Origin of the sequence: Rhizobium gallicum bv. gallicum R602sp (assembly GCF_000816845.1) — a bacterium.
GTDB lineage: Bacteria > Pseudomonadota > Alphaproteobacteria > Rhizobiales > Rhizobiaceae > Rhizobium > Rhizobium gallicum.
Window position 1 is genome coordinate 1866275 of record NZ_CP006877.1, and the last position, 56937, is coordinate 1923211.

The 56937-nt window shown below is 59.8% G+C and carries 51 protein-coding genes and 4 pseudogenes (3 of these 55 cut by a window edge); 23 read left to right on the forward strand and 32 right to left on the reverse strand.

Annotation, left to right across the window (positions count from 1 at the left end; translation table 11 throughout):
* A protein-coding gene (locus tag RGR602_RS09305; RefSeq protein ID WP_039844863.1) for a DUF502 domain-containing protein crosses the window boundary here: on the forward strand, positions 1-32 show its 3' end. It extends 700 nt beyond the left edge of the window; only the last 32 of its 732 coding nucleotides appear in the window; its start codon lies off the left edge, out of view; the stop codon is at positions 30-32.
* On the opposite strand, the gene recG is transcribed toward RGR602_RS09305, so the two are convergent.
* Positions 1-2093 carry the 5' portion of an ATP-dependent DNA helicase RecG gene (gene recG / locus RGR602_RS09310; RefSeq protein ID WP_039844864.1) on the reverse strand. The gene continues 13 nt to the left of window position 1, outside the view, so 2093 of the gene's 2106 nt are visible here — the first part of the coding sequence; its start codon is at positions 2091-2093; its stop codon lies beyond the left edge, outside the window. The genes RGR602_RS09305 and recG overlap by 45 nt on opposite strands.
* A gap of 91 nt (positions 2094-2184) precedes the next feature.
* Here recG and RGR602_RS09315 point away from each other — a divergent pair, with 91 nt between their 5' ends.
* Together RGR602_RS09315 and mfd are read left to right on the forward strand one after the other, a co-directional pair.
* Positions 2185-2502 carry an FAD assembly factor SdhE gene (locus tag RGR602_RS09315; RefSeq protein ID WP_039846750.1) on the forward strand — a complete coding sequence of 106 codons (318 nt, stop codon included), beginning with the start codon at positions 2185-2187 and terminating at the stop codon, positions 2500-2502.
* Complete coding sequence (gene mfd / locus RGR602_RS09320; RefSeq protein ID WP_039844865.1) at positions 2499-6002, forward strand: transcription-repair coupling factor; 3504 nt, start codon at positions 2499-2501, stop codon at positions 6000-6002. Before RGR602_RS09315 ends, mfd begins: the two co-directional genes overlap by 4 nt.
* Positions 6003-6008: 6 nt before the next feature.
* Here the strand turns inward: mfd and RGR602_RS09325 are convergent, their stop codons facing one another.
* Both RGR602_RS09325 and RGR602_RS09330 read right to left on the reverse strand, forming a co-directional pair.
* Entirely contained in the window at positions 6009-6680 is a 672-nt protein-coding gene (locus RGR602_RS09325; RefSeq protein WP_039846751.1) for a DsbA family oxidoreductase, read from the reverse strand.
* A 97-nt stretch (positions 6681-6777) separates the two neighbouring features.
* Positions 6778-8580 carry an extracellular solute-binding protein gene (locus RGR602_RS09330; RefSeq protein ID WP_039846752.1) on the reverse strand — a complete coding sequence of 601 codons (1803 nt, stop codon included), beginning with the start codon at positions 8578-8580 and terminating at the stop codon, positions 6778-6780.
* A 271-nt stretch (positions 8581-8851) separates the two neighbouring features.
* Between RGR602_RS09330 and RGR602_RS09335 the strand changes: the two genes are divergently transcribed.
* Positions 8852-9493 carry an invasion associated locus B family protein gene (locus RGR602_RS09335; RefSeq protein ID WP_039844866.1) on the forward strand — a complete coding sequence of 214 codons (642 nt, stop codon included), beginning with the start codon at positions 8852-8854 and terminating at the stop codon, positions 9491-9493.
* A gap of 117 nt (positions 9494-9610) precedes the next feature.
* Here RGR602_RS09335 and hspQ read toward each other — a convergent pair whose 3' ends face one another.
* From hspQ to RGR602_RS09350, 3 genes are all read right to left on the reverse strand, one after another.
* A complete protein-coding gene (gene hspQ, locus RGR602_RS09340) occupies positions 9611-9940 on the reverse strand; it encodes a heat shock protein HspQ (protein ID WP_022715579.1) in 330 nt (109 codons plus the stop codon).
* Between the two features lie 150 nt (positions 9941-10090).
* Positions 10091-11500: a type I glutamate--ammonia ligase gene (gene glnA, locus RGR602_RS09345; protein WP_022715580.1), complete on the reverse strand. Its 1410-nt coding sequence runs from the start codon at positions 11498-11500 to the stop codon at positions 10091-10093.
* 59 nt (positions 11501-11559) lie between these two features.
* Positions 11560-11898, reverse strand: coding sequence for a P-II family nitrogen regulator (locus tag RGR602_RS09350; protein ID WP_003539626.1), 339 nt, complete (start codon positions 11896-11898; stop codon positions 11560-11562).
* 345 nt (positions 11899-12243) lie between these two features.
* Here RGR602_RS09350 and RGR602_RS09355 point away from each other — a divergent pair, with 345 nt between their 5' ends.
* Positions 12244-13719, forward strand: coding sequence for a bifunctional ADP-dependent NAD(P)H-hydrate dehydratase/NAD(P)H-hydrate epimerase (locus RGR602_RS09355; protein WP_039844867.1), 1476 nt, complete (start codon positions 12244-12246; stop codon positions 13717-13719).
* Between the two features lie 8 nt (positions 13720-13727).
* Here RGR602_RS09355 and RGR602_RS09360 read toward each other — a convergent pair whose 3' ends face one another.
* Positions 13728-14534 (reverse strand): DUF72 domain-containing protein, encoded by an 807-nt coding sequence (locus tag RGR602_RS09360; RefSeq protein WP_039844868.1) that lies wholly within the window; start codon positions 14532-14534, stop codon positions 13728-13730.
* Between the two features lie 47 nt (positions 14535-14581).
* Complete coding sequence (gene uvrA, locus RGR602_RS09365; protein ID WP_039844869.1) at positions 14582-17506, reverse strand: excinuclease ABC subunit UvrA; 2925 nt, start codon at positions 17504-17506, stop codon at positions 14582-14584.
* A gap of 250 nt (positions 17507-17756) precedes the next feature.
* Between uvrA and RGR602_RS09370 the strand changes: the two genes are divergently transcribed.
* From RGR602_RS09370 to RGR602_RS09385, 4 genes are all read left to right on the forward strand, one after another.
* Positions 17757-18275, forward strand: a complete 519-nt coding sequence (locus RGR602_RS09370; protein WP_039844870.1) for a single-stranded DNA-binding protein — start codon at positions 17757-17759, stop codon at positions 18273-18275.
* A gap of 479 nt (positions 18276-18754) precedes the next feature.
* The gene (locus tag RGR602_RS09375; protein WP_039844871.1) at positions 18755-19132 is read left to right on the forward strand and encodes an ArsR/SmtB family transcription factor; all 378 of its coding nucleotides are present in this window, start codon (positions 18755-18757) and stop codon (positions 19130-19132) included.
* Complete coding sequence (locus tag RGR602_RS09380; protein ID WP_039844872.1) at positions 19129-19608, forward strand: SRPBCC family protein; 480 nt, start codon at positions 19129-19131, stop codon at positions 19606-19608. The genes RGR602_RS09375 and RGR602_RS09380 overlap by 4 nt, the downstream gene beginning before the upstream one ends.
* Positions 19605-20264, forward strand: a complete 660-nt coding sequence (locus RGR602_RS09385; RefSeq protein WP_039844873.1) for a glutathione S-transferase family protein — start codon at positions 19605-19607, stop codon at positions 20262-20264. Before RGR602_RS09380 ends, RGR602_RS09385 begins: the two co-directional genes overlap by 4 nt.
* A 441-nt stretch (positions 20265-20705) precedes the next feature.
* Here RGR602_RS09385 and RGR602_RS09390 read toward each other — a convergent pair whose 3' ends face one another.
* Positions 20706-21338 carry a MarC family protein gene (locus RGR602_RS09390; protein ID WP_039844874.1) on the reverse strand — a complete coding sequence of 211 codons (633 nt, stop codon included), beginning with the start codon at positions 21336-21338 and terminating at the stop codon, positions 20706-20708.
* A gap of 226 nt (positions 21339-21564) precedes the next feature.
* On the opposite strand from RGR602_RS09390, the gene gyrA reads away from it, so the two are divergent.
* Positions 21565-24351 (forward strand): DNA gyrase subunit A, encoded by a 2787-nt coding sequence (gene gyrA / locus RGR602_RS09395; protein ID WP_052451517.1) that lies wholly within the window; start codon positions 21565-21567, stop codon positions 24349-24351.
* Between the two features lie 254 nt (positions 24352-24605).
* Here gyrA and RGR602_RS09400 read toward each other — a convergent pair whose 3' ends face one another.
* From RGR602_RS09400 to RGR602_RS38200, 4 genes are all read right to left on the reverse strand, one after another.
* Positions 24606-25043 (reverse strand): VOC family protein, encoded by a 438-nt coding sequence (locus RGR602_RS09400; RefSeq protein ID WP_039844875.1) that lies wholly within the window; start codon positions 25041-25043, stop codon positions 24606-24608.
* A gap of 582 nt (positions 25044-25625) precedes the next feature.
* Entirely contained in the window at positions 25626-25763 is a 138-nt protein-coding gene (locus tag RGR602_RS37035; RefSeq protein ID WP_166677326.1) for a hypothetical protein, read from the reverse strand.
* A gap of 33 nt (positions 25764-25796) precedes the next feature.
* Entirely contained in the window at positions 25797-25952 is a 156-nt protein-coding gene (locus RGR602_RS37040; protein WP_022715592.1) for a hypothetical protein, read from the reverse strand.
* Between the two features lie 162 nt (positions 25953-26114).
* Positions 26115-26267, reverse strand: a complete 153-nt coding sequence (locus tag RGR602_RS38200; RefSeq protein ID WP_223843989.1) for a hypothetical protein — start codon at positions 26265-26267, stop codon at positions 26115-26117.
* 181 nt (positions 26268-26448) lie between these two features.
* Between RGR602_RS38200 and coaD the strand changes: the two genes are divergently transcribed.
* The 5 genes from coaD to tgt all read left to right on the forward strand — a co-directional run bounded on the left by coaD (position 26449) and on the right by tgt (position 30354).
* A complete protein-coding gene (coaD, locus tag RGR602_RS09415; RefSeq protein ID WP_039844877.1) occupies positions 26449-26943 on the forward strand; it encodes a pantetheine-phosphate adenylyltransferase in 495 nt (164 codons plus the stop codon).
* Positions 26944-26970: 27 nt separating this feature from the next.
* Positions 26971-27537: a peptidylprolyl isomerase gene (locus tag RGR602_RS09420; protein WP_039844878.1), complete on the forward strand. Its 567-nt coding sequence runs from the start codon at positions 26971-26973 to the stop codon at positions 27535-27537.
* A 23-nt stretch (positions 27538-27560) separates the two neighbouring features.
* Positions 27561-28070: a peptidylprolyl isomerase gene (locus RGR602_RS09425; protein WP_039844879.1), complete on the forward strand. Its 510-nt coding sequence runs from the start codon at positions 27561-27563 to the stop codon at positions 28068-28070.
* A 71-nt stretch (positions 28071-28141) separates the two neighbouring features.
* On the forward strand, positions 28142-29227 hold the full coding sequence (gene queA, locus RGR602_RS09430) for a tRNA preQ1(34) S-adenosylmethionine ribosyltransferase-isomerase QueA (RefSeq protein ID WP_039844880.1): 1086 nt from the start codon (positions 28142-28144) through the stop codon (positions 29225-29227).
* Positions 29224-30354 carry a tRNA guanosine(34) transglycosylase Tgt gene (gene tgt, locus RGR602_RS09435; RefSeq protein WP_039844881.1) on the forward strand — a complete coding sequence of 377 codons (1131 nt, stop codon included), beginning with the start codon at positions 29224-29226 and terminating at the stop codon, positions 30352-30354. Before queA ends, tgt begins: the two co-directional genes overlap by 4 nt.
* A gap of 238 nt (positions 30355-30592) precedes the next feature.
* On the opposite strand, the gene RGR602_RS09440 is transcribed toward tgt, so the two are convergent.
* From RGR602_RS09440 to RGR602_RS09450, 3 genes are all read right to left on the reverse strand, one after another.
* Positions 30593-31021 carry a DUF4864 domain-containing protein gene (locus RGR602_RS09440; RefSeq protein WP_039846754.1) on the reverse strand — a complete coding sequence of 143 codons (429 nt, stop codon included), beginning with the start codon at positions 31019-31021 and terminating at the stop codon, positions 30593-30595.
* 325 nt (positions 31022-31346) lie between these two features.
* Positions 31347-32555: an MFS transporter gene (locus RGR602_RS09445; RefSeq protein WP_052451518.1), complete on the reverse strand. Its 1209-nt coding sequence runs from the start codon at positions 32553-32555 to the stop codon at positions 31347-31349.
* 13 nt (positions 32556-32568) lie between these two features.
* Positions 32569-32784, reverse strand: coding sequence for a DUF1127 domain-containing protein (locus tag RGR602_RS09450; RefSeq protein WP_039846756.1), 216 nt, complete (start codon positions 32782-32784; stop codon positions 32569-32571).
* A gap of 135 nt (positions 32785-32919) precedes the next feature.
* On the opposite strand from RGR602_RS09450, the gene RGR602_RS09455 reads away from it, so the two are divergent.
* Positions 32920-34428: a winged helix-turn-helix domain-containing tetratricopeptide repeat protein gene (locus tag RGR602_RS09455; protein WP_039844882.1), complete on the forward strand. Its 1509-nt coding sequence runs from the start codon at positions 32920-32922 to the stop codon at positions 34426-34428.
* Positions 34429-34492: 64 nt separating this feature from the next.
* Here the strand turns inward: RGR602_RS09455 and RGR602_RS09460 are convergent, their stop codons facing one another.
* The 7 genes and pseudogenes from RGR602_RS09460 to RGR602_RS09485 all read right to left on the reverse strand — a co-directional run.
* A complete protein-coding gene (locus tag RGR602_RS09460; protein ID WP_039844883.1) occupies positions 34493-34885 on the reverse strand; it encodes a GFA family protein in 393 nt (130 codons plus the stop codon).
* A 312-nt stretch (positions 34886-35197) separates the two neighbouring features.
* Entirely contained in the window at positions 35198-35614 is a 417-nt protein-coding gene (locus RGR602_RS35455) for a GFA family protein (RefSeq protein ID WP_082046513.1), read from the reverse strand.
* A gap of 45 nt (positions 35615-35659) precedes the next feature.
* A complete protein-coding gene (locus tag RGR602_RS09465; RefSeq protein WP_039844884.1) occupies positions 35660-36124 on the reverse strand; it encodes an SRPBCC family protein in 465 nt (154 codons plus the stop codon).
* Positions 36125-36127: 3 nt separating this feature from the next.
* Positions 36128-36442, reverse strand: coding sequence for an ArsR/SmtB family transcription factor (locus RGR602_RS09470; RefSeq protein ID WP_039844885.1), 315 nt, complete (start codon positions 36440-36442; stop codon positions 36128-36130).
* A 99-nt stretch (positions 36443-36541) separates the two neighbouring features.
* A pseudogene (locus tag RGR602_RS09475) lies at positions 36542-36752 on the reverse strand (helix-turn-helix domain-containing protein); the annotation flags it as partial.
* A gap of 125 nt (positions 36753-36877) precedes the next feature.
* A complete protein-coding gene (locus tag RGR602_RS09480; RefSeq protein ID WP_039844887.1) occupies positions 36878-37879 on the reverse strand; it encodes an IS30 family transposase in 1002 nt (333 codons plus the stop codon).
* 293 nt (positions 37880-38172) lie between these two features.
* Positions 38173-39138, reverse strand: a pseudogene (locus tag RGR602_RS09485) (ISNCY family transposase); the annotation flags it as partial.
* Between the two features lie 121 nt (positions 39139-39259).
* Here RGR602_RS09485 and RGR602_RS09490 point away from each other — a divergent pair.
* A pseudogene (locus RGR602_RS09490) lies at positions 39260-40290 on the forward strand (IS110 family RNA-guided transposase).
* Between the two features lie 302 nt (positions 40291-40592).
* Here RGR602_RS09490 and RGR602_RS09495 read toward each other — a convergent pair.
* A pseudogene (locus RGR602_RS09495) lies at positions 40593-41087 on the reverse strand (helix-turn-helix domain-containing protein); the annotation flags it as partial.
* 419 nt (positions 41088-41506) lie between these two features.
* On the opposite strand from RGR602_RS09495, the gene RGR602_RS09500 reads away from it, so the two are divergent.
* Positions 41507-42244 carry a hypothetical protein gene (locus RGR602_RS09500; protein WP_039844888.1) on the forward strand — a complete coding sequence of 246 codons (738 nt, stop codon included), beginning with the start codon at positions 41507-41509 and terminating at the stop codon, positions 42242-42244.
* 6 nt (positions 42245-42250) lie between these two features.
* Here RGR602_RS09500 and RGR602_RS09505 read toward each other — a convergent pair whose 3' ends face one another.
* On the reverse strand, positions 42251-43624 hold the full coding sequence (locus tag RGR602_RS09505; protein WP_039844889.1) for an ISNCY family transposase: 1374 nt from the start codon (positions 43622-43624) through the stop codon (positions 42251-42253).
* 261 nt (positions 43625-43885) lie between these two features.
* Here RGR602_RS09505 and RGR602_RS09510 point away from each other — a divergent pair, with 261 nt between their 5' ends.
* Together RGR602_RS09510 and RGR602_RS09515 are read left to right on the forward strand one after the other, a co-directional pair.
* Positions 43886-45040 (forward strand): MFS transporter, encoded by a 1155-nt coding sequence (locus RGR602_RS09510; protein WP_039844890.1) that lies wholly within the window; start codon positions 43886-43888, stop codon positions 45038-45040.
* Between the two features lie 456 nt (positions 45041-45496).
* Positions 45497-46309 (forward strand): class I SAM-dependent methyltransferase, encoded by an 813-nt coding sequence (locus tag RGR602_RS09515; RefSeq protein WP_318299961.1) that lies wholly within the window; start codon positions 45497-45499, stop codon positions 46307-46309.
* Positions 46310-46332: 23 nt separating this feature from the next.
* Here RGR602_RS09515 and RGR602_RS09520 read toward each other — a convergent pair whose 3' ends face one another.
* From RGR602_RS09520 to metG, 3 genes are read right to left on the reverse strand one after another with little or no spacing between them, the layout of a single operon-like run.
* A complete protein-coding gene (locus RGR602_RS09520) occupies positions 46333-47181 on the reverse strand; it encodes an MBL fold metallo-hydrolase (RefSeq protein ID WP_039844891.1) in 849 nt (282 codons plus the stop codon).
* Positions 47182-47185: 4 nt separating this feature from the next.
* A complete protein-coding gene (locus RGR602_RS09525) occupies positions 47186-47968 on the reverse strand; it encodes a TatD family hydrolase (protein ID WP_039844892.1) in 783 nt (260 codons plus the stop codon).
* A 9-nt stretch (positions 47969-47977) separates the two neighbouring features.
* Positions 47978-49528, reverse strand: a complete 1551-nt coding sequence (gene metG / locus RGR602_RS09530; protein WP_039846759.1) for a methionine--tRNA ligase — start codon at positions 49526-49528, stop codon at positions 47978-47980.
* A gap of 238 nt (positions 49529-49766) precedes the next feature.
* Between metG and RGR602_RS09535 the strand changes: the two genes are divergently transcribed.
* On the forward strand, positions 49767-50567 hold the full coding sequence (locus RGR602_RS09535) for a sulfite exporter TauE/SafE family protein (protein WP_039844893.1): 801 nt from the start codon (positions 49767-49769) through the stop codon (positions 50565-50567).
* Here the strand turns inward: RGR602_RS09535 and RGR602_RS09540 are convergent, their stop codons facing one another.
* From RGR602_RS09540 to RGR602_RS09555, 4 genes are all read right to left on the reverse strand, one after another.
* Positions 50568-51593 (reverse strand): DNA polymerase III subunit delta', encoded by a 1026-nt coding sequence (locus RGR602_RS09540; RefSeq protein ID WP_039844894.1) that lies wholly within the window; start codon positions 51591-51593, stop codon positions 50568-50570.
* Positions 51586-52269 (reverse strand): dTMP kinase, encoded by a 684-nt coding sequence (tmk, locus tag RGR602_RS09545; RefSeq protein ID WP_039844895.1) that lies wholly within the window; start codon positions 52267-52269, stop codon positions 51586-51588. Before tmk ends, RGR602_RS09540 begins: the two co-directional genes overlap by 8 nt.
* Before the next feature lie 135 nt (positions 52270-52404).
* Complete coding sequence (locus tag RGR602_RS09550; RefSeq protein ID WP_039844896.1) at positions 52405-53598, reverse strand: D-alanyl-D-alanine carboxypeptidase family protein; 1194 nt, start codon at positions 53596-53598, stop codon at positions 52405-52407.
* 72 nt (positions 53599-53670) lie between these two features.
* Positions 53671-54750, reverse strand: a complete 1080-nt coding sequence (locus RGR602_RS09555; RefSeq protein WP_039844897.1) for a septal ring lytic transglycosylase RlpA family protein — start codon at positions 54748-54750, stop codon at positions 53671-53673.
* A 517-nt stretch (positions 54751-55267) separates the two neighbouring features.
* Here RGR602_RS09555 and RGR602_RS09560 point away from each other — a divergent pair.
* Complete coding sequence (locus RGR602_RS09560) at positions 55268-55756, forward strand: hypothetical protein (protein WP_039844898.1); 489 nt, start codon at positions 55268-55270, stop codon at positions 55754-55756.
* A 291-nt stretch (positions 55757-56047) separates the two neighbouring features.
* Positions 56048-56937, forward strand: partial view of an XRE family transcriptional regulator gene (locus RGR602_RS09565; RefSeq protein ID WP_039844899.1) — the 5' portion only. It continues 298 nt past the right edge of the window; only the first 890 of its 1188 coding nucleotides appear in the window; the start codon lies at positions 56048-56050; the stop codon falls past the right edge of the window.

A 56937-nucleotide genomic window follows, 5' to 3' on the forward strand; every position in this document is an offset into this window, starting at 1 on the left:
AGAAAGCGGATCGCTTCGTCGCGCCGGAATAGATAGAGCAGGGTGCGGAACGCCGAACCGCGTTCGCTCGTGAGTTCCGGGTCGCGCTCGATCAGATAGGCGGCATCTCTTCGGGCGATCTCCAGAAGGTCGGCGTGCGCTTCGAGGCTCGCGATCCGGAAGCCGGGCGTGCCGGATTGGCGGGTGCCGAGCAGTTCGCCTTCTCCGCGCAGTTTCAAGTCTTCTTCGGCAATCCGGAAGCCATCCTCCGTCTCCCGCATGATCGAAAGCCGCGCATGGCCGGTTTCGCCGAGCGGGCCCTTGTAGAGCAGGATGCAGGTCGAAGATTCGTCCCCACGGCCGACGCGACCGCGAAGCTGATGGAGCTGTGCGAGACCGAAGCGTTCGGCATGCTCGATCACCATGATCGTCGCATCCGGCACGTCGACGCCCACTTCGACGACGGTCGTTGCCACCAACAGTCTCAGTTCGCCGTTCTTGAACGCCACCATGACGGCATCTTTCTCCGGTCCGCTCATGCGGCCGTGGATGAGGCCGATGCCCGTTCCAAGCGTTGAGACCAGCGTCGCATGCCGCTCTTCGGCGGACATGAGGTCGAGCTCTTCGGATTCCTCGACCAGCGGGCAGATCCAATAGGCCTTCTTGCCTTCGGCAAGCGCGCTTTGCAGCCGCTCTATGATTTCCCCGGTCCGTTCACTCGGTATCGTGATCGTCTGGATCGGCTTGCGGCCGGCAGGTTTCTCGGTGAGTTTCGAGACATCCATGTCGCCGAAGGCGGCGAGCACCAGCGTGCGTGGAATGGGTGTTGCCGTCATCACCAGCATGTGCGGCGAGATCCCCTTCGCCGTCAGCCGCAGCCGCTGGTGTACGCCGAAGCGATGCTGCTCGTCGACGACTGCCAGCATCAGGTTCTTGTAGTTGACGCTCTCCTGGAAAAGCGCATGCGTGCCGATGATGACCTGGGCCTCGCCGGAAGCGATGCGTCCCAGGATATCGTCGCGCTCACGTCCCTTGGTGCGACCCGTCAGCACCTCAATACCGAGACTGGCAGAAGCGGCGAATTTGGAGATCGTCGCGTAGTGCTGACGCGCGAGAATCTCGGTGGGAGCCATCAGAACGGACTGTCCGCCGCACTCGATCACCGCGGCCATGGCCATCAGCGCCACCAGTGTCTTGCCGGAGCCGACATCGCCCTGCAGCAGTCGCAGCATGCGGTCTTCGCCAGCCATGTCCTTCAGGACGTCGGCGATTGCCTCTGTTTGGCTGCGCGTGGGCGAAAAGGGCAGCGCCTGCAGGATCTTGCCGCTGATTTTGCCGGTGGCATGGACCGGCTGCCCGGGGACCTTGCGAAGACGCTGGCGTACCAACGCGAGCGACAACTGTCCGGCAAGGAATTCGTCATAGGCGAGCCTTCGGCGGGCGGGGGCTTGCGGATCGACGTCTGTTGGATCGCGCGGTTCATGCAGCATATGGAAGCTGTCGGCGATCGAAGGCAGCCCCTGTGCCTGCGCCAGCGAAAGATCGATCCATTCCGGCAGTTCCGGCACGCGCAGCACCGCCGCCTCGATGATCTTGTGCAGCGTTTTCGGTGAGAGCCCGGCGGTCAGCGGGTACACGGGCTCGACGAGCGGCAGGCTCTCCGTGTCGCCTGCCTTTACGATGTAGTCCGGATGGACCATCGTTGCCCGGCCGTTGAACCAGTCGATCTTGCCGCTGACGGTGACCTCCTCGTCGATCGGAAGCTGCTTTTCCAGCCATCCCGCCTGTCCGCGGAAGAAGACAAGGCTGAGTTCGCCCGTCTCGTCGTGCAGGAAGACGCGGTAGGGAATATTGCTTTTGCCCCGCGGCGGGGGCTGGTGGCGGTCGACTCGCGCCGTGATGGTCACGATCGCACCTTGCGGCGCGCGTGCAATTCCCGGCTGGTTGCGCCGATCAATCAGCGAATGCGGAGCATGGAAGAGCAGGTCGATGATCCGCGTATCGTCCGGTGTCTCGCGTCCAAGCAGCTTCACCAGCAGCTCGGCAATTTTCGGGCCGACGCCCGAAAGAGCCGAAACGGGGGAAAACAACGGATCGAGGATGGTGGGGCGCATGCTGCAAAATGCGATGAAGAATAGGGCATTGGCAAGGCTGACAAGCCGCTTTCGAGGGGCTATAGAGGCGCATCAACAGGAAGGTGATGCCATGACAGGTGTGACACTCTCGAGTGCCGGTCTCGACCCGCGCCGCCGCCGCATATTGTTCCGCTGTTGGCATCGCGGGCTGCGCGAGATGGATCTGGTGTTCGGCCAGTTCGCCGAAGCCGAGGTGGCGACGCTGTCCGAAGCAGAGCTCGACGAGCTCGAAACCATTATGGGCGAGGAAGATAACGACCTTCTGCGCTGGGTTATGGGCACATGGCCTGTGCCGGAGCGCTTTCAAACGCCGATGTTCCAACGCCTCGCAGCCTTCAAGCCGGATTTCGAATATCCGACCGACACCGCATCCAGGAAGCCGGAATGATCCCAGGAATTGATGCAAGCAAGCTCGCAGCCGCCGCCGAGCCGCTGACGATTGGCAATGTGCCGTCCGGCCTGGAACCGCTCCTGCTCGCCGAATTGGCACGCGCTGGCGGACCGGTCGCCTACGTGCTTTCCGACGGGCAGCGCATGGCCGACCTGGAGCAAATGCTCGGCTTTGTCGCGCCCGACATTCCGGTTCTTACGCTGCCCGCCTGGGACTGCCTGCCCTACGACCGCGTTTCTCCCAGCGCCGATACCTCGGCCCGCCGCCTGACGGCACTGAGCGGTCTGATCGCCCATCGCAAGAAGCCACATGCGGCAATCGTGCTCGTTACCGTCAACGCAATGCTGCAGAAGGTGGCGCCGCAAGATGTGATCGAGAGTCTGGCATTCTCGGCGCGCCCCGGCAACCAGGTCCGCATGGACGACCTCGCCGGCCGTCTGGAGCGCAACGGCTTCGATCGGGTCGCGACGGTGCGCGAGGTCGGCGAATATGCGGTGCGCGGCGGCATCCTCGACGTTTTCGTTCCGGGCTCCGAAGAGCCGGTCCGTCTCGATTTCTTTGGAGATACGCTGGAGAGTATCCGCAGCTTCGACCCGGCAAGCCAACGCACAACCGGGCAGGTGCGTTCTCTTAATCTCAACCCGATGAGCGAAGTGACGCTGACGCCGGATACAATCAGCCGCTTCCGCAAGAATTATCTCTCGGCCTTTGGCGCCGCGACCCGCGACGACGCGCTTTATCTTGCGGTTTCCGAAGGGCGCCGCTATCCCGGCATGGAGCACTGGCTGCCGCTCTTCTACGAGAAGCTGGAGACTGTCTTCGATTACCTGAAGGGTTTTCGGATGGTCACGGACCATACCGTGCGTGAGGCCGCCGAGGAGCGCTCGAAGCTGGTTCTCGATTACTTCGATGCCCGCCTGAACTCAGCCCAGCAGGTCAAGGGCCAGATGGCGCAGGGAACACCCTATAAGCCTGTGACGCCCGGTCAACTTTATCTCGACAGCGAAATCTTTTCGAAGACTCTGGATGCGTTCAATAGCATGCGGATTTCGCCCTTCAACGAGCACGAGGGCGAGGCAAGGCGCGTCGTCAACATCGGTGCGCGCCAGGGCGAGCGCTGGGCGCGGGCGAATGCCGAAGGCGGCAATGCCGAGCGCGTCAACATCTTCGATGTTGTCGTCAAGCATATCGCCGAAAGGCGGGCAGGCGGCGCGAAAGTTCTCATCACCGCCTGGACGGAAGGTTCGCTTGAACGCCTGTTGCAGGTGCTGAACGAGCATGGCCTGGAACGCGTCAAGCCGGTCGAAGCGTTGAAGGCCGTCGATTCGCTGGACAGGGGCGAGGCAGCGGCAGCCGTGCTCAGCCTCGAGTCGGGCTTCGAGATAGGGAATCTCATCGTCATCGGCGAGCAGGACATTCTCGGCGACCGCATGGTTCGCCGCACCAAGCGCCGCAAGCGCGCTGCCGACTTCATTTCGGAGGTTGCGGGTCTCGACGAAGGTTCGATCGTCGTCCACGCCGAACATGGCATCGGCCGTTTCGTCGGCCTGAAGGCAATCGAGGCGGCCGGCGCCCCGCACGCCTGTCTAGAGCTGCAATATGCCGATGACGCCAAGCTCTTCCTGCCGGTCGAAAACATCGATCTCCTGTCACGTTATGGCGGTGAGGGAACCGAAGCCCAGCTGGACAGACTCGGCGGCGGCGCATGGCAAATGCGCAAGGCGAAACTCAAGAAACGCCTGCTCGACATGGCGGACGCGCTGATCCGAATTGCGGCCGAGCGTTTGACCCGCCACGCGCCGGCGCTGACGACACAGGAAGGGCTTTACGACGAGTTTGCGGCCCGCTTCCCCTACGATGAGACAGAAGATCAGGATAATGCCATCGAGGCCGTGCGCGGCGACCTTGCCGCTGGGCGCCCGATGGATCGCCTCGTCTGTGGCGACGTCGGGTTCGGCAAGACGGAAGTTGCGCTGCGCGCCGCCTTCATCGCGGCGATGAACGGTATTCAGGTCGCTGTGGTCGTACCGACAACGCTGCTTGCGCGGCAGCATTTCAAAACCTTCATCGAGCGCTTCCGTGGGCTGCCGGTGCGTATCCAGCAGGCCTCGCGCCTTGTCGGTGCGAAGGAACTCGCTCTTACGAAGAAGGAGGTGGCCGAGGGCAAGACCGATATCGTCGTCGGAACGCACGCGCTGCTCGGCGCCGGCATCAAATTCGCCAATCTCGGCCTCCTCATCATCGATGAGGAGCAGCATTTCGGCGTGAAGCACAAGGAACGCTTGAAGGAGCTGAAGAGCGACGTCCACGTGCTGACCCTTTCGGCAACGCCGATCCCGCGCACGCTGCAGCTGGCGATGACCGGCGTTCGCGAGCTGTCGCTGATCACGACACCGCCGATCGACCGCATGGCGGTGCGCACCTTCATTTCGCCCTTCGACAGCCTCGTCATCCGCGAGACGCTGATGCGCGAGCATTATCGCGGCGGCCAGAGCTTCTACGTCTGTCCGCGCTTGGCGGACCTCGAGGACGTGCATGCCTTCCTGCGGTCGGATGTTCCCGAGCTGAAGGTTGCTGTCGCCCATGGTCAGATGCCGGCGGGCGAACTCGAAGACGTCATGAATGCCTTTTACGAGGGCCGTTACGACGTGCTGCTTTCGACGACCATCGTCGAATCCGGCCTCGATGTTCCGACAGCCAACACGCTCATCGTCCACCGCGCCGACATGTTCGGTCTGGCGCAACTCTACCAACTCCGCGGCCGCGTCGGCCGCTCGAAGGTCCGCGCCTTTGCGCTCTTCACGCTGCCGGTCAACAAGGTGCTGACGGCGACCGCCGAGCGTCGCCTCAAGGTGCTGCAGTCGCTGGATACGCTCGGCGCCGGCTTCCAGCTCGCCAGCCACGACCTCGATATCCGCGGGGCGGGTAACCTTCTGGGTGAGGAGCAGTCGGGCCACATCAAGGAAGTTGGCTTCGAACTTTACCAGCAGATGCTGGAAGAGGCGGTCGCTGAGGTGAAGGGTGTGGACGAAATTCAGGACACCGGCTGGTCGCCGCAGATTTCGGTCGGGACGCCGGTGATGATCCCGGACGGATACGTGCCGGACCTGCATCTGCGCATGGCGCTCTATCGTCGCCTCGGCGAGATCACTGAGCTCAAGGAGATCGATGCCTTCGGCGCCGAAATGATCGACCGCTTCGGTCCGATGCCGATCGAGGTGCAGCATCTTTTGAAGATCGTCTACATCAAATCGCTTTGCCGCATCGCCAATGTCGAAAAGCTGGACGCCGGCCCGAAGGGTGTGGTCGTCCAATTCCGCAACAAGGAATTCCCGAACCCGGCAAACCTGGTCGGGTATATCGCCAAGCAGGGCACGATGGCGAAGATCCGTCCGGACCACAGCGTGTTTTTGACCCGCGACCTGCCGACGCCGGAAAAGCGGTTGCAGGGCGCGGCCGTCGTCATGACGCAGCTGGCCGAAATGGCAAAGCCGTAGGGCCGGTCAGTTCAACCCGATGCGTGCTTCCGCCTTCGCCTTGGCGATGTCGCGAAGCGCGCCTGCCAGCACGTCCGGCGTCTGAGCGCCGCTGACAGCGTATTGCTGGTCGAAGATGAAGAAGGGGACGCCGTTGACACCCATCTTTTGGGCCGCCTCGATCTCGGCAATCACCAGGTCGCGGTCGGCATCCGAAGCAAGCAGGGAGGCGATGACAGCGCGGTCGAGCCCCACTTGCTCGGCGATGTCGAGCAACACGGCGTGGTCTCCAACATTGCTGCCTTCCTCGAAATTCGCCTTGAAGAGTGCGTTGACGACGCGGTCCTGCTTCTCGCGGTCCTCCACCATCGCCCAATGGATCAGGCGGTGCGCATCGAGTGTATTCGGCCCGATCTCAATCGCTTCGAAGTCGAAATTGATGCCGACCTCCCGGCCGAAGTCGGTCAGCATCTTGTGGGCCTGCGCGACGCGTTCAGCGCCGCCGAGCTTCTGCTCCAGCGCTTCCTTCTGATCGACGCCTTCAGGCGGATAGTCGGGGTTGAGGCGGTAGGGCCTCCAGTTGATGTCGACGCCCACTTCGTCCTGCACTTCCGCGATAGCAAGCTCAAGGCGCGCCTTGCCGAGATAGCACCAGGGGCAGACGACATCCGATACGACGTCGATGGTGATGCGTTGCATGGTGGTTCCTTTCATCGGTCCGAGGCTTTCCACGCCATCTATGCCCCGACGCGTCCGACTTCAACCAGGCAGGAAAAAGGAACCGGCTCAGGCACGCTTATTGCACGCTCTGATCCCACCAGGCCGGAAGCTGGTAGCCGTAAAGCGGCACAGCGTCCGGACGGCCGAGCCGCTTGTTGCGTGCGACCCATTGCTGGTCGATATGGTAGAGAGGCAATACATAATGGCCGGAAAGCAGCAATCGGTCATACGACCTGACGGCGGCGGTGAAATCGTCGTCGGAGCGCGCGGTAAGAATATGTTTAATCGACGCATCGACATTTGGGTCGGCAACGCCCGCGAAACTTGAACTGCCCTCGCGGTCGCGCGCAGCCGATGACCAATAGGAAAGCTGCTCGTTGCCGGGCGAGAGCGACGACACATAAGATTTTAGGATAACATCATAGTCGAAACTATTGGTCCGGCTCTGATATTGGGAATCGTCCACTGTGCGGACCGAAGCGGCAATGCCCAGGGTTTGGAGCGAACGCTGAAAGGCAATCGCAAGTTTCTCCTGATCGGCATTCTGCGTCATGATCTCGAAGGCAAGCGGCTTGCCGCTGGCATCCGCCATCTTGCCGCCCTGGATCGAATAGCCGCCTTCCTTCAGCACCTGCACTGCCTTTTTCAGCACGTTGCGGTCGCGTCCGGAAGCATCGGTCACAGGCAGCTTGTAGGTGCCGTCGAGGATAGCAGGGTCGATCTTGTCTTTGATGGGGCCAAGCATGTCGAGTTCGCGGGCGTCAGCCGGAACGCCGAAGCTCGAAAGCTTCGAATTCTGCCAGAAGCTCTGCGTACGCTTGTAGGCACCGGAATAGAGTGTCTTGTTCGCCCATTCGAAATCGAAGACCAGCGAGAGTCCCTCCCGAACCTTCATGTTTGCGAATAGCGGCCGTCGCGTGTTGAAGACAAAGCCGAACATGCCGCTCGGCAGCTTCGACTGGAATGTATCCTTGATCACGACACCGGAAGAAACTGCCGGAAAATTATAGGCCGTCGCCCAGTGGCCGGGGCTGCCGTCGGGATAGACGTCGATATCGCCCTTCTTGAAGGCCTCGAAGAGCGTCGTGTCCTGAAGAAAATACTGAACGGTGATCTGGTCGTAATTGTCCATGCCGACCTTGGAGGGGATATCCTTGCCCCAATAGTTCGGGTCGCGCTCATAGGTGATACTCTCGCCGGGCTTCACCGTCTTGATCTTGTAAGGGCCGGACCCGAGCGGCGGCAAGAGAGACGTCCGGTCGAAGGTTTCGGGATCGATGGCGTGCTTGGGCAGGACCGGAAAAAGCCCAAAGATCATCGGCGTTTCGCGGTCTGCCTTGTCGTTGAAGGTGAAGCGCACGCTGCGCTCGCCGACCTTCTCCATCTTGGAGACAAGGCTGAGACGGTTCGCGAAGGGCACGCGTCCTTTGTCGCGCAGCAACTCGAAGGAGAACATGACGTCGTCGGCCGTCACCGGCTGACCGTCGGACCACTTGGCTTTCGGATTGAGATTGAACTGGATGAACGTGCGGTCCTCGTCCCATTCGACGGTTTCAGCAAGGAGCCCATAGAGAGTGAAAGGTTCGTCCCGGGAGCGCAGCAGCAACGATTCGTAGACGAGATTGCCATAGTCCGGATCCCACATGCCGCGCGCTGTCGTCCGCATGCTTTTCAGGATGAAAGGGTTGAGATTATCGAAGGTCCCGACGACGCCGTAGGTGATCTTGCCGCCTTTTTTCACGTCCGGATTGACGTAGGAAAAATGCTTGTAATCCGGGGGCAGGGCGGGTTCTCCGTGCATGGCGATACCATGCAGCGGGCTGGCAGCAACGGCGCCGCAAAGCAGCGTAAAGGCAAGAGGGAAAATAACCCGGAGCATGTTCAAATCCTTTCCGGCAAAAGGCACGATTCGGCCAAAGACTATCATGCACGGCAGGAAATCGAACATTCACACGCCGAAATCTTTGGGCCCATCCAGAAATTGCCAAAGAAATACTGGATATCTGGATCACCTCAATGTAACAGGTGGTCCCGGGTTTTGGGGGACATGCATTTGCCTTAATGTTCTTAGAGGTGGAATGCCGAATGACCCCGGTTGGAGAGGACGGCAGATCGCGGTCCCGAATGGGTATCAGGAGACAGAATCCGTTATGATGTTCAAGTCTGATAAGAAATTGCGGGCAGCTCTGTCCGTTCTGGCAGTAGCTTTCGGCGCCGCTTCGGCCCCGGTATCCTCCTTCGCGCAGGATGCACCCGCACAGGCTGCCGGAGCGCCGCGGCTTGGCTGGTACAAGACCTGCAGCAAGCAGGAAGACAACGATATCTGCGTCGTCCAGAACCTGATCCTCGCCAACGGCGGCCAGCTCGTCACAGCTGTCGGCCTTATCAGTATCTCCGGCAAGGTCAACCGCAAGATTCTGCAGGTATCCGTACCGACCGCTCGCCTGATCCCGCCGGGCATCATGATGCAGGTCGATAACAACAAGGGGCAGAAGCTCGATTACGCCGTCTGCCTGCCGGACAAGTGCACCGCCGAAATCCCGCTGACAGATGCGATGATCGCCGGCCTCAAGAAGGGCAGCGACGTGATCTTCACGTCGATCAACTTCCGCCGCGCGCCGAACCCGATCAAGATTTCGCTCGAAGGCTTTACCGGCGCCTATGATGGCGAAGCCGTTTCACCGAACAAGCTTGCCGAAAGCCAGAAGAGCCTGCAGGACAGCATGCAGAAGAAGGCTGAAGAAGCTCGCAAGAAGCTCGAGGACGCGCAGAACGCAGCTAAGGCGCAGTAATCCTGCTAGGTGGCGAGAGAAATGAACAAGGACCCGGCCGCCGCGCCGGGTTTTTGTTGTTTCGGCAAACAAAAACCCCGCCGGAGCGGGGTTTAAAATCCTAACCGATTGCGCGTCTTAGTGGGCGAAGCTCATCTTGGGTTTGAGCTGGCCAGACGGCGCTTGATCGAAAATCTGGTAAACCTGCTGATTGCGAAGCGGAATGCCGCTTTCGTCATTCACCAGGTTCTGCTCGGAGACGTAAGCGACATATTCGTTTTCGTCATTTTCTGCGAGCAGGTGGTAGAAGGGCTGGTCCTTGTCAGGGCGGACGTCGGGAGGGATCGAATTCCACCATTCTTCCGTATTCGCAAATTCCGGATCGACATCGAAGATGACGCCGCGAAACGGAAAAACTTTGTGCCGGACCACTTCACCGATACTGAACTTTGCTACTCTTTCTTTCATGGTACGACTTCCTTTCATCACCTGATCTGGTGATTGGGCCCGCTCAAATCAAGATTTTTGCGGGTCTTCGTCACATGAGTGTCATGTCGCCATCAGCCTCAGTGACAAGGAAGGAAGGCCCCGGCGGAACCGGAGCCTTCCGCTGAGCGATCAAGCCGAATAGTACATATCGTATTCGACCGGATGCGGGGTCATCTCGAAGCGCATCACCTCTGCCATCTTCAGCTCGATGAAGGCGTCGATCTGATCGTCGTCGAAGACGCCGCCGGCCGTCAGGAACTTGCGGTCCTTGTCGAGGCTTTCGAGGGCCTCACGCAGCGATCCGCAAACCGTCGGGATCTTCTTCAGTTCCTTCGGCGGCAGATCGTACAGATCCTTGTCCATGGCCTTGCCGGGATGGATCTTGTTTTTGATGCCGTCGAGACCGGCCATCAACATGGCGGCGAAAGCGAGATATGGGTTGGCGGTCGGATCGGGGAAGCGGACCTCGACGCGCTTAGCCTTCGGGTTGGAGCCGAACGGAATGCGGCAGGAGGCCGAGCGGTTGCGGGCCGAATAGGCAAGGAGCACCGGTGCTTCGTAGCCCGGAACGAGACGCTTGTAGGAATTGGTCGACGGATTGGTGAAGGCATTGATTGCCTTGGCATGCTTGATGATGCCACCGATATAATAGAGGCAGGTTTCGGAAAGGCCGGCATATTCATCACCGGCAAAGGTCGGCTTGCCGCCCTTCCAGATCGACTGGTGAACGTGCATGCCCGAGCCATTGTCGCCGAAGATCGGCTTCGGCATGAAGGTTGCCGTCTTGCCGTAGGCGTTGGCGACCTGGTGCACGACGTATTTGTAGATCTGCATCTTGTCGGCGTTGCGGACGAGCGTGTCGAACTTGATGCCCAGTTCGTGCTGGGCAGCGGCCACTTCATGGTGGTGCTTCTCGACGACGACGCCCATTTCGGCAAGCACCGTCAGCATTTCCGAGCGCATGTCCTGGGCGCTGTCGACCGGCGGAACCGGGAAGTAACCACCCTTGACGCGCGGACGGTGACCGAGATTGCCGGTCTCGTAGTCGGTGTCGTCGTTCGACGGCAGTTCGCTGCTATCGAGCTTGAAGCCGGTATTGTAGGGATCGGCTTTGTATTTCACATCGTCGAAGACAAAGAATTCAGCTTCCGGACCCACGAAGATCGTGTCGCCGATGCCGGATGCCTTGAGGTAGGCCTCAGCCTTCTTTGCCGTGCCGCGCGGATCGCGGTTATATGCTTCGCCCGAAACCGGGTCGAGAATATCGCAGACAATGACCATGGTGGATTGGGCGAAGAACGGGTCCATGTGAACCGTTTCAGTGTCCGGCATCAACACCATGTCGGACTCGTTGATGGCCTTCCAGCCGCCGATCGAGGAACCGTCGAACATGACGCCGTCCGCGAACATATCCTCATCGACGCAGGAAACGTCCATCGTGACATGCTGCAGTTTGCCCTTGGGGTCGGTAAAACGCAGATCGACGAACTTCACGTCGTTTTCTTTGATCTGCTTAAGAATTTCGTTCGCGGTCGCCATGAAATCTCCCTTTCATTTGCAATGACGATGAGTAAATTCGCCGCGTCGGGCGAGCCGCCTTAAATAGCGTCGATGCCGGTCTCGCCGGTACGGATTCGAATGACTTCTTCGACGTTGGATACGAAGATCTTCCCGTCTCCAATTCGGCCGGTCTGCGCGGCCTTGCGGATCGCGTCGATGACGGCTTCCGCGTTCTCGTCGGCGAGCACGACCTCGACCTTCACCTTGGGCAGAAAGTCGACGACATATTCAGCACCGCGGTAAAGTTCCGTATGGCCTTTCTGGCGACCGAAGCCCTTTGCTTCCGTGACAGTGATGCCCTGCAGGCCGACTTCCTGAAGGGCTTCCTTCACCTCGTCCAGCTTGAAAGGCTTAATGATCGCTTCGATCTTTTTCATGAGAAAATGACTCTCCGCTTCTCCCGTTAAAGCGGGCAAATTGCCGCTCGCGAAACATGATGCAGGTATCGTGCCAGTTCGCAACGCCGGAGAGCGAAAAAATATGTCAATTCCCCCCGAATTCGCGGCTTCGCGGCGCTTTTTGAGGCGTTTTTTCCAGCAAAAGCGGTTGGGATTGCCATCGGAAATTCAAAAATTGCACAAAACTAGTAAAAATGCGGGGTGGCTCTTAATGCATCGGTCGCGCGTCAGATGCCCTAAGAATAGGCAAATGACTTAAAAATAAGCTGCGGAAGAGATTGTAAATCAGGTTGTTTTTTAGGCGTTTTTTGAATTGAATGGCGTATGGCAGAAAAACTGGGTGACCTACTTCTTACGCCTGCAGAAATGGCTGCCGTCGATGCCGCCACGGCCGAATCGGGCATCGCCTCTTTCGGGCTTATGTGGAGCGCGGGGGCGGCCGTCGCGGGTGCCGCGCTTCGGCTGTATCCCGGCGCATTGCGCTTCGCCGTTCTCTGCGGCCCCGGCAACAATGGTGGCGACGGATATGTCGCGGCCCGTCGGCTCGCGGAAAGCGGCGCCGAGGTTGCCGTCTTCCATCTCGGCGACCCGGCCAGGCTTCACGGCGACGCCGCTCGAGCAAGGGCCGAATGCGCGCTCGCCTCGCAACCGCTCGCTGTGTATATCCCGGGGCCGGGCGATGTTGTTGTCGATGCGATCTTCGGGGCGGGGCTCGGACGGGATGTGCCGCAGCAGGTGCGTTCCGTCATCGAGCAGGTGACCGGCGCTGCGGTTCCCGTGATTTCCGTCGACTTGCCATCCGGGCTCGACGGCCGCAGCGGCGAGGTGCTGGGCGCGGCATTCAAGGCGGCCCACACGGTCACGTTCATGACCCGCAAACCCGGCCACTTGCTGATGCCGGGCAGGGAGCTTTGCGGCAGCGTCGAGGTTGCCGACATCGGGATTCCAGCGCGCATCATCAAGGCTCATTCGTCCGGAATGATCTCCGAAAACACTCCGGTAAAATGGGCGCACCTGCTGTCCTCTGCGAAACTGGAGACGCATAAATACAAGCGCGGACATCTTGCTGTTTTTTCAGGCGGCGCGGGTAAAACAGGTGCTGCGCGGATGTCTGCGATGGCCGGGCTGAAAGCCGGAGCCGGTCTCGTAACCATCGCCGCGCCGAGGGACGCGATGGCTGAAAACGGCGCCCATCTGACGGCTGTCATGCTGCATGTTGTCGATGACGGGATGGCCTTGCGCGACTGGCTGGCCGACGAGCGCTTGCAAACTTTCGTCCTCGGACCGGGCTTCGGGATCGGTGCAAAGACAAGAGACTTCACCGCCGCGCTCAGCGGTCGCCATCTCGTGCTCGACGCAGATGGCATTACGTCGTTCAAGGACGACCCGCGAGAGCTTTTCAACCTCTTTGCGGAAGGCGAGCCGCATCTCGTGCTGACGCCGCATGAAGGCGAGTTCGCACGCCTCTTTCCGGATATCGCGGCAGACAGGAGGCTCAGCAAGGTCGACAAAGCGCAGGCGGCTGCACAGCGCGCCAATGCGGCGATCGTGTACAAGGGCGCCGATACCGTTATCGCATCGCCGGATGGCCGGGCTCTGATTAACACGAACGCACCGGTCTGGCTTGCGACGGCTGGCTCAGGCGATGTCCTTTCCGGCATGATCGGGGCGCTTCTGGCGCAGGGGTTGCCCGCATTCGAGGCTGCTGCATTGGGCGTCTACCTCCATGGCGAAGCCGGGCAGCGCGCCGGCAAGGGCCTGTCGGCCGAAGATCTCGTGGCCCATGTGCAGCCGTTCTAGGCCGGCTGCTATTTCCCGACCTCCTCCTGAAGAGCGATCGCACCGAACGGTGCATTGACCTTGCCTTCGTGGATCATGAAGGCAAAAACGTCGCGAGGCTCGCTCTTGACCTTCCGCTCCTTGTCGACCAGCGGCAGATCATCCGGCACCTTGCCTTCCGCCCATGTCTCAAGGCGCCTGGCCCAGTCCTTCAGGTCCTTGGCAGGGTAGCAGGTCTTGATGTCGTCCGAACCTTTCTGCAGCCGGGCATAGACGAAATCCGCCGTGACGTCCGCGATCATCGGATAGTCGAAGTGCTCGGCGCAGACCGGCGCCACGCCGTATTTCGCCAGGAGCGCGATGAATTCCGGTACCTTGAAGGAATCGTGGCGCACCTCGACCACATGCCGCAAAGGCAGGCCGTCCTGCTTGTCCGGCAAGAGCTTTAGGAAGGCTTCGAAATCCTCGGCATCGAACTTCTTGGTCGGCGCGAGCTGCCAGAGGATCGGACCGAGCTTGCCGCCGAGCTTGGTCAGCCCTTGCGTCAGGAAACGCTCCATGGATTCGCCCGCCTCGCCGAGCACGCGCCGGTTCGTCACGAAGCGGCTGGCCTTTAGCGAAAAGATGAAACCCTCCGGCACGTCGGATGCCCATTTGGCAAAGGTCTCCGGCTTCTGCGAACTGTAATAGGTGCCGTTAACCTCAATGACCTTCAACTGCCGGCTGGCATAATGCAGCTCATCCTTCTGCTTGAGATCGGATGGGTAGAAGTGGTCGCGCCAGGGCTCGAAAGTCCAGCCGCCGACACCGACGCGGATGCTGCCGGATTTGCTCATGTGTTCCTCCCGTTGTTCCGCCGTCGCCAGGGCTCTTCGCGACACGCCTATTCCGCTGCCACAAACGTCCTCTTCACCGGTCGGCGCTCCAGAAGATCCTTAAGGAAGTGGCCGGTATAGGACCGGGTTTCCTTGACGATCGCTTCCGGCGTGCCGGCCGCAACGATCTCGCCACCGCCGTCACCGCCTTCCGGGCCGAAATCGAGCACCCAGTCGGCCGTCTTGATGACTTCGAGATTGTGCTCGATCACCACGACGGAATTGCCCTGGTTCACCAGTTCGTGCAGCATTTCGAGCAGCTTGGCGACGTCATGGAAGTGCAGGCCGGTCGTCGGTTCGTCGAGGATGTAGAGGGTCCGGCCCGTCGAGCGCTTCGACAGTTCCTTGGCTAGCTTGACGCGCTGGGCCTCGCCACCCGAAAGCGTGTTTGCCTGCTGGCCGACCTTGATGTAGCCGAGTCCGACATCGAATAGCGATTGCAGCTTGTCGCGTACCGCCGGCACGGCGCTGAAGAACTCCACACCTTCCTCGACCGTCATGTCGAGCACGTCCGAAATCGACTTGCCCTTGAAGGTCACGTCCAGCGTCTCGCGATTGTAGCGCTTGCCATGGCAGACATCGCAGGTGACGTAGACGTCCGGCAGGAAGTGCATTTCGATCTTGATGACGCCGTCCCCCTGGCAGGCTTCGCAGCGCCCGCCTTTAACGTTGAAGGAGAACCGCCCCGGCTGGTAGCCGCGCGCTTTCGCCTCCGGCAGGCCCGCGAACCAGTCGCGGATTGGCGTAAATGCGCCGGTGTAGGTTGCCGGGTTCGAACGCGGCGTGCGGCCGATCGGCGACTGGTCGATATCGATTACCTTGTCGATGTGCTCGAAGCCGTCGATGCGATCATGATCGGCCGCAATTTCGCGCGCGCCCATCACGCGACGAGCGGCCGATTTGTAGAGCGTCTCCACCAGGAAGGTGGATTTGCCGCCCCCCGAAACGCCCGTCACGGCCGTGAAGACACCCAGCGGGATGGAGGCGGTGATGTTCTTCAGATTGTTGCCGCGCGCGCCGACCACCTTGATCTCGCGGCCTTTTTTCGGCTTGCGCCGTTCGCCGGGCACCGGCACGCCGAGTTCACCGGAAAGATACTTGCCGGTCAGCGATCGCGGGTTCGCCATGATGTCCTGCGGCGTGCCGTGCGCCACGATCTGGCCGCCGTGGACGCCGGCTGCCGGACCGATGTCGACCACGTCGTCGGCCGTCAGAATCGCATCCTCGTCATGCTCGACGACGATCACCGTATTGCCGATATCGCGCAGGTGCTTCAGCGTGTCGAGCAACCGCGCATTGTCGCGTTGGTGCAGGCCGATCGACGGCTCGTCGAGAACGTAGAGCACGCCTGTCAGGCCCGAGCCGATCTGCGAGGCAAGACGGATGCGCTGGCTTTCGCCGCCCGACAACGTGCCGGAACTCCGCGACAGGCTGAGATATTCGAGGCCGACGTCGTTCAGGAAGCGCAGGCGGTCGCGGATTTCCTTCAGGATGCGGACTGCGATCTCATTCTGCTTGGCCGAGAAAGTCGCGGGAAGCGCCTCGAACCAGTCGCGTGCCACACGGATCGACATATCGGTGACCTGGCCGATATGCAGTTTGTTGATCTTCACTGCCAGCGTTTCCGGCTTCAGGCGAAAGCCGTTGCAGGCCGGGCAGGGGGCTGCGGACATGAAGCGCTCGATCTCTTCGCGCGCCCAGGCGGAATCGGTTTCCTTCCAGCGACGCTCGAGATTGGTGATGATGCCTTCGAAGCTCTTATGCGTGGTGTAGGAGCGCGCGCCGTCGGCATAGTTGAACTCGATCTTCTCGTCCGTGCCGTTCAGGATGACGTCCTGCGCCTTTTCGGGCAGATCGCTCCAGCGGTTGCCGAGTTTGAAGCCGTAATGTTTACCGAGCGCTTCCAGCGTCTGATTATAGTAAGGGGAACTCGACTTTGCCCAAGGCGCGATGGCGCCGTCGCGCAGCGTTCGCTCCGGTTCGGGGATGATCAGCGCCGCGTCGATCTTCTGCTGCGCGCCGAGGCCGTCACAGGACGGGCAGGCACCGGCGGGATTGTTGAACGAGAAGAGCCGCGGCTCGATCTCCGGAATGGTGAAACCGGAAACGGGGCAGGCGAATTTTTCCGAGAACAGCACGCGCTCATGCGTCTCGTTGAGCGATTTGTTGGCGGACCCACCCGCAGATGTTTCCTCCGGGGGCAGCGGCTTGTCGGCAAATTCGGCGATGGCAAGCCCTTCGGCGAGCTTCAGAGAGGTCTCGAAGCTGTCGGCAAGCCTAGACGCCATGTCGGGACGCACGACGATGCGGTCCACGACGACGTCGATATCATGCTTGTATTTCTTGTCGAGCGCCGGAACATCGGCGATCTCGTAGAACTGGCCGTCAACCTTGACGCGCTGGAAGCCCTTTTTCATGAGCTCCGCCAGTTCCTTCTTGTATTCGCCCTTACGGCCGCGCACGATCGGCGCCAGAATATAAAGACGTGTGCCTTCCTCGAATTCGAGCACACGGTCGACCATCTGGCTGACGGTCTGGCTCTCGATCGGCAGACCGGTTGCCGGAGAATAGGGAACGCCGACGCGCGCAAAGAGAAGGCGCATGTAGTCATAGATTTCGGTGACGGTGCCGACCGTCGAGCGAGGATTGCGCGAGGTCGTCTTCTGCTCGATCGAGATGGCCGGCGACAGGCCGTCGATCTGGTCGACATCCGGCTTCTGCATCATCTCCAGGAACTGGCGGGCATAGGCCGAAAGGCTTTCGACATAGCGGCGCTGGCCTTCGGCATAGATCGTGTCGAAGGCGAGTGACGACTTCCCGGACCCGGAAAGGCCGGTCATGACGATGAGCTTGTTGCGCGGCAGGTCGAGGTCGATGCCCTTGAGGTTGTGCTCGCGCGCGCCACGGATGGAAATCGTCTTAAGTTCACTCATCGTAATTTTGCTTCTGTGCTGGAGTAAGCCCCTTATTTAGTGATGCCGCCGGGCGAGTCGAGGCTGAATATCCATCTGTTGCGAGGTTTTCGATTCTGTTGACAGGATCATAGCCATAAACTAGAACAAATAAAGAACAAAATTCCTTGTGGATGAATCGGCGATGGACGCGCATGGCCGGGGCTCTATAGTTTAAGGTGCAGCGATTGTTTCAAGCGCCGCCGGGCAGGGCGGCAGTAAGGTGAGAAGTATGGCTGGCAGCGTGAACAAGGTAATTCTGATCGGAAACGTGGGCGCAGACCCCGAAATCCGCAGGACGCAGGATGGCCGCCCGATTGCCAATCTTCGCATCGCGACGTCCGAGACGTGGCGTGACCGCAGTTCCGGCGAGCGCCGCGAAAAAACCGAGTGGCACACCGTCGTCGTTTTCAACGAAGGTCTCTGCAAGGTTGTCGAGCAATATGTGAAGAAGGGCGCCAAGCTCTATATCGAAGGCCAGCTCCAGACCCGCAAATGGCAGGACCAGAACGGCAACGACCGCTATTCGACGGAAGTCGTGCTACAGGGGTTCAATTCGACGTTGACGATGCTCGACGGCCGCGGCGAAGGCGGCGGTGCGAGCGCCGGTGGCGGACGCGGCAGCAGCAACGATTTCGGTGGCGGCGGCAATTACGGAGACGATTACGGCGCCCCGGCGCAGCCGTCCGGTCGCAGCAGCGGTGGCGGCGGGAATTTCTCGCGCGATCTCGATGACGATATCCCGTTCTAGGACAGAGCGAGTTGGTTTTGTAAACTGACATGCCGCAAGTCGTTGTTTAAAACGACTTTGCGGCTTATTTTTTTGAGCGACGCGTTGAACTTTTTGTTTCAGGAAGACAATTAGCAGAAATGTAAACTTCCATCGAGACGTCGTGGGACCTGCACGACAGTGCACAGTTTAGCTCTGGGGAAGGAAGCGAAAAAAACCCAGATCGCAGCCAAAAATATTGACCGTCAGCGTCGGGCGAGCGAATGCCGTTCCTCGTGCCTGCCTCGACCGGCGTCCCAATCGAAGCGCCGAGTTTTCGGATCGTCGGTTGCGAACCCCCTATAGGCGGTCTGCACTGCGCGAGATCAGTCGCTTGCTGCGGTTCCTACACGGTGGGCAGAGGGCGCAGAAAATAACCGTGTTCCAGAGGCAGCACAAGCTGACGTCGGATACTTAAGCAACCGCTTGACTTTTTTCGACTAGGCTATTTACTTAAGTGCATGGTTGAGGATTTAAAACAACTTGATTTGGCCTTTCACGCGCTTTCAGACGCCACGCGCCGGGGGATTCTCGATCGTCTTTCACAAGGTCCAGCTTCTGTAAGCGAACTGGCCAAGCCTTATCACTCGTCGCTGGCCGCGATCCATCAGCACGTGCAAGTGCTCGAGGCGAGCGGGCTAGTCGTGACGGAAAAACGCGGTCGCACCCGCGAATGCCGCATCTCCAGCGAGGCAGTGCAGCGTGTCGAGAATTGGCTGAGCGAGCGCCGGCAGCATTGGGAGAGCAGGTTCGACCGGCTCGGCAAACTGCTCGAAAGCAGCGACAGCGCAGTTAACGCTTCGCCTTCGCATTCATTGGCAGAGGGAGATAACTCATGACGGCAGCCCCGTTTTTACACGGCACTTTCACGCTGAAGCGCGTTTGGGCGGCCCCGCCCCACCGGGTGTTCGACGCATGGTGCGATCCGCAGCTGAAGGCCGAGTGGTTCACCGGACCGCCGGAGCGTTGGACATTGCTGCGCCGGTCGATGGATTTTCGCGTGGGCGGGCAGGAGGTTCTGGAAGGGCGTTTCCTCGAAAGCGGCACGGTGACGCTTTTCGAGGCCCGTTTCCATGTGATCGAGCCGGCCCGGCGCCTCGTCTACACCTATGACCTGCATCACTCCGGACGCTTCCATTCGGTCACATTGTCGAGTCTGGAACTCGAAGCGGAAGGAGGAGGAACTCGCGTCTCCTACACCGAGCAGATCGTTTTCCTGGACGGGAAGGACGGCACTGCTGACCGCCGCCACGGGACTGGAATTCAATTCGACATGATCGAAGCCACCCTCAAGTCCTGCGGAGCAACGCAATGACCATCGCGCTTTACGGGCATCCATTTGCCTCATTCGTCTGGAAGCCGCTGATCGCGCTCTACGAGCGCGGGGTTTCCTTCACATTCAAGATGATCGATCCCGATCATCCGGAAAATCAAGCCCGCATCGCTGCGCTTTCTCCCACCGGGCAATTTCCTGCGCTGATCGACGGGGAGAATGAAGTCACGCAGAGCAACGCCGTGATTGAATATCTCGACCTGTTTCACGGAGATGGGGCGCCGATGATACCGGAGGATCCGCGCCAAGCGCTGAAGGCACGCATGATGGCGGACGTGTTCGACGATTATATCCACGTGCAGACGCAACGGATTGTTGGCGATGCCTTGCGCAAGAAAGAGGAGCGGGATCCTCGTGGTGTCGCCGACGCTCATGCGCTGATGGATCGCTGTTATGCCTGGCTGGAGCCACGCCTGAGAGGAAAGGAATGGGCTGCTTGCGGCAGATTCACGATTGCCGACTGCGCCGCCGCACCGGCACTCTTTTACGGAGACTGGGTCCATCCAATTACCGACTGTTACCCCGCCCTGGCGGCATACCGAGCGCGGCTCCTGTCCCGTCCTTCGGTCGCACGGGTCGTCGAGGAGGCGCGACCTTATAGGAGCTTTTTTCCGTTGGGGGCCCCCGACAGAGATTAGGTGTTGTAAGGCCCGCAAGTACGCTGAAGGAATGATCTCCTACTGCGTCCTTCCAGCCAACTATGAGGGACGGCCAAGGCACTCATCGTCTGCGCGGATGCAATCAGGCAGTCCTGCCGACAATGATGAAGGCTCCGACTTGCCGACCAAGGCTCGAGGAGAAAGTTGCCGCGACTTGGATGAACCCTGATCGGTCCGGCACGTTCGACAAGTTACCGACATGCCCAGGTCGTGACTCTTTATATTTGGCAATGCCGTCTGCCACCCCAAGCAAGCGATCAGATCGCGTGGCGAAACGACGGCCCGCGAAAAGGGCTTTTTCAGGCGGACGCGATACTTCAGCTGTCGCCTCGTGGGGTGATCGCGACCCCAGACCCAACCGTGTGCTGCAGGCCCGCGGGAAGTCAAGCGCTGTCGGTGTGCCTTGCGGCGGCGCACTTTTCAACTGACAGCCATCGCTGCCTTCACGCCGTCTACGACGAACTGTGCTGCAAGTGCCGCCAGGATGACGCCGAGCAGCCGGGTGAGGATCGCCCGACCGGTTACGCCGAGGAAGCGGTCCAGGCGGTCGGCGATCAGCAACGCGGCGAGCATCAAGAGAAGATTGCCGGCAATGACGATAAGAAGCTGCGCGCGCTCGACGCTGGTCGGCAGCGAGCCCGCAAGCAGGATTGTCGCCGAGATCGCGCCCGGACCGGCAATGAGAGGAAGGGCGAGCGGAAAAACCGCGATATTCTGTATGTGGTCCTTGGTGATCGCCACTTCGCTGGTCTTTTCCTTGCGGTCCTGCCGTCTCTCGAACACCATTTCAAAGGCGATCCAGAAGAGCAGCAGCCCGCCGGCGATGCGGAAGGCGCCGATGGAAATGCCGAGCACCCCAAGCACGCTTGCGCCAAACAGCGCAAACATGGCGAGGATGATGAAAGCGATAACGGAGCTGCGCAGCGCCACCTGCTTGCGCTGGCTGCGGCTCATGCCGCTGGTCAGTCCCAGAAAGATCGGCACAAGTCCGGGAGGATCGATCGTGACGAGCAGCGTCGTGAAAGCGTTGATCAATTGGTCGGCGCTTGCCATCGTCTCTCCGGAACGCCATATGAAGGCTCGATTATTCGCGATTGTGAAGCGAGGTTTTCAATTTGGCAAATGACGCGCGGCGGGCCAGCGCTAAAAGCGGTCGAAATCGTTTGATTTGCCGCCCTTCCGCCGCAAAGTCTGTTCAAAACCGCGGCTCAAATTGGCGCCGGCCAAGCCTTTCCGCTATAAATCTTTCAGTGATTCTACAAAGAGATCGTGATCTGTTTTGACTGAACAAACACCCCCAGGTGGCGGGAAGCTCCCGCCAGGCATCGAGCCCATCTCCATCATGGAGGAAATGCAGCGGTCCTATCTCGATTACGCGATGAGCGTCATCGTCAGCCGCGCGCTTCCGGACGTGCGCGACGGCCTCAAGCCTGTGCACCGGCGCATCCTCTATGGGATGTCCGAGCTCGGCATCGACTGGAACAAAAAATACGTCAAATGCGCCCGCGTCACCGGTGACGTGATGGGTAAATACCATCCGCACGGCAATGCCGCGATCTACGACGCACTTGCCCGTATGGCGCAGGATTGGTCGCTCCGCCTGCCGCTGATCGACGGCCAGGGCAATTTCGGCTCCGTCGACGGAGACCCGCCGGCGGCCGAACGTTACACGGAATGCCGTCTGCAAAGGGCGGCCCATTCTCTGCTCGACGACCTCGACAAGGAAACGGTCGACTTCCGCGACAACTACGACGGCACGCTCTCCGAGCCCGTCGTGGTGCCCGCGAAGTTCCCGAACCTTTTGGTCAACGGGGCAGGCGGCATTGCCGTCGGTATGGCGACCAATATTCCGCCGCACAACCTGACCGAAGTCATCAACGGCTGCATCGCGCTGATCGATGATCCAGCGATTGAACTGCCGGAGCTCATGCAGATCATTCCCGGTCCGGATTTTCCGACTGGTGCGAAAATCCTTGGCCGCGCCGGCATCCGCTCGGCTTATGAAACCGGCCGTGGTTCCGTGATCATGCGCGGCGTTGCCGCGATCGAGCCGATGCGTGGCGACCGCGAGCAGATCATCATCACCGAGATCCCGTATCAGGTGAACAAGGCGACGATGATCGAGAAAATGGCCGAGCTGGTGCGCGACAAGCGCATCGAGGGCATCTCCGATCTCCGCGACGAATCCGACCGCCAGGGCTATCGCGTCGTCATCGAGCTGAAACGCGATGCCAATGCCGAAGTCATCCTGAACCAGCTTTATCGCTACACGCCGCTGCAGACCTCCTTCGGCTGCAACATGGTGGCGCTGAACGGCGGCAAGCCCGAACAGATGAACCTTCTCGATATGCTCCGCGCATTCGTCTTCTTCCGCGAGGAGGTCGTTAGCCGGAGAACGAAATTCCTTCTTCGCAAGGCGCGCGAACGTGCGCATGTCTTGGTGGGTCTCGCGATTGCGGTCGCCAATATCGATGAAGTGATCCGCGTCATCCGCCAGGCGCCCGATCCGCAGTCCGCGCGCGAAGAGCTGATGACGCGCCGCTGGCCCGCGGAAGATGTTGAAAGCCTGATCCGCCTCATCGACGACCCGCGTCATCGTATCAACGAGGATATGACCTATAACCTCTCGGAAGAGCAGGCGCGGGCAATCCTCGAGCTCCGCCTTGCCCGCCTGACAGCGCTCGGCCGCGATGAAATCGGCGACGAACTCAACAAGATCGGCGACGAGATCAAGGATTATCTCGATATCCTGTCGTCCCGCGTCCGCATCCAGACGATCGTCAAAGACGAGCTGACATCGGTTCGCGACGAATTCGGCACGCCGCGCCGCACCGAGATCGTCGACGGTGGCCTCGAAATGGACGACGAGGACCTTATTGCCCGCGAGGACATGGTCGTTACCGTTTCGCACCTCGGCTATATCAAGCGCGTGCCGCTGACGACCTATCGGGCCCAGCGACGCGGCGGTAAGGGCCGCTCCGGCATGACGACGCGCGACGAGGATTTCGTTAGCCGGCTATTCGTGGTTAATACCCACACGCCGGTCCTTTTCTTCTCCTCGCGAGGCATCGTCTACAAGGAAAAGGTCTGGCGCCTACCGATCGGCACCCCGACGTCTCGGGGCAAGGCGCTGATCAACATGCTGCCGCTGGCACCTGGCGAACGCATCACCACGATCCTGCCTTTGCCGGAGGACGAGGAGAGCTGGGAAAGCCTCGACGTCATGTTCTCGACGACACGCGGCACGGTACGCCGCAACAAGCTGTCAGATTTTGTCCAGGTAAACCGTAATGGCAAGATCGCCATGAAGCTCGAGGAGGAGGGCGATGAAATCCTCTCCGTCGAGACCTGCACCGAACATGATGACGTTCTGTTGACGACGGCGCTCGGCCAGTGCATCCGCTTCCAGGTCGATGATGTCCGTGTCTTTGCGGGCCGCAATTCGATCGGCGTGCGCGGTATCAACCTCGGCAATGGCGACCGCATCATCTCGATGACTATCGTGGGCCATGTCGATGCCGAACCTTGGGAGCGGGCTGCCTACCTCAAGCGTTCCGCTGTCGAACGCCGCGCCACGGGTGTCGACGAGGAGGATATCGCCCTGGTCGGCGAGGAAGTCACCGAAGAGGGACTGCTGACAGACGAGCGCTACGAGGAACTGAAGGCACGCGAACAATTCGTGCTGACAGTGTCACAGAAGGGCTTCGGCAAGCGGTCGTCTTCCTACGACTTCCGCATCTCCGGTCGCGGCGGCAAGGGCATTCGCGCCACCGATACCTCCAAGACGAGCGAGATCGGCGAACTCGTCGCCGCTTTCCCGGTCGACGAGGGCGACCAGATCATGTTGGTCTCGGATGGCGGGCAGCTGATCCGCGTCCCGGTCGGCGGCATACGCATCGCCAGCCGCGCCACCAAGGGCGTGACGATCTTCTCGACCGCCAAGGATGAAAAGGTCGTCTCCGTCGAGCGCATCAGCGAGCCGGAGGATGACGGCGAGGAGGTTGGCGAGATCGTCAACGAAACGCCGATTGAAGGTGGCGAGGCGCCACCTGCAACGGAAGAATAATTCAACCAGGCTTTGGTTGAGAACCGGGCGGCCCCTGCCGCCCGGTTTTTTGTAAGCAAAATCAACCTCCACCTTCGGTTGAGGATTTGAGAGACCTCGATGCTTGGACCGCTAGACCTGGCCGAGACATGAAACGGAGCTTTTATGGATGACCGCTCCCACGGGCTTCGGCGGAAGCCCTTCAACCTGCCCTTCAACCTGCGACCATTCCTCGTCTGTCAGATCCGTGAGGTAACGGCGTCTTCGTATTGCGCTCAACTGAGTTCTTGGGCGAGTCCGATGAGAAGCCCTTCGGGCCCACGGATGTAGCAGAGCCGATACGCGTTTTTATACTGGACTACTTCGCCTACGAGTTGGGCGCTGCGCCTGCGGAGCCTTTCAAGCGTCTCGTCGATGTCGTCCACGGTGAACATGACGCGGAGGTAGCCTAAGGCGTTGACCGGGGCGTTCCGGTGATCTGCGACGACTGGCGGCGTGAGGAAGCGGGAAAGCTCGAGCCGGCTGTGGCCGTCCGGTGTGCGCATCATGGCAATCTCGACATGCTGATCGCCCAGTCCAGTGACGCGTCCGGCCCATTCTCCTTCGATTGTGGCTCGCCCTTCGAGCTCGAGGCCGAGTTCGCGAAAAAAATCAATCGTCCCGCCGAGATCTTCGACGACGATTCCTACATTGTCCATCCGCTTGAGCGCCATGTTTCCAATCTCCAAGGTGTCGTTTCAATCTACAAGGTGTCGCCTTGTCTAACAAAAGACGTTTGAGGCGCCCCAACACCCGACAGCCATCCACGCCCAATTTGCTGTTTTCAACATCAGAAGCTTGAATCATGGACTGCCTAAAACCGCCATCCGGTCTTCAAACGGTCTTTAAGACCGTTACACCCACATTCTTTCGGATGTTGCCAAAGCAGGAGGCAGTATCCCGCGAAATTGCCGGCATTGACGACCTCATGGAGTGGTTCACGGTACGGCAGGCACCGACCGGCGAGATGATCGCGGTTTACCGCGTATGGGGGGTGAAAGCGACAGGCCGCTTGTCTCGGTGAAGATTGCCGCTCTCGCACAACTTGCTGCGCGACGCGCCGATTGCCGATCCGTGGATCGCAGGCTCTACGCTTCCGGTGTCTTGATGGCGCTGCTTTTCCGCAAAAGCGTTGCCTAGCCTGGCCGCCGGCCCGAAACGGTCCAAAGAAAAAGCCGGACGCGGGGACAGCGTCCGGCTTTTTGAATGGCCCCGAGCGCTGGAGGGGAAGGCGCTCAAGGGCAGGGGAACTCAACTCAGAAAGTGCTGTGCTTCTTCTCGTTGAACGCCTTCACTTCTTCGCTTTCGCGGCGAAGCGCGGAAACCGTTGACGCCACAGACACGATGAACATGACGCTGATGAGAGCGGTAAGAACAGTCAAGATCGTGAACATAGGCAATCCTTTCCGAAGTTGCGTTCACGTTCCTCAGTACTGGCTTATGATGGCCGTGCGGGCCGAAGCATAAGGACCATATACCTTGGACGTATCGGTCTTCTGGTCATAGAGTGCGACAGTTGCGGTAAGCATTCCCGTGATCATTGCCATCCAGAATACATTGATGATGGTAATCTTATCGGGCATCTTGTTTTCCCTTCGTGCAGCGTATCGCATCTACGCTTCGGTTAAGTGAACGTGTCCGTCTAAAAATGGTTCCGGCGGACGTTGGCATGTCGTTTAGCAAGCGCGGTCTGAAGCGACCTTGAATGCCTTGTTCATCTGGCGTTCAGATTCGGGAGCTGGGTCTCAACGCGCTCTTCCGAGCTGGCGCATGATGGCGTGATGCTCGCTGACTTCGGCGCGCACCCAGCGCATCGTATAGCGTTCCTGCAGGTAGCCATATGCCAGTTCCGCAAGTAGGGAGAGAGCCACGGCAAGGGCGAGAAGCAGGATCAGCATGTCGATATCTTTCGGAAGTGTCCGATGCGGGTGGCATCGGCTGCGTTGGTGTTTCCGATTATGCGCACCGCTTCTGAAACCGCGTTGAACGCGGCATTCATCTACCGTTCAGCAGGCGGCAAATGACTTGCGGGATGCGGGTTTCCATGACAAAAGGCATCGAACAAAACGGCCGGGTCCTATGACGACTGCTTTTTATCCGGGGTCCTTCGACCCGCTCACCAACGGACACCTGGACGTGCTCGTCCAGGCGCTGAACATCGCCGAAAGAGTGATCGTCGCGATCGGCATCCACCCCGGCAAGGCGCCGCTGTTTTCCTTTGAGGAGAGGGCGGAGCTGATCCGAAACGCGCTTGCCGATGCCATGCCGCAGAAAAGCGACAGCATCTCTGTAGTCTCCTTCGACAATCTGGTCGTAGATGCCGCGCGCATGCATGGCGCGGCGCTGCTCATTCGCGGCCTTCGTGATGGCACCGACCTCGACTACGAAATGCAGATGGCGGGCATGAATCGGCAGATGGCACCGGATGTGCAGACCATCTTTCTGCCGGCAGGGACGGCCTCACGGCCAATTACCGCCACATTGGTCCGTCAAATCGCGGCCATGGGCGGCGACGTCAGCGCCTTTGTGCCGGCCGCCGTTTTGAAGGCCCTTCGATCCAAGCGCAAATCTTGAGGCGTTTTCCGCCGCAACGGAGCTCACATGAAACTTTTCTATATTGCATTTGCCGGCGTGCTTTACCTCGCCTCCTTCGTTGGCGACGTGTTTGCCCAGGCCGACCACACGCTGACGATCCAACTCAAGGATGGTCCCGTCGTGGTCCAGCTGATGCCGGACGTGGCTCCCAAGCACGTAGCGCAGATCGAGGCGCTGGCGAAGAAGGGGGCCTATGACAACGTGGCCTTCCACCGCGTCATCGACGGCTTCATGGCGCAGACCGGCGACGTACAGTACGGCAATATGTCGAAGGGCTACGATCCGAGCCTTGCGGGCACCGGCGGCTCCGATCTGCCGAACATCCCGGCCGAATTCTCCAAGAAACAGTTTGTTCGCGGCACGGTGGGCATGGCGCGTGCCCAGGATCCGAATTCGGCAAACTCGCAGTTCTTCATCATGTTCGCGGACGGCTCCTTTCTGAACGGCCAGTACACGGTGGTCGGCAAAGTCGTCTCCGGCATGGAAAACGTCGACAAGATCAAGCGCGGCGCCGGCCAGAACGGCGAAGTGACCGATCCCGACCGCATGGTCAAAGTTACCGCCGGCAAGTAATTAGTGAAACGAGGAGAATGAAAATGGCCGAGATCAAGGATCCGGAAAACACCGTTATCCTGGAAACCACCAAGGGCAAGGTTGTCATCCAGCTGCTGCCGCAGGTGGCCCCCGAGCATGTCGCCCGGATTAAGGAGCTTTCTCGCGAGAAGGCCTATGACGGTGTTGTCTTCCACCGCGTCATCCCCGACTTCATGGCGCAGACCGGCGACGTCCAGTTCGGCAAGAAGGGCGGCGAGAACTTCAACCCGGGCCGCGCCGGCATGGGTGGCTCGTCGAAGCCTGACCTGAAGGCCGAATTCTCCGCGACGCCGCATGTCCGCGGCACCTGCTCGATGGCGCGTTCGCAAAGTCCGAACTCGGCAAACAGCCAGTTCTTCATCTGCTTCACCGATGCGCCGTGGCTGAACAAGCAATACTCCGTCTGGGGCCAGGTGATCGAAGGCATGGATGTGGTTGACACGATCAAGAAGGGCGAGCCGGTCAGCGATCCGGACTCCATCGTCTCGATGCGGGTTGCCGCCGACGCCTGATTGTGATTTCTGCTGAAACCCGCCCTTGCGCGACGGCGCCGGGCGGGTTTCGCTTTGCCTGAAAGTGCCCGATGCGCGTAGACCTTTTCGATTTCGACCTTCCGGATGAACGGATCGCCTTGCGGCCCGCCGAGCCCCGCGATAGCGCGCGCCTGCTCGTCATCGATCCGCATGCTGAACCGGCTCTCGGCGACCATGCCGTCGGCGAGCTGCCGTCGTTCCTGCGGGCAGGGGATGCGCTTGTCTTCAATGACACCAAGGTCATTCCCGCGCAGCTCGAGGGCGTCCGCCATCGTGAAGGGGCTGGCGGCCAGCAGGTCTCGGCGACATTGCATATGCGCGTTGGCGCAAGCCGCTGGAAGGCTTTTTCCAAGCCCGGCAAACGCATTAAGGTCGGCGATCGTATCGCCTTCGGCCACTGCGGTGAAAGCTGTTTCCTCGGCCAACTCGATTGCACCGTAGAGGAGAAAGGCGAGGGCGGTGAAGTCACCCTTGCCTTCGATCTTTCCGGCCCGGCGCTGGACGAGGCAATCGCCTCCGTCGGCCATATCCCGCTGCCGCCCTATATCGCCGCCAAGCGCCCGGACGACGAACGCGACCGCACCGACTACCAGACGATCTATGCCCGCGAGGAAGGTGCCGTCGCAGCGCCCACCGCCGGCCTGCATTTCACGCCACGACTTTTCGAGGCAATCGACAAGGCCGGCGTCGAGCGCCATTTCGTGACGCTGCATGTCGGCGCCGGTACCTTCCTGCCGGTCAAGGCCGATGATACTAACGATCACAAGATGCATCTCGAAAGCGGCTATGTCAGCGCCGAGACGGCGGCAAAGCTGAATGCCGTCAAGGCGAGGGGCGGGCGCATCATTTGTGTCGGCACGACATCGCTACGGCTGATCGAAAGCGCGACCGCGGACGATGGGGGAATCCGCGCTTGGGCGGGCGCCACCGGCATCTTCATCACCCCCGGCTACCGTTTCAAGGCAGTCGATATCCTGATGACCAACTTCCACCTGCCGCGCTCGACGCTCTTCATGCTGGTTTCGGCCTTTGCGGGTTTCGAAACCATGCAGGCAGCATACAAACACGCCATTTCGACAGGTTACCGTTTCTATTCATACGGGGATGCGAGCCTACTTTTCCGGAAAGACAGATGACCGAGAATTTCCAGTTCACGCTCAGAAGGACCGATGCAGGCGCCCGTCTCGGCGAGATCTCAATGCCGCGCGGCACCATCCGCACGCCGGCCTTCATGCCGGTCGGCACGGTCGGCACTGTCAAGGCCATGTATCTCGACCAAGTTCGCGAAACGGGTGCCGACATCATTCTTGGCAACACCTACCACCTGATGCTGCGCCCGACGGCAGAGCGCGTGGCCCGCCTCGGCGGCCTCCACAGCCTCATCCGCTGGGAACATCCGATCCTGACGGATTCCGGCGGCTTCCAGGTCATGTCACTTTCAGGTCTTCGCAAGCTCGATGAGCAGGGCGTCACCTTCAAGTCGCATGTCGACGGCAGCCTGCATCACATGTCGCCGGAGCGCTCGATCGAAATCCAGGGGCTGCTCGACTCCGATATCCAGATGCAGCTTGACGAATGCGTGGCGCTTCCGGCTGAACCGCGCGAGATTGAACGCGCAATGGAGCTTTCGCTGCGCTGGGCTGAACGCTGCAAGGTCGCCTTCGGCAACCAGCTGGGCAAGGCGATGTTCGGCATCGTGCAGGGCGGTGATATTCCGGCACTCCGCATCCGCTCGGCCGAAGAGCTGGCACAGCTTGACCTCAAGGGCTATGCGGTCGGCGGTCTTGCGGTTGGCGAACCGCAGGACGTCATGCTGAAGATGCTCGACGAAACTTTGCCGGTGCTGCCCGGCGAAAAGCCGCGCTACCTCATGGGCGTAGGCACGCCCGACGATATCCTGAAATCGGTTGCCCGCGGCATCGACATGTTCGATTGCGTGATGCCGACACGCTCCGGCCGCCATGGCCTGGCCTTTACCCGCCGCGGCAGGGTCAATATCCGCAACGCTCGCCACGCGGAGGATCTGCGTCCGCTCGACGAGCAGTCGAATTGCCCGGCCTCGCGCGATTATTCGCGCGCTTATCTCCACCATCTCGTCCGCGCCAACGAGGCGCTCGGCGGCATGCTGCTCTCGTGGCACAATCTCAGCTACTATCAGGAACTGATGCAGGGCACCCGCACGGCGATTGCCGAGGGTCGCTTCGCCGATTTCATGTCCGAAACCCAGGAGGAATGGGCAAAGGGCGATCTCGAGCGCGCTTGAGGCTGATGGTCTGCCGGTTGTCGGCGCGAGCCAGCGTGCGCCGCGCCTGACAGGTCCAGATCACCGTCGGGACGCTGGTTCTGCTGTCGGTACTGTACGAATTTCGCCTTCATCCGGCAGCTTTTGCTTTCGCCAGCCTTCTCGGCGCCGCGCTCGCATTTTCAGGAATAAGCGGCTAGCGCGGCCTGGCGATCCTTCTTTCCTGCATTGCATTGGAACAGGATCGGCTGCACCGCCGTCAAATGCCTTTGCTGTCGGTGTTCGGCACGATCTGCACGCCGTTGATCTTGTATCCGCCGTCGGGCTGCCGCGTCATCTGGTAGATCGCCGTCCAGTCCTTGCCGTCGCGGCCGGATATTAGGACCTCGTGATAGATCATCGCGCCGTTATCGATGGAGCGGCTGCGGCCGAAAGCATAGTTCCCGGGATGATAGACGGGTTCATAGCTCTTCTTCACCATCGCAAAGAAGACGCCCTTGTCCGGATACATTGCCTTAATGCCGGGCGCTGCAAAGGAATACGCCGTCTCCGCATCATCCTTCAGGAAGGCCGTAATCTGATCCTCGATGATATGCCGCGTCGTCTCGACCGGATCTTCGGCCCGCGCCGGTATCGATACAAAGATCAAAGCAGCACACAGCGCAGACACAGAGGATAAAGCGCGCATGGATTTCTCTCCGGCGATATAAAGCGGAGTGTAGAGTACTTTGCGGATTTGGAAAGTAGGGCAGTCGCTGCGTTCATGCAGACTGTCGGCTCGCATGGCGTCTTCCACCATCGCGGAAGTCTTGCGTTTTCACCTTGCATCTGTGTCGAAGACCGAAAGCGACATCCGCGATCTGTCTGCAGTGGCGAGTTGGTGTGCCGCCAGCCACGGCGGTCCCAATGGAAGTAAGGGCGGCCGCACGCGTTTTGAATTGAGATCTCCGGCAGTCGTGGTGGATCCCTTGGATCAGGCATACCATCGATGCGGCGCGGGGCAAGTGCCTCGATCAGCCCCGCCGTCTCTCCGCCATCAGAAACACCGCCAGTACAAAACACATAAGGCCAAGGGACGATGGCAGCCCTTGATGTCCGATCAGTTGCATCGCTAGTCCTGTCGTGGGCGAGCCCACGATGCCGCCGATACCCCATACGAACGCGAAGGCCGCGTTTCCGGCGATCAAGGCTTGACCGATGAAACGCTCGCCGAGTTGGATCAGCGACATGGTGTAGATCCCAAACGAGACCCCGCCCCAGACGAAGACGAGCGGCCAGATGAGCCACGCGTTGAAGAGCGACGGCAGCAGAACGCAGCCGACCAGCGAAGCCAGGGCACAGAATAGCATGGTCCGCGTCGAGCCCAATCGTTCGGCCACGCGCCCGAGCAATATCTGCAGGACGGCATTGCCTGCGGTGAAACAGGCGATGAGCGAAGCGATGCGTGCTTCGGCACTGCCAAGCGCGCCACCATAAACCGTGATCAAGGAAATCACGACCTGCTCGAAGGCGGCAGCAGTGAAAACCGCGAACAACAGGAGGGGTGCCCGTGCGAAGAAGCCGCCGACCGATGTTGCCTCACCTTCATGCGGCATCGTCGGCAGGCGCGGCACGACGGCGAGTACGATCAAGCCGCAGAGAGGGAAGGCCACGATGCCGATCATGAAAGGCGGCCAGCCCTGTGTGCCGACAAGGCCGAGCGATAGCGGGCCGATGGCGAAGCCACCCGAAACGATCGATGAATAGAGGCCCATGATGCGGCCCCGGCGTGGCGCGGGCGTGATCGTGATCAGCCAGGTTTCACTGATCACGTAAAGCGGATTGGCGAAGAAGCCGAGCAGGAAGCGCAGAGACATCCAGGGCCAGACCTCCTGCTTCCAGGCAATCGCGATCAGGATGAGCGCGGCGAGGGTGGAACAAAGTATCGCAAGCCGCGCCGCGCCCACGCGCCGCGCCAGCGTCGGAATGAAGGGCGCGGATACAATGAAACCCAGCGGCGTCATCGCCGCCGACAGGCCGATCAGGCCGGGCGCCGTCCCCTGCCGCTCCAGGATGAAGCTGAGCAGCGGATAGGTCAGCCCCTGTGCCACGGCGAACACCGTGACGGTCGCGATGATGCCCGCCATCGCGGCCCATGGGATCTGATCCTCTCGCGGGGATGTCGTGCTGTGCAAGTGCCGGCGAACCGTTGCGGCACGCGGAAACTGGTGCTCCGTTGTCATTGCAGCATTCGCCTTATCGCTGCCAGAAGGGCTTGGCGATCTCTGCCTCAACCTGCCGCCTCGTCAGACCGATATCTTCGATCAAATGGGGATTATCCTTCGACTTTTGCTCAAGTTGCCAGCGAAGGCGTTTGCGCTCGTCCCAGGTCGCGAAAACGCTTCGCAGGGTCGCCAGGCTGTAAGTCCGACGCGACCGTTTCGCCAGCCCCACGGGGGGAACATCGTTCATGGCAACCTCCATATGGTTTGAGGGGCCAGAGCCCTCACACTGAATGAGGATGAATTCTGCAGGATACGAACGGCGCCGTAATTAAGCTCTCCCAAATAGTTCCAAAAACTTCCAAACGGGCTATAGATGCGCCGTATGCAGGGATCGCGCTTTGCCTTTGGTCCGTTCGTGCTTGATCCGGGTGCGGGAACGCTCCTTCGGAACGATGATCCCGTTGCCATCGGCTACCGCGGACTAAAGCTGCTTGCGGCGCTTGCCGGGCGGCCTGGCGAAATCCTGGGCAAGGCTGAGTTGATGGACGCGGCATGGCCGGGCACAGCCGTCGAGGAAGGTAACCTCACTGTCCAGATCGCGCAGCTTAGGAAGCTGCTTGGTCCGGCCACCGATGGCGGTGAATGGATCGCCACGGTTCCCCGCGTCGGCTACCGCTTCACGGGTGCCATCGAATACCTTGGTGGCGCGAAGCAAAAACCTTTGCCACTGCCCGACAAGCCATCGATAGCCGTGCTGCCCTTCGTGAATGTCAGCAACGATCTCGAGCAGGAATCCTTCGCGGACGGGTTGACCGAAGACCTGATTACCGACCTGTCCAGGATCTCTGGGCTGTTCGTCATCGCACGCAACTCGGCCTTTGCCTACAAGGGAAAAGCGATGGATGTGCGCGCGATCGCTGAGAACCTCGGCGTGCGCTACCTTCTGGAGGGGAGCGCAAGACGTGCCGCGGGGCGCGTACGCATCAATGCCCAGCTGGTCGACGCCGTGAGTGGCGATCACCTATGGGCGGAACGCTTCGATCGCAGCCTGGATGATATCTTTGCCGTTCAAGACGAGGTCACTGGCAAAATCGTGGAGGCGCTGCTCGGCCGGCTGCGTGCACCGCCGCCGCGCAATCGGCCCAAAAATCTCGAGGCTTACGATCTCTGCGTGCGGGCGCGCAAGCTGATGGATGACTCGCCGCAGACGGCACGGGAAGCGCACCTGATGCTGACGCGCGCGGTTTCACTCGATCCAGAGTATGCCGAGGCCTACCGCTGGCTTGCCGTGAACCACTGGATGGGATGGGTACATAGCGGCGGACCAACGGGAGCTGCCCGCAGTGACGCTTTGAAGCTGGCGCGCAAAGCTGTGGCACTTGATCCCACCGATGCTGGCTGTCGCTGGAGCCTTGCTTACTTACTTGCCTATGAGCGCAGCTTCGCCGAGGCGGACGCGGAATTCGCCAAGGCGATCGAGCTCGACCCGAACGAAGCCGACACCTGGGCGGCGCTATCCGACATTACGGTCCTGGCCGGGCGGGTCGAGGAGGGCCTTGAGCACATCCGCAAGGCGTTCCGGCTGAATCCGCTTCCGGCAAGCTGGTACTATCTGACGCTCGGCCAGGCGCAATATGCGGCCGGTGAATACGAAGCCGCTATCGAGACACTGCGTCGGGAAGAGACTTATCGTACAAGCTCACGCCGTTTCCTGGCGGCAAGCCTTGCCCAACTGGGCCGGCTCGACGAGGCGCGCGCAGAGGTCGAACTGTTCCTCGTCGGCAACCCGCATTTCACCATCCGCCACTGGGCCACGACGGAGCCGTTCCGTGACGCTGCGACGCTCGAGCATTTCGTTGATGGGTACCGTAAGGCCGGTCTTCCGGAGTGACCCTCACAAACAGCCATTCAATCCGAAGGCTGCTGTATCGGCGTCTTCGCACGGTTCGTGCGACCTATTCCTCAAAGCGGCTCGTGGCGTCGCGATCGCGGTCGTATCGTCTCGTGAGCGGAAACAGCGGCAACCAGGACTCGCGACGGACGATCCAGCTTTCGTAGGTCGGCATCAGCTGGTCAGGGGCATCCAGGCATCCCAGGTTCACTTCAATTTCGTCTGCCGTGCGTGCGAAAACGGGTGAGCCGCAGCGAGGACAGAAATACCGCCCCGCGTAGTCGCGTGCTTCGCCATCGATCGTCACCGCATCCTGAGGGAAGATCGCGGAAGCGTGAAAAAGAGCCCCATGATGCTTCCGGCAGTCGAGACAATGACAAAGGCCGACCCGGTATGGGAGTCCCGACGCCACAATTCGGACGTTGCCGCACAAGCAACCGCCGGGAAATCTGTCCATGTTGCGTCTCCTCTAAAGTCAAACGGTCGGACCACCTTCGATCTGACCGGCTGGTCGGGGTTGCAAGGCGGGGCGGGTGCATCACCCACCCATTGGCCTTAGATCCCATTAACAGTGAACAGCGCCCGGCGCTCTGGCGGAGAGTGAGGACTGCATCAAAGCGCTCGCGCGGAAGGAAATAGATCATGGGAGCCAACACCCGTTCAATCAGAAGTACAGGCCGCTGTCTGCACTGATCTTGGCGCGAACGGCTTAATCAAGCCCTAGCACCAGTAAATATTGCCGGCAGTTTCGTATTGCTCTCAACCGAATTTATCGGGGTGGCATTCGCTCGAATTTCTGCAACGAGGAATCAATCGTGTCCCACCCATGGCCGCGAACAGTGTATGTGACCGCCTGTGGGTTGAATTGGCCAGGGTCGTCAAGGCTGGTCGCGGGGACCGCAATCAGTTCCGGCATTGCGACGGATGTCAGATAGACCGGTGTTCCACAGGTGGGGCAGAAGGCGTGGACCTTTTCGTTCCCGCTATCGCCCGCGACCCGCCAGGTGTTCGGTTCGCCTGTAATTGTCACATCGGCTCGCCGGGGGAAGGTCAGATAGGATCCATGCCCCGTGCCACTTCGTTTCTGGCAATCGCGACATTGGCAGTGGTTCTCGAAGATGGGTTCGCTGCTCGTTTCATAGCGTATCGCGCCGCACGCGCATCCGCCGGTATAGGTCTTGGTCACTATCATTCTCCCGCTGGCAGACTTGTTGATTGGCACCGCAAGGGATCAGGCCGATTTCGGCTTGGCGAAAAGGTCAATTCCGCTGCCGGTTTCCAGGAAGGATTTCAGGCTGGATAGGACGGCCGGCCAACCTTGTTTGATGCCTTTCGCCATCCCGCTGCCGGCTTCGAGTTCGTCATGGGTGACGGTCAGCCGGACCATGTTGTCGTATTCCTCGATCGCGAACGTCACCCGACTGTAGCTTGCCGGGTCGGATGCCTGCGAAGCATTCGCCCAGGTGATGACGAGACGGGTCGGCGGCGAGACCTCAATGACCTTGCCTACGAGTTCAACAGTCCGCTCATCGTTGGCACGGACATGTTCCCATTTCGATCCGGGCTTCCAGTCGGAGACGTTCTCGTGGCCCCAGTAGCACCTTGCGACGTCCGGTTTCGTTATGGCCTCGAACACCTTTTCCGGGGTCGAGAGAATATAGGTCACGTATACAAAGCTGGTCATTTCTTTGGTCATTGTTTACTCTCCTTCGAGTTCCGTCTTCAGATCATGCAGCAGGCTAAGCCGCTGATGTTCGAATTTCCGCACCCACCGTTCGTAGACCTCGTGGAGCGGCACGGGATTGATGAAATGCAGCTTTTCCCGACCGCGCCTGGCGGTGCTCACTAGATTGGCCGCCTCCAATATCCCGAGGTGCTGGGTGACGGATTGCCGGGCCATCTCCAGGTTGTCGCAAAGCTGGCCGAGCGTCTGCCCGTTCCTCTCACAAAGAAGGTCAAGCAGCTTTCTGCGTGTCGGGTCGCCCAGCGCTTTGAAAACCTTGTCAGCGTCCATTGATCTCACTCGAATGTGACGCCACAATATGCAGGTATCCAACTGCATGTCAAGCGCAGGTATTTACCTGCATTTCAAGTGACAGCGGTGGAAGGTGATCGAGCGCCGAGCGGCGTTGGGCCGGCCGATCGCCTTGTGCCCGGATCGACGCCGCGCCATTCGTCCTGATCCGCTCCAGCAGCCGGCGCACCTGGCGCTCGCTTAAGCCCAGAACATGCGCCGCCGACACGATCGTCATCCGGCCGTCGACGACCTTCGACAAAACCTCGATCCGCTGCAGATCACGCTCGCTCATCGCAATTAATCCCATCCGCAATCTCCCAGGTCATCAAAACCCGGGGAGAGTGACATTCTTACTTTGCAGAAACAGGACACTTCAACTTTGCGGTGGAGAATCTACGCCAAGTGCAACATGCCGGACTGCAGGGTAGGGGATCAGCCACTTTGGCGCAAATGGGCGATGAACACTTCGGCCGGTGTTTTGTAGCCGAGGCATTTGCGTGGCTGCGCATTCAACTGATGGGCGAGGTGGACGAGCTGTTGTTGGGTGATGTTGGATAGGTCGGTGTCGCCAGGCAGGAAGCGTCGGATTCGCTTGTTGGCATTTTCCACAGCTCCCTTCTGCCACGGCGAGTTTGGGTCGCAAAACCAGCTCCTGGCGCCGAGCCCGTCTTCCAAAGCTCGAAAGCCGGCAAACTCGGTACCACGGTCAAACGTAAAGCTTTGGCGTGCAAATGACGGCAGGGGTGAGCAGGCGGCGATGATCTTGTCGATGATCGGTCGCGAGTGGCGGCTGCGGTTCTTGATCAGCACGGTGTAGCGGCTCACGCGTTCAACGAGCGACGTCACATTGCAATGGCCAAGTTTGCGATCGAAGATCAGCAGATCGCCCTCCCAATGCCCGAACTGCGACCGATCACCAATAAAATCAAATCGTTGCGAGATCCTGTACTCAAACGGGATCAAGCCGTCACGCGGCTTGCGGGATCCGCGCGGCCGGCGCCGGCGTCGCCGTTCAGGCAGGTGCTCGTAGAGGCCGAGCGGATAGTCTTCCTTGCAATAGATGAAGCGGTAGATTGTTTCCGGGCAAACGCGGATGACACTGACACCGTCGGCAAGCAAACGGCCGGCAATCTGTTCTGGAGACCAATGCGCCTTCAGTTGCTCGATCACCAGCTCGCGCAGCTCCGGATGGCGTCTAAGCTTGCGCAGCCGCCGGCGCCGTTCCTTGCTGATGTCGTCGGCGATGGTGCCGAAGTAGCCGCTGTATTCCGGAAATTCGTGGTCGTGGAACGTGTTGCGCTTGAGCTCGCGGTAAATCGTCGAGCGATGCCGCCCGAGCTGGCGAGCGATCTCACCAACCGGAAGTTTGCGCTCCTTCATCTGATATAAGCGCCGACGATCGGCGAGGGTGAATTGCGAATAGCAGTGCGACACGCCATAATCTCCAAGGTGAAACCATTGAAATCATTGCCATGTCGCACTTGAAAATAGAATGTACCCCCCTTACACACAATGTAACAGCTAATTAAAGATGAGACAAAGTAATCAATTTAGAAACGCGACATCATACTATCCATTATTGATGGCGTTTCAAGATTCGATGTTGATGAATACACAGAGGTAAGCCGCCGTCCGGGTGGAGCTTGTCGGTGTTGCGCAGGCCGGTCGGCGGCGCGTGGCTCAAGCGCACCAATATACTTTAGCTTTCTCAATCCGGATCGCTTACGTCACTCGCTGTTAAGCTGGCTCGCCAATACCTGCTGCCGTCGGGCGATAACGACTGGATCCTTCGTAAAATCCGTCTTCCGTCCTGGCTTGGTGCCGCGCTGCTGATAGCCATTGCTCTGGCTGCCATCACGAATGCCGAACATATGGTCCGTCTGGCCGGTGCGGCGAGGCCCACTTTTGCTGCGTTCCTGTTGGCGCCCGGCCTGCAGCTCGGCCACGATTGAAAGCATGTCGTCCAGCCGCTTGTTCTCGACCACCTCGGAGCGGTGCACGGAGCGTAACATGTCGAACGTTCTGTAGGGCAGGGAGGCTTCCCCGTCTGTGATCTCCAGGCGCCCGTCCGGATAGTCGCATACGACAACCTTCTTGCCCGCCAGCCCCGTTGCGCGCTCTGTCGGATCGAGAATGAACATCACCTTGTCATAGCGCAGCGTCAAGGAATGCGACAGCTTACGAACCTCCTTGCGGCACATGGCACCATCGAGGTTCTCGTGATCCGCCAGCGGCCGATGCATGTCCTTCGCATTGCGTGGCGGCTTGGCGAAGCGAGAATTGAAATCCGCCATGAACTCTGGGGCATAGGCGTTGGCCGCCTCGATCGTGTCGATCCCGCGAAGCCGCAGTTCCTTCACCAGCCGATCCTGCAGCGTCTGATTGGCGCGCTCCACACGGCCTTTCGCCTGCGGAGTGTTGGCGCAGATGATGTCGATGTTCAGCTCATAAAGCGCCCGGCCGAACTGCGTCAGGCCGCTCGTCCGGTCCGTCATCGAGGCGTGTGTGCTGCGGAAGATGCCATGCTTGTCGCTGTAGAACGCAATTGGCTTGCCCCATTGCTGCAAGTAAGCCTTCGTCGCGTGCAGATAGTCGAAGGTGTTCTCTGAAGTCGCAAAGCGCAGATGCAACAGCTTGCCGGTGGCATCGTCGATATAAACGAGCAGGGCGCATTTGCGGCCACGGTTCTCGAACATGGAGTAATCGCGGCGCAACCGTCTGCGGCTTTTTGGCTGGCGAGGGTGGTTGCCCCCGATAGGATGGAAATACGGGCTCTCGATTGGAACCGGGCCCAAACATCGAATGGAGGCAACCGTGAACCAATATATTGGGCTTGATGTGTCGTTGAAAGATACCGCGATTTCGATTCGACAGGATGGAAAGCGGATCTGGCGGGGAAAGTGTCCTTCGGATCCAAAGCTCCTGGCTGAGGTGATCCGCAAACACGCCCCGCAGGCCAGGGGCGTCGTCTTTGAAACAGGGCCGTTGTCGACGTGGTTCTATCATGCCCTGACGGCCGAGGGGGTGCCGGCGATCTGCATTGAAGCGCGGCACGCGCAAAAGGTATTGAACGAGACGCTCAACAAGACCGACGCCAATGATGCGGATGGCTTGGCGCAACTCGCTGAAGCAGGCTTTTACAAAGCGGTTCGCGTCAAGTCGTTTGACGCTATGATGGCCCGCACATTGGTGGCTGCCCGCGAACAACTCCTTTACATCTCAACACAACTTGGCAATCAAATCCGGGGCCTGATGAAGACCTTCGGTCTGATCATCCCGAAAGGGAAGGGTCGGGTCTTTGATGGCGATGTGCGAAAGCTTTTAGATGGCAACAACGAGCTTGCGAAGATTATCTTGCCTCTTCTGGAGGCCTGGCACGATATCCGCAAGCGCGCAGCCGATCTTGGTCGCCAGTTGCTCATAGTGGCACGTCGGAGCGAAGCCACGAAGCTATTGATGACAATTCCGGGAATCGGCGCGGTCACGGCGGTGTCCTACGTTACGGCAATTGAAAATCCAGAAAACTTTCGAACGTCGCGCTCGGTGGCGCCTGGCTTGGGCTGACAACGCGGCGTTATCAGTCAGGGGAGGTCGATTATGACGGCCATATCTCGCGAAGGGGTGACAATCGTTTACGTGGGCTGCTTTATGAAGCCGCGACAGCGCTTCTGACGAGAACTAGTGCCAGGACCGAGAGCAGTCTCAAGCGTTGGGGACTTAAGCTGCGGGAGCGACTTGGCTTCAAGCGGGCCGCTGTGGCAGTCGCCCGGAAACTCGCGGTCATAATGCACAGCATGCTCAAAACGGGAGAAGTGTTCAACGCATCGGCTGGCGCGACCATATAGGAGACGCTCAGCCTTCGTCCCTCAGCGCGCCATCTAACTTTGGGTGCTGAGCGTCCCTGCTGCGGACGTGGGCAGGATCATTCCGCTTCTGGTGGCTGCAGCTCGTTGAGACTGCGCCTCGAACATTAGGAAGATCCCACCTGCGAAGACCATTGTGCGGCGACATTTGTCGACCGCGGAGACAACCCTGCTCCCAGCACTGGACAGCTTTGACGGCACTGCACCGGCGGTGAGGGCAGATTCACCCAATCAATTCCGCCGTGTTGCATATCTCGCAAGCCGGAGAGGTCGCCGTATGCTCAAATCAGCTTGACGGACGGAATGCGATTAGACAACCACCAATGAAGCGAGCCGTCGATCTGAACGAGTTCGCCGAAACAATCGCGCCGGCCGCGCGGCTGGAAGACCCGCTTCTTGCGTTCGCGTCGCGACACCCAGATGCCGGCTTCCATCATCCACTGGCGCAGCGTCTCCTTGCTGACGGCAATCCGGTGGCGTTCGATCAGCTTCTCGGCCGCCAGCGTAGGGCCAAAATCCGCGTAATGCTCACGCACAAGGTCGAGAGCCAGATTGCGGAAGTCCTCACTGTGGCGCCGGTTGCTCGGACGGCCGCGCTTCTTCGAAACCAGACCGTCAGCGCCATTCTCGTCATAGGCTTGCAGCAGCCGATGGACCTGGCTGCGACTGAGCCCAAGCAGCGCAGCCGCCCGTGTGACCGTCAGGCTGCCTTGGCGAACCCGCTGAATATGTTCAAGACGATGCAATTCCTTCTGAGACATGACAATCAAACAAGACATGACGACTCCGAACAAAGACGACCTCGGCCACGATGCACGTCGCTAATCTTGCTTCCCAACGCTGACGTTCGACCAGCATCCCAAGAGGCGACGACTGTCGCATCTCTAACTGGCCTATGTGTCGCATTTCTAAAATGCCGCTACAAACAATGTGGCGGCTAGGTTGAAATGTCCGTTCTGGCGCAAAGTAGAAATGTCACTTTGGGCGCGTCGCCAGCCAGTTAGAAATGCGACACGCGACATGTCCACTTGCACTGTGGCAAGCCCCCGACCGGACCGGCTGGGCCGGGTTGCAAGGGAAGGGAGGGGGCGGGTGAGGCAAACCCCTTCGGCTTTAGCTTTCTCACTGGCAATTGTTCTTTTGCCGCTCGATACTCTCTGTCATCTGCATGGCGCAGGGTAGGGATCAAAGCCGCACGATGCTTCCGGAAATCAAACTGCAGGGTGACGTCGATGTCGCCGCGCTGTCACCACTTCTGCGCGGCATGCTTCTTTCGGTTGCCTATGCTGACGGTGAGGGTGGCATAGGATTGACAGCAACCGGCGCCATGAACCGCAAGTTCGTGCATTGGGCGGCGGTGCACTTCCTCTGGCCAGGATTCACAGCCGAAGATCTCTACAGCATGAACAAGGTACTCAATGAAAGCGACGTGCCACCGCTTTGGGTCGTGCGCGACATGACCCGTCATCTGAAGCTTCTTCGCAAAAACAAAGATGTGCTGCTGCCAACCAGACGCGGCCGGGAGTTCCTGGTGAACCCGCAAGGCTTCTTCGATCTCGTCGCCACGGATTATCTCTATTCGTATGTCCACGCCACCGAGCGAGAACAGGAGGTGCGGGCGCGGTTACGCTGGTGGCGCATGTTCCTCAATCTTCTCAATATCAAGGCCAGAGAAGGGTGCACGCCAATGGACGCTGTGAAGATCCTCTATCCAGACCTGGCGCCTCTGTCGGACACCGAAATGACCCTGGAAGCCTGGAAGTTGAGATCCGATCTCCAATATGGCGTCTTTCGGCGCTTATGCTGGCTCGGCTTGCTCTATGAAGCACGAGAGGGGCTCACGCTCCTTCAGGATGGAACCTTCCACAAGACGCCACTTTGGCCCGCTTGCCTGCAGTTGGAGTCGGATGCGCAAAGTGACATCGGCGTGCATTGACGATCTTTATTCCGCAGCTGGCTGTCTCAACAGTGCTTTCTCACGCCGCGCAATCACCGCCGGATCGTTCATGAAATCCGTCTGCTTGCCCGGCCTGCGGCCCCGCGGTGTGTAACCGTTCTTCTCGCTGTTGGTCTTCACCTTCGGCGGCAATCGCTGATCCTGCTGTTCCTTGATGTAGGCCAGCACGTCGGAAAGCCGCTTGTTCTCGGTGATCGCCGCATGCGTCACCCGCTGGTCCTTGTCGAACACCCGATACGGCAGCGAATGGCCTTTCCAGCGCACGTCCAACCGGCCATCGGCAAAGGCATAGGTCTCGACATAGCGACCGACCAGCCCACGCGTGATATCGGTCTCTTCCAGCATGATCCGCTGGCGCTCGAACGAGAACGTCAGCTGCGCCCCGACATACCGCTGCTCACGCTTGCACAGAATGTCCTTGAGCCGGTCCAACGCCAGGTTCACCGGCCGATGCAGATTGTCAGATCGGGCAGGGGCAACTGCAAACCGCGCGTTGTAGCCTTCCATGAAATTGGGCAGAAAGGCATTGCCCGCCTGCATGTCGCAGATCCCTGCCAATCGCATATCCTTGATCAATCGGTCCTGCAATGTCTGGTTCATGCGCTCGACGCGGCCCTTGGCCTGGCTTGAATTTGCGCAAAGAATCTCGATGTTTAGCTCGCAAAGCGCCCGGCCGAACTGGGTCATGCCCTGACCGCCCTTGGCGTCCTTCTTCGCCACCCGGAACACCGAATGCTTGTCGGAATAAAACGCCACCGGCGCCCCGTGATCCTGCAGATAGAGTTCCAGCGCCGCGAAATAACTGAAGGCGCTTTCCGAGCCCACAAAGCGCAACTGCATCAGCTTGCCCGTCGCATCGTCGATGAACACCAAAAGCGTACATGGTGGCCCACGATCTTCGAACCAGCGATGCTCGGAGCCGTCGATCTGCACCAGCTCACCATAAGCCTCGCGCCGCAATCGTGGCTGATGGAAGCTGCGACGCTGCTGGCGCGATCGCCAGATACCGGCCGCCGTCATCCATTGCCGCAGCGTCTCGCGCGACACCGTCAGCCCATCGAGCTCTGCAAGCTTCTCGGCCGCCAGCGTCGGCCCGAAATCCCAATAGCGCTCGCGAATGAGCGTCAAAGCATAATCGCGAAGCCCATCGTTGATCCGGTTGTTCGACGGCCGGCCGATCGCCTTGTGCCGGATCGACGCCGCGCCACCCGTTCTGATCCGCTCCAGCAGCCGGCGCACCTGGCGCTCGCTCAGCGCCAGAACATGCGCCGCCGACATCAACGTCATTCGACCGTCGATGACTTTCGACAAAACCTCGATCCGCTGCAGGTCACGCTCGCTCATCGCAATCAGTCCCATCGGCAATCTCCCACGTCATCAAACGCGGGGAGTGTGACATTCTTACTTTGCAGAAACAGGACACTTTAACTTTGCGGCTACAAACAAATGTCACATAAGATAGATTATGGAACTAAAAAGCACTCTCGCGAGACCAACGCGTCGTGAACTAGACGCCATAAATCGTATCCGACACACTTAAGAGCGAGCGTTCATGTTGTTATCGGGTGGCAGTTCGCCTAAAAGGAGACCTCCCACCGTCCTAGCCTCTGGAGCCGCAACATGCACATAGGACCGCAGCAGCGGATTTATGTCTGCTTCTTCCTGTTTGCTGTTTCAATGGGCGCTATGCTGTCGCGTCTTCCGGACATTCAAGACGCCCTCCAGATTGACAAATCTGAGCTCGGTTTGACGCTGATTGGAGCCGCGGTCGGCGCGTTGGTTTCACTAACGTTTTCGTCCCCCATCGTTGCCCGCCTCGGAGCACGTACCACCGCTATTCTTACCGTGTTGGGAACGTCCGCGTGTCTTGCTCTTGTGCCTTGGGTGAGTGCTGCTCCTTTGGTTTTCGGCATTCTTTTGTGCGAAGGGCTGCTGGCAGGAGCGCTGGAGATCAATCTCAACGTCGAGATTGACCGCATTGAGGCGCAGCTTGGACGGGGCGTGATGAACCGGGCACATGGATTCTGGAGCCTTGGCTTCTTCGTCACAGCCCTGGTTTCGGCCGGAGTCCGCCAGGCAGGCATATCAACGCAGCTTCATCTAGGATTGACGTTCGGGTTTGTCCTGATCGTGGCTACGATAGTAATCGCTGGCATGCGCAATGCCCCTGCAAGAGTGGCGCTTGATCATGCAGACGCGGGGCGTATCGCGCTTCCGACAGTTGCACTGCTTCCTCTTTGTGTCATTGGTATCGCCGCATTTCTGGTCGAGGGCGCGGGAATTGATTGGTCGGCGATCTATATGCGCGACGTCTTCCAATCAGAACCGTTCGTCGGAGGGCTGGGCCTTACGCTTTTCACCTTCTTCATGGCTTTGACGAGGTTATTTGCAGATCCGTTTGTCGATCGCTTCGGCTCCCGAACGGTCGCCTTGACACTGCTCCTCGTGTCAGCCGTTGGGCTTTGCGCGGTGTGGCTCGCTCCGCATCAATACATCGCCCTTGTTGGATTTGCGCTCATGGGCGGCGGTTGTAGCGTGGTATACCCCCTTGCCGTTTCTGCAGCGGCGCGGCGCTCGGACCGAGCCTCCCATCTCAATGTCGCGGCATTGGGCCAAATGTCGTTTGTCGTGTTCTTCCTCGCTCCACCGCTGCTCGGTTTTGTGGCGGAGCACGCTGGTATCAGGACAGCGTACCTTGTATGTCTGCCAGTCATACTTTCCGCATTAATATGCGTTCGGTCCCTATCCGCTCGCCGTCGATTGGCTGCTGCATAAACCACTATGGAAACTGCTCTGTTGGCATTCACTGGGATATAAACTCTCGTCCAGCCATACGGCCACAAACGGCGCGGTCGCCGCTCCGTTGACAACCCCTGCTCCGCGCCGGTGAATTCGTAGGGGGCACCAAACGCAAGTTCCTTGCCTGGTGGGTGCTCATCGATCTTGGGGAACTAAACGGCATAACGACCTTAAACAGCGTGGCCCTGCTGTCGAGATCCTGGATGCAGGCGTCAAAAAATGGGAGCCTACGCTACCGGCGGGTTCACCGGCGATGCCTACCCTCTCCGGCTGACCGTCGAGGTGTGGTCCTTATTAGATCTTTTGGGCTAGTTGCCGTGGCTGTTGGGTGTGACACTTTACTCGGAACAAGGAAAATATCGAGCGACAGCGCTCCGCTGTGCCGTGCGCCACTCGCTCGGCGCGATGCGCCGGCAAGCCAAGGAGAAGAAGATGATGATCGCGACCGATGCGCATTTCCAAGGAGACATTCCCGCGATCTACGAGCAGTTCCTCGTGCCGATCCTATTCGAGGGATACGCCTCGGATTTGGCAGCCCGCATCGCGAACTGCCATCCCGAACGTGTTCTGGAAGTCGCCGCGGGATCGGGTGTGCTGACACGAGCCATGGCGGCCAGGCTTGCGCCGGAGGTCCAAATCGTCGCTACCGATCTGAACCAGGCAATGCTCGATATCGCAGCGAAGAAAGGCGTTGGCCGCCAGGTCGAGTGGAAACAGGCGGACGCGCTCGAACTGCCCTTTGAGAGCACAAGTTTCGATGTGGTCGCCTGCCAGTTCGGCGTGATGTTCTTTCCGGACAAGCAGCGCGGTTATAGCCAGATACTAAGAGTGCTGAAGCCCAAGGGAACATTTCTTTTCAACACCTGGGCCTCGCTTGCCGAAAACGAAATTGCCCGCACCGTTTCCGAGGCAATCGTCACGGCTTTTCCCGACGACCCCACGCGTTTTCTCGAACGGACGCCGCATGGCTATTGCGAGCGAGAGACAATCGAGACTGATCTCAGGCACGCGGGCTTCCGGAAAGTGACGATCGATACGATAGACATGGCCGCGCATGCCCCCTCGCCGCGCGACGTCGCAATAGCATTCTGCCGGGGTACGCCATTGAAAATGGAGATCGCCGCGCGCGCTGCCGATGACGAAAAGGCTGTTCGTGCTGTCGCCGCAGCGCTCGAACAGCGCTTTGGCAGCGGACGGATTCATGGAAACCTACGTGCTCACGTCGTTGTCGCTGAGGTTCGCTAGCCGGTGCCGGAAAGTACCAGTTACTATTCCGTTCCCGGGTCGTCCAAGTCCGCTCGGAGTTCATCCACTTTGACCTCGAATTGCATCTGATCAAAGGCGGGTTCGACGTGTTCGGGCGTCTCGGCCATCACGGTCTCGTAGTCAAGCGGCGTATGCATATGCGTCAGGATCGCCCGCTTCGGCTTCAGCCGCCCGATCCAGTCGAGCGATTGCTCAAGAGACAGGTGGCTCGGATGATAGCGGTATTGCAGAGCGTCGATGATGAGAATGTCGAGATCCTGAAGCTTTGCGACAGTCTCCGGCGGGAAGTCACTGATATCGCTGCAGTAAGCGACATCACCGATTCTAAAGCCGAGCGAATGTATGTCGCCGTGCTGCTGCAGATGCGGCCGAAATGAAATCGTGCCTCCAGCGCCGCTGATGGCGATAGGCGTCATATCCTCGATCAGGATCGGCTCGACGATCGGCGGATAATTGCTGCCGGGCGGCGTTTCGATGCAATAGCTGAAGCCCTGGCGGATGCGGTCCATCGTGAACGGATTGGCATAGATCGGCACGCGCTGCTGTGCGTTGTGGAAATAGCCGCGCAGATCGTCGATGCCGTGAATGTGATCGGCATGCGGATGCGTGTAAAGCACAGCATCGATGTGCTGCACCTTGGCGGCAATCATCTGCTCGCGGAAATCCGATCCGGTGTCGATGACGACGGTCGTGACCCCGCCGTTGTCGTCGTATTGCTGCACCATGAAGGCTGCGCGCGTACGGCGGTTCTTCGGATTGGTCGGATCGCATGCGCCCCAATCGCCGGTAATGCGCGGCACGCCGGGCGACGAGGCGCAGCCGAGAATGGTGAAGCGCCGCCGGTAGCTCACGCGGCTAGACCTTCGGCATCTTCGAGAAGAGCCGGAAAGCATTCTCGGTAGTGATCCGCGCCATATCGGCATAGCTGACGCCGAGCGTTTCAGCGAGGACCTCGGCGGTGTTCACTACATAAGACGGCTCGTTGCGCTTGCCGCGCCAGCGCTTCGGCGCAAGGTAAGGCGCGTCGGTTTCGACCAGCAGCCGGTCGTGCGGGACTGTTTTTGCGATTGCCCGCAACTCCTCGGATTTCGGAAAGGTGAGGATGCCAGAGAAAGAAATGTAGCCGCCGAGTTCGACGCCGGTTCGGGCAAGTGCGGGACCGGCCGAGAAGCAATGGAGAATGAAGGGGAAGGCCCCCTTCCCAGTTTCTGAGGTCAGCATTGCCGCCATGTCTTCGTCGGCACTGCGGCTATGGATCACCAGCGGCAACTGTGTTTCGCGAGCGGCAGCGATATGGCGCAGAAAGCCTGTCTTCTGGTTCTCCGGCTTCTGCGTGTCGTAGAAGTAATCGAGCCCGGCTTCACCGATCGCGACGACCTTCTCGTGTTTCTTGGCGAGGCGCACGAGATCTTCGGCCTGAATGTCGAGCTCCTCATCCGCATTGTTCGGATGCGTGCCGACCGAGCAGAAGACCGAGGGATATTTCTCGGTGATCGCGAGCAGCTTTTCGAGTTTCCGCACGCGCGTCGAGATCGTCACCATCTGCTTCACACCGGCCTGGTGAGCGCGCGAGATGATATCGTCTCGCTCCTCCTCGAAATCGGCGAAATCCAGATGGCAATGCGTATCTATCAGCATGGCATGCCCTCAGGTTTCCGGCGCCACATAGCGCGGGAAGACAGGCTTTGGTGCCTCCAGCGGCGTTCCGGGAACGAGGCGTCCGGCTTCACCCAATGCCGCGAAACCCCGCTCGTCGGCTGGTGCGGCAACGAGGTCGAGCAGCTTGCCCGCCGATTCCGGCATGAACGGCTGGAGCAGGATCGCGATCTGGCGGACGACTTCAGCGGTGACATAAAGCACGGTGCCCATCCGCGCCGGATCGGTCTTCTTCAGCGCCCATGGCTCCTGGCTCGCAAAATAACGGTCGGTTTCCGAAACGACCGCGATGATGGAGGCGAGCGCCCGGTGGATCATCTGCTTGTCCATGTCCTCGCGCGTCGACGCGAGCAGCGTATCGGCCTGAGCCAGCATCGCCTTGTCCTCGTCGGTCAACGGTCCGCATTCCGGTATCGTGCCGTCGCAATTCTTGACGATCATAGATAACGAACGGCTCGCGAGATTGCCGATGCCGTTCGCAAGATCGGAATTGATCCGCGTGCCGATCGCCTCTTCGCTGTAGCTGCCGTCCTGGCCGAAGGAAACTTCGCGCAGGAAGAAATACCGCACCTGATCGAGACCGAAATGGTTCACCAGATTGACGGGATCAACGACATTGCCGAGCGACTTCGACATCTTCTCGCCCTTGTTGAGCAGGAAGCCATGCGCAAAGACCCGCTTTGGCAGTGGCAGCCTGGCCGACATCAGGAAAGCGGGCCAATAGACCGCATGGAAGCGGATGATGTCCTTGCCGATGACATGAATGTCGGCCGGCCAGTACTTCGCTCTCGGGCCGTTCGGATCCTGGAGATAGCCGGTCGCTGTGATGTAGTTGGTCAGCGCGTCGACCCAGACATACATGACATGCGACGGATCGTTGGGCACCTTGATGCCCCAGTCGAAGGTCGTGCGCGAAATCGAAAGGTCCTTCAAGCCGGACTTGACGAAGGAAACCACTTCGTTGCGCCGTTCGGCTGGACCGATGAAATCGGGATTGTCTTCATAGTGCTTGAGGAGCTTGTCCTGGTATTCGGAAAGCCTGAAGAAGTAGCTTTCCTCTTCTACCCATTCGACGGGCGTGCCCTGCGGCCCGTAGCGCACGCCGTCGGCGCGGAGCTCCGTCTCGTTCTCCTGGTAGTAGGCCTCGTCGCGCACAGAATACCAGCCGGCGTAGGAATCTTTGTAGATATCGCTGTTTTCCGCCATAAGCTTCCAGATGTAGCTGGAGGCTTCGTGGTGGCGGGGTTCCGTGGTGCGGATGAAATCGTCGTTCGAGGCATTCAGCAGCTGGGCCATCGCCTCGAACTCGCCAGAGTTGCGGTCGGCAAGCTCCTGGGCGGTAATACCCTCCGCGCGTGCCGTCTGCTGCATCTTCTGGCCGTGCTCGTCGGTGCCCGTCAGAAAGAAGACATCACGACCATCAAGACGCTGGAAGCGCGCCATGGCGTCCGTCGCGATCAGCTCGTAGGCATGGCCGATATGCGGCTTGCCGTTCGGGTAGGAAATCGCGGTGGTAATGTAGAAGGGCGTCTTGTCTGTCATGGCGGCCATCGTGTCCGGCTTACTCTCTCGAAATATCAGCCGCTCTTAGCGCATGTCATGAAGAAGAGAAACACTAAGTTTCGAAAGCGCTTGTGATTTGGCGGTTTGCCGAAGCGCTGAGCTTGACTCGCTTTCTGCCACATTCTAGGCCTTGCGAAACCGAAGAACGGGGCGCAACCGAAGTGAGATTTCCAGCAGCGGGCAAAAGCCGTTTCTCTGTTTGTCAGAGGTCCGTCGCTTGACGTTTCTCGAAAATTTCCAACCTCTCTATTCACTTTCCGGCTTTTTCGTCGGCGCGCTTGTCGGCATCACCGGCGTTGGCGGCGGCTCGCTGATGACGCCGCTGCTTGTCCTGTTATTCGGCGTCCATCCGGCAACCGCGGTCGGAACAGACCTCCTCTATGCCGCCGTCACCAAGACGGCGGGCACTGCGGTCCATGGCATGCATGGCCGGATCAATTGGCGAGTTGTCGGTGCGCTCGGGGCGGGCAGTGTTCCGGCAGCGCTCCTCATGCTCTGGTTGATGGCGGGCGTCGATCGCAAGAGCGTTGAGGTTGCCGATACGATTACCGCAGCGCTTGGCTGGCTGCTCGTCATGACGGCCGTTATGCTTGTCTTCCGCGCGCAGATTCTCGGCTTTGCTCGCCGGGTCACTGGCGAGCGCGCCCTGCCCCGTCCGGCGACGATTGCCGTTCTCACCGTCATCCTCGGGCTGGCTCTCGGCATCCTTGTTACACTGACATCGGTCGGTGCCGGTGCACTCGGGGTAACGATCCTGCTTGTGCTTTATCCGCGGCTGGATGTCCGCGAAATCGTCGGCTCCGATATCGTCCACGCGGTGCCGCTAACGCTCATCGGCGGCATGGGCTACTGGATCATCGGCGAGATCGACTGGCTCCTGCTTTTGGCACTGTTGGTGGGCTCGATTCCGGGCATCATCGCCGGCAGCCTCCTGGCGCCGAAGTTGCATGAACGCACAATTCGCATCGTGCTTGCGCTCACGCTCGCGATCGTTGCCTGGAAACTGCTTGCCGGCTGATCAGAGGCCAGGCTGCTGGATGTCACTGAGAATGCTGAGGATGGTCTGCTTGCGGTCGAGGTTGTAAGCGTCGGAAACGGCAAGCCGCTCGTTGATATCGGATTGCAGGCGTGCCAGCCGTTCGGCGGCGGAAAGCTCGCCGGCTTGCGCTGCATGCCGGGCCCGGTGCATCAGGTCGTCGCCGACGTGGCTCACGAAGAACTCGAATATCGTGTCACTATCCTTGCCGGACAAGGCATCCGCCAAACGATGCATCGCCTTTCGAGCCGTCGGGCCTTGCGCCGACAGGACCTCGTTGTATGCCGCGATGATCTCGCCGCCGCCGTAGTTCAGGAGCTTCAACGCCTCCCCGACGCTGCCTTTCGCGATCGATATCATCGAGGGATCGCTACCGGTTACGCCGAGATTGGCGAGTGCCGCGCCCAAGGCGCCATTATCCAGCGGCGAAAGCTTAAGCGGCAGGCACCGTGAACGGATCGTCGGCAGAAGCTTTCCCGGCGCATGCGACAGCACGAGGAAAAGCGCGCGTTTGGGCGGCTCCTCCAGAATTTTCAGGATGGCGTTGGCTGCATTGCGGTTCATGTCGTCTGCCGGATCGATGATGACGATGCGCCAGTTTCCTGTTCCGGAGGTCTGCGAGAAGAAGCGTCCGGCGCGCCGCACCTCGTCTACCGTGATCGCCGACTTTACCTTGCCTGTCTTCTCGTCGACGGGACGCGAAAGATAGAGAAGATTATGCGACGCCCCTGCAGCGATCTGGCGGCTGACGGACGAGGCCGCATCAGGATCGGCGATCGTTGCGGGCGCCGTTGCCGGATCGGGATTCGACAGAACGTAGTTTGCAAAGCGAAAAGCGAGGGTTGCCTTCCCGATCCCCTCCGGTCCCTCGATCAGGACCGCGTGATGGCCCTTGCCGGAGCGATAGGATTGGGAAAGAAAAGCCTGGGCTTGGTCATGCCCGAAGAGTTTCGTGTTTTCGGCCGGCCAGATGGCGCCGTCCAGAAGCCCCGGCCTCTCGTCACTCATGCGCGGCCTCCGGCAGCTTGGCGACGGCAACAGGCCCAAGAAGCTGATTGACGATCGCAAGAATTTCCGCGGCAATCGGCTCTTCGTCCTGCGTCGCGTTGACGACGTGGCAGCGCTCCGGTTCGCGCGCGGCTATGTCGAGATAGGCTTCGCGGCGCTTTTCGTGCGTTTCAAGTTCTTCCTTTTCGAAACGGTCCGGTCGGTCCGCCGTCGCCGCACCGCGCGTCTTTGCTCGCTCCAGACCAAGCCTTGCCGGAATGTCGAGGATCAGCGTGCAATCTGGTAAGACGCCGTTGACGGCGATCCGCTGCAGCGTCTCGATGAAGTCCGCCTCGAGATTGCCCGTCACGCCTTGATAAACGCGCGAAGAATCCATGAACCGGTCGCACAGCACGATCTTGCCCTGGAGAAGCGCCGGGCGAATGACCGCTTCGACGTGATCGTTACGGGCTGCGGCGAAGAGAATGGCTTCCATGCGCGTGCCGAAGGCTTCCGCGCTACCCGACAGCAGCACGTGGCGCACGGCTTCCGCACCAGGCGACCCGCCGGGTTCCCGCGTCAGCAGAACCTCATGGCCGCGCGCCCTCAGCGCTTCCGCCAGCCGGCGGATCTGCGTGGATTTACCAGCCCCTTCCCCGCCTTCAAACGTAACGAACAATCCCGTACCGGATGACAATGACACATTCCCGTAAACTTCTGCGCCCGCGCCACCGGGCTTTCTTCCTATCTATCCGAAGACGGGGCCAAGCGAAACCTTCAGGCTGGGCGCCATCGGGTCCTTCCCCGGCAATTTAGGCAATGAATATGGCGATCAGGTGGGCTCGGCCTTGTCCCAGAGCCACGAGAAGAACAGCGATTCGCCGAGTTCCAGAAGCGCGTCGACCGCCCGGCTCGTCAGCGAACCCTGCTCGACGCCATGGGCGGTGTAAAGTGGCACCTCGCGCAACACGCGGCCGCCCGCCGATATGACCAGCGTGCCCGCTTCGGCATCGGCCGCGACGGGCGCCATCAACGGCCAGCGGTAAACGATCCGCGCCGAGAGCCTGTCAGGATTGCTTACCGGAATGTAGACGCTGACAGCCCCCCTCGCGACGAGGTCCACTTTCCCGGCCTGGCCGCCATAGACGCTGGCCGCGCCGACGATTTCCTCGTCAGCGAAAAGCTGCCGGTCCTCGAAGGCCGTCTGCCCCCATTCCAGGATGCGCTTTGCCTCCTCGGTCCGTTCTTTGTCGGAAGCAGTGCCGCCGAGCGCCAGGAAGAGCCGCTTTCCATCTCGCTCCGCCGAGGCGACGATCGAATAGCCCTCGCCCTCTGCAAAGCCGGTCGCCAGTCCGTCCGCGCCAAGTCCAAGGCCGAGCAAAGGGTTGCGGTTACGCTGGAAAATCCTGTTCCACTCGAAATCGGGGTGCGCGAAATAATGATAATATTCGGGATAGGATTGCTGCAGATCGATCGCAAGCGTCACCAAGTCACGCGCCGATACCTTGCTCTTGCCGTCCGGCAGGCCGGTCGAGTTTCCGAAGACCGTTTTCGCCATGCCGAGCACCTCCGCCCGCCGCGTCATTGCGGCAGCGAAATTGCCCTCCGAGCCGCTCATGCCCTCCGCAAGGATGATGCATCCGTCGTTGGCACCCTGGATGGCGACGCCCTTGATCAAGTCTTCGACACGGATGCGGGATTTCAGCACGGCAAACATCGTTGCCGTCCGCGACGGAGCACCTCCCGTCCGCCAGGCATATTCGGAAACCGGATATTCGGTGTCGAGCGTGATCTCGCCCTTCTTCAACGAGCCGAAGACCAGATCCATCGTCATCAGCTTTGCGAGCGAGGCGGGTGAAAAACTCTGCTCCTCGTTCTTCGCAAGCAGCACCGTTCCGGTGGATGCCTCGATCATGTAGGCCTGTGCGGCCTTGGTTACAAAGCCGGCGGGCGCGGTTTCGGCAGCGTAGGATGGCGAAGCGAAGGGCAGAAGGCACGCGCAAAGACGAAGCAGATGCTTCAACATCGAGGCTCCATAGGATCGAAGGTTCGGCTCCGGACGTTAGAGGCAGCGCGCGCTGCGCGCAATCGCTTCCAATCAGGGCGCGATCTGTTTTGCCTGCTGGCGCTTGAGGGAGGCGAGGATCGAATCCTGTGTCAGCCCGTCATTACGGACCATGACGGCGTCGAGAGCAAGCTCTACGGTCACCGTCTTCACGTCCTCGTCCTGGTAGCCCATCGCGAGCGAACCGCCCTGCCCGTAACCATATGGACGCTCATAGGGAACAGGTCCGATTTCCGGAAGCACGACCATCTGCTCGATAGACTGTCCTGAATTTCGGAGAGCTGGTGTCGCCACCGGTGCCGCATTGTAGCGAGCGCTCGGCGTCGAGCCGCCATAGGCCGTCGCGGACATCGGCACCGGCACGCGCGATTGATCCACGGTCAAAGTCCCAAGGCTCTGCAGCTGATCGCCGGTGATCCGCTTGCTGTTCGACGCCACCATCACCCCGGTTGCGATCTGACCTCCCGGATTGACCCCCGGAATCCGGCTTCCCTTCGGCACGTAGGAGGCCATCAGGTAAGGCATATCGTGCCCGTCCATGCGCGCCTTGCCGACATACTGCACGCGTACCTTGCCGGTGCCGCTGTGCTGCAGGTCGAGCATGTCCGCCGTCTTGTTGGAAAGATCGATGATGCGGCCTTCGTGATAAGGGCCGCGGTCGTTGACGCGCACGACCACCGACGAGCCGTTTTCTAGATTTGTGACACGTGCGTAGCTCGGTAGAGGGAAAGTCGGATGCGCCGCGGAAAGATGCATCTGGTCGTAGACTTCGCCGTTTGCCGTCAACCGGCCGTGAAATGCGGAGCCATACCACGAGGCTACGCCCACCTTGTTATAGGCGAAGTCCTCCTTGGGATAATACCACCTGCCCTTGACCTCATAAGGGTTGCCGACGATGTAGCGCCCGCCCCCCTTTGGTATGTTGGCGCCACTGGCAACGCGCGGGCTGGCTTTGACGCCGTATTCTTTTTCGGAGAAATATTCTTTGCCGTGAGCGCGCTTCTTTGGCGCCTGCGAAGTCGTACCGCAAGCCGTGACGGTGGCGCACATCAACGCCAACGCCAGCCACCGCGTACCCGTTGCGAAAGAGGTCGCCCCGTATTCCAGTCTCATATGTCCCACGCCGCCCAAGATAGTATGGTTAAGAACCTGCCCGACAACCGGCCAGTCATGCCTACTCCCACTCACCTAACGAGACTTTAACTCGGCGGCCATCACCGCAAATATGCGAATGATTTCGTGGTGATAGAAACAATTTTAATGATCATGGTTTACAAATCCCTAACGGCGCATCGCGCAATCGTCATCCAGCCGGGTCTTCCGGCGCCAGATTTTTGCGCCCGACCCTTGCATTGGCCATATCCTTTGCGCCATAAGGCGCGCAAGGAAGAGTGTCCGAGTGGTTTAAGGAACCGGTCTTGAAATCCGGTTACCGCCATCCTCTCCTGTGTGGAGCCGTGCTATCCCGTCCTTATTTTTCAGTTATTTAACGTCACTGATCTCCTGTTTCGTCCACTCCAGTTTCTCCTCGTGCTACCGAGTTCGGTAGCAAAATGGTAGCAGTCTGTTCTCGTAACGTTCCCCCACAGCTCCCTTCCCGTTTCCCCGAGGATCTGGCATTCTTGCGGCCATGCCTGCGCCAAAGCTCCGCCCAACCCTCGTAGAGAATCCCTATTTCTCCCGCGCCCATCCGGCGGATTCGGCAAACCCGCGAACGATCCCGGCCATTGTGAACATCCGCGAAAGCGCGATCACGACATTGGCCTCGCGCGGTGTGCTCGATGCCGCCCAGGTTGCGGCCGCTGATCGTTTCCGGGCGCTGTTTGAGGCTATGGGTGGCAAGGGTGCGTCGGCTATCGATTACGGCCGGGAGCATGTCGACGGCGGCAAGGCGCGCGATCCGATCACGGAACGGCAGGTTAACGCGGGCAAGGAACTGGCCCGATGCCGGGCATTGCTCGGCGTCCGCATGTATCGGTTGGTCTCGGCGGTCTGCGGCGAAGGCTTTGCGCTGACCGAACTCCTGGCGAGTAAACGGGAGAGGCTAACGGGCGCTGACATGCTTCGCATGGGGCTGGACGACCTCGCCGGCCTGTGGGGCATCGCGACCCGGCGATAAAGCCACGCTTTGCCTCCTGGGGCGCGCCGCCAGCCCGTTTTCTGGGTTGGCCGGGGAAAAGATACCGCCGGAAGGAAATGAGCGCCCTGTGGCCCGGGAGGTGGACGCAAGCGATCACAGCACCTCCCACCCGTCGCAAACATCCAACGAATCGTCCATTGATAATTGCAAAGACCATCCATACAGCCACCGGCAAGGCTCGACTGCCATCGTCAAACAAAAGGAAGAGGCAGCTTGGCCTTCGAAGGGGTCCAAGGTAGGGTTCAATGCTGAGAGTAGAAGAAAGTCAGCATGGCTAAGGCGGTATCATTGCCCGGCATTCAACCGGCGCTCCTAAAATGGGCGCGGGAATCGGCGCACCTTTCTACTGAAGAAGTTGCCGGGCGTCTCAAGAAGGCGGTCGAAGAGATCGACGCTTGGGAGTCTGGGGCAGATGCGCCGTCGTACGCGCAGCTTGAGAAGCTTGCCTATGAACTTTACAAGCGACCATTAGCGATTTTCTTCCTGCCGTCACCGCCCAAAGAACCTAGGCCAGAGGCTGAGTTCCGCGCTCTGCCGGATACCGACCTACGCAATCTGCGCCGCGACACTGTGTTGCTAATCCGACGCGCACACGCGTACCAGGCGTCTCTTGTCGAGCTATTTGGTGGGCGCTCGCCTGCAGTCGAACCCTTATGGAAGCGTGTGGACTTGGACGCATCGAAGCCCAGCGCGCAGCAAGCCGCCGCGGTGCGCGCCTTGCTTGGTGTTCCCGCGCCTGGCGCCCGTGACTGGGGTGCACCAGACGGCGAGGAGGCGCTGAAGGTTTGGCGAAAAGCGATCGAGGGTGGAGGCGTTTTCGTATTCAAAGATACCTTCAAGCAGAAGGAGATATCGGGCTTCTGCTTAGAACATCCTGAATTGCCCGTAATGATGATCAATAACAGCACCACAAAAACGCGACAAATTTTCAGTTTGCTGCACGAGTTGGCCCATATCCTAATGAGCCGGCGCGCGATAAGCACTTTCGATGAAGCGCCCTTAAATCGGTTATCACCTGCAGAGCAGAAGATAGAGCGCTTCTGCAATCAGATCGCTGCCGATATACTGGTTCCTGCTCAAGATTTCGCTGCGCAGGTGGCCGCTCTCCCGCAAAATGTGGAAGGTCTTCCGTCAGATATTTTTGCTGCCCTTGCTGCGCG

What these genes read in the sequence shown, in the direction of transcription:
- RGR602_RS09400 (WP_039844875.1), bottom strand. Translation starts at nt 25,043, where the DNA reads ATGGCGCTCAAGCGGATGGACAATGTAGGAATCGTCGTCGAAGATCTC.
- RGR602_RS09465 (WP_039844884.1), bottom strand. Translation starts at nt 36,124, where the DNA reads ATGACCAAAGAAATGACCAGCTTTGTATACGTGACCTATATTCTCTCG.
- RGR602_RS09380 (WP_039844872.1), top strand. Translation starts at nt 19,129, where the DNA reads ATGACGGCAGCCCCGTTTTTACACGGCACTTTCACGCTGAAGCGCGTT.
- mfd (WP_039844865.1), top strand. Translation starts at nt 2,499, where the DNA reads ATGATCCCAGGAATTGATGCAAGCAAGCTCGCAGCCGCCGCCGAGCCG.
- RGR602_RS09455 (WP_039844882.1), top strand. Translation starts at nt 32,920, where the DNA reads ATGCAGGGATCGCGCTTTGCCTTTGGTCCGTTCGTGCTTGATCCGGGT.
- RGR602_RS38200 (WP_223843989.1), bottom strand. Translation starts at nt 26,267, where the DNA reads ATGCTGATCCTGCTTCTCGCCCTTGCCGTGGCTCTCTCCCTACTTGCG.
- uvrA (WP_039844869.1), bottom strand. Translation starts at nt 17,506, where the DNA reads ATGAGTGAACTTAAGACGATTTCCATCCGTGGCGCGCGCGAGCACAAC.
- RGR602_RS09450 (WP_039846756.1), bottom strand. Translation starts at nt 32,784, where the DNA reads ATGAACGATGTTCCCCCCGTGGGGCTGGCGAAACGGTCGCGTCGGACT.
- RGR602_RS09360 (WP_039844868.1), bottom strand. Translation starts at nt 14,534, where the DNA reads ATGAGCAAATCCGGCAGCATCCGCGTCGGTGTCGGCGGCTGGACTTTC.
- coaD (WP_039844877.1), top strand. Translation starts at nt 26,449, where the DNA reads ATGACGACTGCTTTTTATCCGGGGTCCTTCGACCCGCTCACCAACGGA.
- RGR602_RS09505 (WP_039844889.1), bottom strand. Translation starts at nt 43,624, where the DNA reads ATGGGACTGATTGCGATGAGCGAGCGTGACCTGCAGCGGATCGAGGTT.
- RGR602_RS09470 (WP_039844885.1), bottom strand. Translation starts at nt 36,442, where the DNA reads ATGGACGCTGACAAGGTTTTCAAAGCGCTGGGCGACCCGACACGCAGA.
- RGR602_RS09355 (WP_039844867.1), top strand. Translation starts at nt 12,244, where the DNA reads ATGGCAGAAAAACTGGGTGACCTACTTCTTACGCCTGCAGAAATGGCT.
- hspQ (WP_022715579.1), bottom strand. Translation starts at nt 9,940, where the DNA reads ATGAAAGAAAGAGTAGCAAAGTTCAGTATCGGTGAAGTGGTCCGGCAC.
- RGR602_RS09425 (WP_039844879.1), top strand. Translation starts at nt 27,561, where the DNA reads ATGGCCGAGATCAAGGATCCGGAAAACACCGTTATCCTGGAAACCACC.
- queA (WP_039844880.1), top strand. Translation starts at nt 28,142, where the DNA reads ATGCGCGTAGACCTTTTCGATTTCGACCTTCCGGATGAACGGATCGCC.
- RGR602_RS09325 (WP_039846751.1), bottom strand. Translation starts at nt 6,680, where the DNA reads ATGCAACGCATCACCATCGACGTCGTATCGGATGTCGTCTGCCCCTGG.
- RGR602_RS09350 (WP_003539626.1), bottom strand. Translation starts at nt 11,898, where the DNA reads ATGAAAAAGATCGAAGCGATCATTAAGCCTTTCAAGCTGGACGAGGTG.
- RGR602_RS37035 (WP_166677326.1), bottom strand. Translation starts at nt 25,763, where the DNA reads ATGTTCACGATCTTGACTGTTCTTACCGCTCTCATCAGCGTCATGTTC.
- RGR602_RS09440 (WP_039846754.1), bottom strand. Translation starts at nt 31,021, where the DNA reads ATGCGCGCTTTATCCTCTGTGTCTGCGCTGTGTGCTGCTTTGATCTTT.
- RGR602_RS09370 (WP_039844870.1), top strand. Translation starts at nt 17,757, where the DNA reads ATGGCTGGCAGCGTGAACAAGGTAATTCTGATCGGAAACGTGGGCGCA.
- RGR602_RS09330 (WP_039846752.1), bottom strand. Translation starts at nt 8,580, where the DNA reads ATGCTCCGGGTTATTTTCCCTCTTGCCTTTACGCTGCTTTGCGGCGCC.
- RGR602_RS09335 (WP_039844866.1), top strand. Translation starts at nt 8,852, where the DNA reads ATGATGTTCAAGTCTGATAAGAAATTGCGGGCAGCTCTGTCCGTTCTG.
- RGR602_RS09550 (WP_039844896.1), bottom strand. Translation starts at nt 53,598, where the DNA reads ATGTTGAAGCATCTGCTTCGTCTTTGCGCGTGCCTTCTGCCCTTCGCT.
- RGR602_RS09560 (WP_039844898.1), top strand. Translation starts at nt 55,268, where the DNA reads ATGCCTGCGCCAAAGCTCCGCCCAACCCTCGTAGAGAATCCCTATTTC.
- RGR602_RS09315 (WP_039846750.1), top strand. Translation starts at nt 2,185, where the DNA reads ATGACAGGTGTGACACTCTCGAGTGCCGGTCTCGACCCGCGCCGCCGC.
- RGR602_RS09510 (WP_039844890.1), top strand. Translation starts at nt 43,886, where the DNA reads ATGCACATAGGACCGCAGCAGCGGATTTATGTCTGCTTCTTCCTGTTT.
- RGR602_RS09420 (WP_039844878.1), top strand. Translation starts at nt 26,971, where the DNA reads ATGAAACTTTTCTATATTGCATTTGCCGGCGTGCTTTACCTCGCCTCC.
- RGR602_RS09500 (WP_039844888.1), top strand. Translation starts at nt 41,507, where the DNA reads ATGCTTCCGGAAATCAAACTGCAGGGTGACGTCGATGTCGCCGCGCTG.
- metG (WP_039846759.1), bottom strand. Translation starts at nt 49,528, where the DNA reads ATGACAGACAAGACGCCCTTCTACATTACCACCGCGATTTCCTACCCG.
- glnA (WP_022715580.1), bottom strand. Translation starts at nt 11,500, where the DNA reads ATGGCGACCGCGAACGAAATTCTTAAGCAGATCAAAGAAAACGACGTG.
- RGR602_RS09390 (WP_039844874.1), bottom strand. Translation starts at nt 21,338, where the DNA reads ATGGCAAGCGCCGACCAATTGATCAACGCTTTCACGACGCTGCTCGTC.
- RGR602_RS09525 (WP_039844892.1), bottom strand. Translation starts at nt 47,968, where the DNA reads ATGCTGATAGATACGCATTGCCATCTGGATTTCGCCGATTTCGAGGAG.
- RGR602_RS09555 (WP_039844897.1), bottom strand. Translation starts at nt 54,750, where the DNA reads ATGAGACTGGAATACGGGGCGACCTCTTTCGCAACGGGTACGCGGTGG.
- RGR602_RS09460 (WP_039844883.1), bottom strand. Translation starts at nt 34,885, where the DNA reads ATGGACAGATTTCCCGGCGGTTGCTTGTGCGGCAACGTCCGAATTGTG.
- RGR602_RS09385 (WP_039844873.1), top strand. Translation starts at nt 19,605, where the DNA reads ATGACCATCGCGCTTTACGGGCATCCATTTGCCTCATTCGTCTGGAAG.
- RGR602_RS37040 (WP_022715592.1), bottom strand. Translation starts at nt 25,952, where the DNA reads ATGCCCGATAAGATTACCATCATCAATGTATTCTGGATGGCAATGATC.
- RGR602_RS09540 (WP_039844894.1), bottom strand. Translation starts at nt 51,593, where the DNA reads ATGAGTGACGAGAGGCCGGGGCTTCTGGACGGCGCCATCTGGCCGGCC.
- RGR602_RS09515 (WP_318299961.1), top strand. Translation starts at nt 45,497, where the DNA reads ATGATGATCGCGACCGATGCGCATTTCCAAGGAGACATTCCCGCGATC.
- RGR602_RS09375 (WP_039844871.1), top strand. Translation starts at nt 18,755, where the DNA reads ATGGTTGAGGATTTAAAACAACTTGATTTGGCCTTTCACGCGCTTTCA.
- tgt (WP_039844881.1), top strand. Translation starts at nt 29,224, where the DNA reads ATGACCGAGAATTTCCAGTTCACGCTCAGAAGGACCGATGCAGGCGCC.
- RGR602_RS09445 (WP_052451518.1), bottom strand. Translation starts at nt 32,555, where the DNA reads ATGACAACGGAGCACCAGTTTCCGCGTGCCGCAACGGTTCGCCGGCAC.